54 protein-coding genes (2 of these 54 cut by a window edge) are annotated in these 57,671 nt (G+C 47.5%); 16 read left to right on the top strand and 38 right to left on the bottom strand.

All coding sequences use genetic code 11. The features are described from left to right. Positions 1 to 734, bottom strand: partial view of an ABC transporter ATP-binding protein gene (locus HP398_RS12205; protein ID WP_173622710.1) — the 5' portion only. 1,324 nt of this gene lie to the left of the window's left edge; 734 of the gene's 2,058 nt are visible here — the first part of the coding sequence; it begins with the start codon at positions 732 to 734; the stop codon falls past the left edge of the window. Between the two features lie 4 nt (positions 735 to 738). Further along, positions 739 to 2,490 carry an ABC transporter ATP-binding protein gene (locus HP398_RS12200; protein ID WP_173622709.1) on the bottom strand — a complete coding sequence of 584 codons (1,752 nt, stop codon included), beginning with the start codon at positions 2,488 to 2,490 and terminating at the stop codon, positions 739 to 741. Positions 2,491 to 2,890: 400 nt separating this feature from the next. Between HP398_RS12200 and HP398_RS12195 the strand changes: the two genes are divergently transcribed. Continuing rightward, a complete protein-coding gene (locus HP398_RS12195; protein ID WP_017249959.1) occupies positions 2,891 to 4,249 on the top strand; it encodes a TrkH family potassium uptake protein in 1,359 nt (452 codons plus the stop codon). 21 nt (positions 4,250 to 4,270) lie between these two features. Here the strand turns inward: HP398_RS12195 and HP398_RS12190 are convergent, their stop codons facing one another. From HP398_RS12190 to HP398_RS12175, 4 genes are all read right to left on the bottom strand, one after another. Beyond that, on the bottom strand, positions 4,271 to 4,897 hold the full coding sequence (locus HP398_RS12190) for a class I SAM-dependent methyltransferase (RefSeq protein WP_173622708.1): 627 nt from the start codon (positions 4,895 to 4,897) through the stop codon (positions 4,271 to 4,273). A gap of 115 nt (positions 4,898 to 5,012) precedes the next feature. Continuing rightward, positions 5,013 to 5,720: an alpha/beta hydrolase gene (locus tag HP398_RS12185; RefSeq protein ID WP_173622707.1), complete on the bottom strand. Its 708-nt coding sequence runs from the start codon at positions 5,718 to 5,720 to the stop codon at positions 5,013 to 5,015. 242 nt (positions 5,721 to 5,962) lie between these two features. Then, a complete protein-coding gene (locus HP398_RS12180) occupies positions 5,963 to 7,375 on the bottom strand; it encodes a YfcC family protein (RefSeq protein WP_017249956.1) in 1,413 nt (470 codons plus the stop codon). A 30-nt stretch (positions 7,376 to 7,405) separates the two neighbouring features. Next, positions 7,406 to 8,539: a M20 peptidase aminoacylase family protein gene (locus HP398_RS12175; RefSeq protein WP_173622706.1), complete on the bottom strand. Its 1,134-nt coding sequence runs from the start codon at positions 8,537 to 8,539 to the stop codon at positions 7,406 to 7,408. Between the two features lie 218 nt (positions 8,540 to 8,757). On the opposite strand from HP398_RS12175, the gene HP398_RS12170 reads away from it, so the two are divergent. Continuing rightward, positions 8,758 to 10,854: a sigma-54 interaction domain-containing protein gene (locus tag HP398_RS12170; protein ID WP_173622705.1), complete on the top strand. Its 2,097-nt coding sequence runs from the start codon at positions 8,758 to 8,760 to the stop codon at positions 10,852 to 10,854. Between the two features lie 500 nt (positions 10,855 to 11,354). On the opposite strand, the gene HP398_RS12165 is transcribed toward HP398_RS12170, so the two are convergent. The 4 genes from HP398_RS12165 to HP398_RS12150 form a co-directional block, all read right to left on the bottom strand. Further along, positions 11,355 to 11,849, bottom strand: coding sequence for a GNAT family N-acetyltransferase (locus HP398_RS12165; protein ID WP_035291419.1), 495 nt, complete (start codon positions 11,847 to 11,849; stop codon positions 11,355 to 11,357). A 97-nt stretch (positions 11,850 to 11,946) separates the two neighbouring features. Beyond that, complete coding sequence (locus tag HP398_RS12160; RefSeq protein ID WP_173622704.1) at positions 11,947 to 12,861, bottom strand: DUF5655 domain-containing protein; 915 nt, start codon at positions 12,859 to 12,861, stop codon at positions 11,947 to 11,949. Positions 12,862 to 13,351: 490 nt separating this feature from the next. Continuing rightward, positions 13,352 to 14,221 (bottom strand): AraC family transcriptional regulator, encoded by an 870-nt coding sequence (locus HP398_RS12155; RefSeq protein WP_173622703.1) that lies wholly within the window; start codon positions 14,219 to 14,221, stop codon positions 13,352 to 13,354. Positions 14,222 to 14,304: 83 nt separating this feature from the next. Further along, positions 14,305 to 15,288: a LacI family DNA-binding transcriptional regulator gene (locus tag HP398_RS12150; RefSeq protein WP_173622702.1), complete on the bottom strand. Its 984-nt coding sequence runs from the start codon at positions 15,286 to 15,288 to the stop codon at positions 14,305 to 14,307. 121 nt (positions 15,289 to 15,409) lie between these two features. Between HP398_RS12150 and HP398_RS12145 the strand changes: the two genes are divergently transcribed. From HP398_RS12145 to HP398_RS12135, 3 genes are all read left to right on the top strand, one after another. Further along, complete coding sequence (locus HP398_RS12145) at positions 15,410 to 16,039, top strand: YczE/YyaS/YitT family protein (RefSeq protein ID WP_017249950.1); 630 nt, start codon at positions 15,410 to 15,412, stop codon at positions 16,037 to 16,039. Between the two features lie 13 nt (positions 16,040 to 16,052). Beyond that, positions 16,053 to 16,778, top strand: coding sequence for a hypothetical protein (locus tag HP398_RS12140; protein WP_173622701.1), 726 nt, complete (start codon positions 16,053 to 16,055; stop codon positions 16,776 to 16,778). A 129-nt stretch (positions 16,779 to 16,907) separates the two neighbouring features. Beyond that, the gene (locus HP398_RS12135) at positions 16,908 to 17,594 is read left to right on the top strand and encodes a class I SAM-dependent methyltransferase (protein ID WP_173622700.1); all 687 of its coding nucleotides are present in this window, start codon (positions 16,908 to 16,910) and stop codon (positions 17,592 to 17,594) included. Positions 17,595 to 17,655: 61 nt separating this feature from the next. On the opposite strand, the gene HP398_RS12130 is transcribed toward HP398_RS12135, so the two are convergent. The 6 genes from HP398_RS12130 to HP398_RS12105 all read right to left on the bottom strand — a co-directional run bounded on the left by HP398_RS12130 (position 17,656) and on the right by HP398_RS12105 (position 24,605). Then, entirely contained in the window at positions 17,656 to 19,059 is a 1,404-nt protein-coding gene (locus HP398_RS12130; protein WP_173622699.1) for a M20 family metallopeptidase, read from the bottom strand. Positions 19,060 to 19,120: 61 nt separating this feature from the next. After that, positions 19,121 to 20,380, bottom strand: a complete 1,260-nt coding sequence (locus HP398_RS12125) for an amidohydrolase (protein WP_017249946.1) — start codon at positions 20,378 to 20,380, stop codon at positions 19,121 to 19,123. Positions 20,381 to 21,125: 745 nt separating this feature from the next. Then, complete coding sequence (locus HP398_RS12120; RefSeq protein ID WP_173622698.1) at positions 21,126 to 22,430, bottom strand: hypothetical protein; 1,305 nt, start codon at positions 22,428 to 22,430, stop codon at positions 21,126 to 21,128. A gap of 95 nt (positions 22,431 to 22,525) precedes the next feature. Next, positions 22,526 to 23,341, bottom strand: coding sequence for an SDR family oxidoreductase (locus HP398_RS12115; RefSeq protein WP_173622697.1), 816 nt, complete (start codon positions 23,339 to 23,341; stop codon positions 22,526 to 22,528). 39 nt (positions 23,342 to 23,380) lie between these two features. Then, the gene (locus HP398_RS12110) at positions 23,381 to 23,836 is read right to left on the bottom strand and encodes a MarR family winged helix-turn-helix transcriptional regulator (protein WP_173622696.1); all 456 of its coding nucleotides are present in this window, start codon (positions 23,834 to 23,836) and stop codon (positions 23,381 to 23,383) included. 214 nt (positions 23,837 to 24,050) lie between these two features. After that, complete coding sequence (locus tag HP398_RS12105; protein WP_017249942.1) at positions 24,051 to 24,605, bottom strand: hypothetical protein; 555 nt, start codon at positions 24,603 to 24,605, stop codon at positions 24,051 to 24,053. A gap of 223 nt (positions 24,606 to 24,828) precedes the next feature. Between HP398_RS12105 and HP398_RS12100 the strand changes: the two genes are divergently transcribed. Together HP398_RS12100 and HP398_RS12095 are read left to right on the top strand one after the other, a co-directional pair. Then, positions 24,829 to 26,460: a peptide ABC transporter substrate-binding protein gene (locus HP398_RS12100; protein ID WP_173622695.1), complete on the top strand. Its 1,632-nt coding sequence runs from the start codon at positions 24,829 to 24,831 to the stop codon at positions 26,458 to 26,460. A 32-nt stretch (positions 26,461 to 26,492) separates the two neighbouring features. Next, positions 26,493 to 26,669 (top strand): hypothetical protein, encoded by a 177-nt coding sequence (locus HP398_RS12095; RefSeq protein ID WP_254476054.1) that lies wholly within the window; start codon positions 26,493 to 26,495, stop codon positions 26,667 to 26,669. 139 nt (positions 26,670 to 26,808) lie between these two features. Here HP398_RS12095 and HP398_RS12090 read toward each other — a convergent pair whose 3' ends face one another. The 3 genes from HP398_RS12090 to HP398_RS12080 form a co-directional block, all read right to left on the bottom strand. Further along, positions 26,809 to 28,194: an L-cystine transporter gene (locus HP398_RS12090; protein WP_017249940.1), complete on the bottom strand. Its 1,386-nt coding sequence runs from the start codon at positions 28,192 to 28,194 to the stop codon at positions 26,809 to 26,811. Between the two features lie 727 nt (positions 28,195 to 28,921). Beyond that, entirely contained in the window at positions 28,922 to 29,170 is a 249-nt protein-coding gene (locus tag HP398_RS12085; protein WP_173622694.1) for a hypothetical protein, read from the bottom strand. Positions 29,171 to 29,278: 108 nt separating this feature from the next. Then, the gene (locus tag HP398_RS12080) at positions 29,279 to 30,076 is read right to left on the bottom strand and encodes a carbon-nitrogen hydrolase family protein (protein WP_173622693.1); all 798 of its coding nucleotides are present in this window, start codon (positions 30,074 to 30,076) and stop codon (positions 29,279 to 29,281) included. A gap of 169 nt (positions 30,077 to 30,245) precedes the next feature. Here HP398_RS12080 and HP398_RS12075 point away from each other — a divergent pair, with 169 nt between their 5' ends. The 5 genes from HP398_RS12075 (at position 30,246) to HP398_RS12055 (ending at position 36,757) form a co-directional block, all read left to right on the top strand. Further along, the gene (locus tag HP398_RS12075; RefSeq protein WP_173622692.1) at positions 30,246 to 31,709 is read left to right on the top strand and encodes a sensor histidine kinase; all 1,464 of its coding nucleotides are present in this window, start codon (positions 30,246 to 30,248) and stop codon (positions 31,707 to 31,709) included. A gap of 15 nt (positions 31,710 to 31,724) precedes the next feature. Further along, on the top strand, positions 31,725 to 32,420 hold the full coding sequence (locus HP398_RS12070; RefSeq protein ID WP_017249936.1) for a response regulator transcription factor: 696 nt from the start codon (positions 31,725 to 31,727) through the stop codon (positions 32,418 to 32,420). A gap of 199 nt (positions 32,421 to 32,619) precedes the next feature. Further along, complete coding sequence (locus HP398_RS12065; protein ID WP_173622691.1) at positions 32,620 to 34,092, top strand: S-layer homology domain-containing protein; 1,473 nt, start codon at positions 32,620 to 32,622, stop codon at positions 34,090 to 34,092. Positions 34,093 to 34,194: 102 nt separating this feature from the next. After that, positions 34,195 to 34,860, top strand: coding sequence for an ankyrin repeat domain-containing protein (locus HP398_RS12060; protein ID WP_173622815.1), 666 nt, complete (start codon positions 34,195 to 34,197; stop codon positions 34,858 to 34,860). Positions 34,861 to 35,038: 178 nt separating this feature from the next. Further along, positions 35,039 to 36,757, top strand: a complete 1,719-nt coding sequence (locus HP398_RS12055; RefSeq protein ID WP_173622690.1) for a hypothetical protein — start codon at positions 35,039 to 35,041, stop codon at positions 36,755 to 36,757. A 439-nt stretch (positions 36,758 to 37,196) separates the two neighbouring features. Here the strand turns inward: HP398_RS12055 and speD are convergent, their stop codons facing one another. Beyond that, positions 37,197 to 38,030, bottom strand: coding sequence for an adenosylmethionine decarboxylase (gene speD, locus HP398_RS12050; RefSeq protein WP_371736736.1), 834 nt, complete (start codon positions 38,028 to 38,030; stop codon positions 37,197 to 37,199). A 180-nt stretch (positions 38,031 to 38,210) separates the two neighbouring features. Here speD and HP398_RS12045 point away from each other — a divergent pair, with 180 nt between their 5' ends. Then, positions 38,211 to 38,564, top strand: coding sequence for a DUF805 domain-containing protein (locus tag HP398_RS12045; protein ID WP_017249931.1), 354 nt, complete (start codon positions 38,211 to 38,213; stop codon positions 38,562 to 38,564). A gap of 103 nt (positions 38,565 to 38,667) precedes the next feature. Here the strand turns inward: HP398_RS12045 and HP398_RS12040 are convergent, their stop codons facing one another. The 11 genes from HP398_RS12040 to HP398_RS11990 all read right to left on the bottom strand — a co-directional run bounded on the left by HP398_RS12040 (position 38,668) and on the right by HP398_RS11990 (position 50,409). After that, on the bottom strand, positions 38,668 to 39,540 hold the full coding sequence (locus HP398_RS12040; RefSeq protein ID WP_017249930.1) for a sugar phosphate isomerase/epimerase family protein: 873 nt from the start codon (positions 39,538 to 39,540) through the stop codon (positions 38,668 to 38,670). 45 nt (positions 39,541 to 39,585) lie between these two features. Further along, positions 39,586 to 40,581, bottom strand: a complete 996-nt coding sequence (locus tag HP398_RS12035; RefSeq protein ID WP_173622689.1) for a Gfo/Idh/MocA family protein — start codon at positions 40,579 to 40,581, stop codon at positions 39,586 to 39,588. Further along, the gene (locus tag HP398_RS12030) at positions 40,578 to 41,483 is read right to left on the bottom strand and encodes a Gfo/Idh/MocA family protein (protein ID WP_173622688.1); all 906 of its coding nucleotides are present in this window, start codon (positions 41,481 to 41,483) and stop codon (positions 40,578 to 40,580) included. Before HP398_RS12030 ends, HP398_RS12035 begins: the two co-directional genes overlap by 4 nt. A 49-nt stretch (positions 41,484 to 41,532) precedes the next feature. Continuing rightward, positions 41,533 to 42,735 (bottom strand): ROK family transcriptional regulator, encoded by a 1,203-nt coding sequence (locus tag HP398_RS12025; protein WP_173622687.1) that lies wholly within the window; start codon positions 42,733 to 42,735, stop codon positions 41,533 to 41,535. Between the two features lie 22 nt (positions 42,736 to 42,757). After that, positions 42,758 to 43,720, bottom strand: coding sequence for an ABC transporter ATP-binding protein (locus HP398_RS12020; RefSeq protein ID WP_173622686.1), 963 nt, complete (start codon positions 43,718 to 43,720; stop codon positions 42,758 to 42,760). Next, positions 43,713 to 44,705, bottom strand: coding sequence for an ABC transporter ATP-binding protein (locus tag HP398_RS12015; protein ID WP_173622685.1), 993 nt, complete (start codon positions 44,703 to 44,705; stop codon positions 43,713 to 43,715). The genes HP398_RS12020 and HP398_RS12015 overlap by 8 nt, the downstream gene beginning before the upstream one ends. 18 nt (positions 44,706 to 44,723) lie before the next feature. Then, positions 44,724 to 45,614 (bottom strand): ABC transporter permease subunit, encoded by an 891-nt coding sequence (locus HP398_RS12010; RefSeq protein WP_017249926.1) that lies wholly within the window; start codon positions 45,612 to 45,614, stop codon positions 44,724 to 44,726. A gap of 19 nt (positions 45,615 to 45,633) precedes the next feature. Continuing rightward, the gene (gene nikB, locus HP398_RS12005; protein WP_106833794.1) at positions 45,634 to 46,557 is read right to left on the bottom strand and encodes a nickel ABC transporter permease; all 924 of its coding nucleotides are present in this window, start codon (positions 46,555 to 46,557) and stop codon (positions 45,634 to 45,636) included. A 67-nt stretch (positions 46,558 to 46,624) separates the two neighbouring features. After that, positions 46,625 to 48,211 carry a glutathione ABC transporter substrate-binding protein gene (locus HP398_RS12000; RefSeq protein WP_173622684.1) on the bottom strand — a complete coding sequence of 529 codons (1,587 nt, stop codon included), beginning with the start codon at positions 48,209 to 48,211 and terminating at the stop codon, positions 46,625 to 46,627. A gap of 72 nt (positions 48,212 to 48,283) precedes the next feature. Then, on the bottom strand, positions 48,284 to 49,348 hold the full coding sequence (locus tag HP398_RS11995) for a Gfo/Idh/MocA family protein (protein ID WP_173622683.1): 1,065 nt from the start codon (positions 49,346 to 49,348) through the stop codon (positions 48,284 to 48,286). A 104-nt stretch (positions 49,349 to 49,452) separates the two neighbouring features. Further along, positions 49,453 to 50,409, bottom strand: coding sequence for an ROK family protein (locus HP398_RS11990; protein ID WP_173622682.1), 957 nt, complete (start codon positions 50,407 to 50,409; stop codon positions 49,453 to 49,455). Between the two features lie 373 nt (positions 50,410 to 50,782). On the opposite strand from HP398_RS11990, the gene HP398_RS11985 reads away from it, so the two are divergent. The 3 genes from HP398_RS11985 (at position 50,783) to HP398_RS11975 (ending at position 53,273) form a co-directional block, all read left to right on the top strand. Beyond that, positions 50,783 to 51,346: a hypothetical protein gene (locus HP398_RS11985; RefSeq protein WP_173622681.1), complete on the top strand. Its 564-nt coding sequence runs from the start codon at positions 50,783 to 50,785 to the stop codon at positions 51,344 to 51,346. A gap of 481 nt (positions 51,347 to 51,827) precedes the next feature. Further along, positions 51,828 to 52,580: a matrixin family metalloprotease gene (locus tag HP398_RS11980; protein ID WP_254476053.1), complete on the top strand. Its 753-nt coding sequence runs from the start codon at positions 51,828 to 51,830 to the stop codon at positions 52,578 to 52,580. Positions 52,581 to 52,748: 168 nt separating this feature from the next. After that, a complete protein-coding gene (locus tag HP398_RS11975) occupies positions 52,749 to 53,273 on the top strand; it encodes a GNAT family N-acetyltransferase (RefSeq protein WP_017249917.1) in 525 nt (174 codons plus the stop codon). Positions 53,274 to 53,342: 69 nt separating this feature from the next. Here HP398_RS11975 and arsC read toward each other — a convergent pair whose 3' ends face one another. From arsC to desA, 7 genes are all read right to left on the bottom strand, one after another. Then, complete coding sequence (arsC, locus tag HP398_RS11970; protein ID WP_017249916.1) at positions 53,343 to 53,747, bottom strand: arsenate reductase (thioredoxin); 405 nt, start codon at positions 53,745 to 53,747, stop codon at positions 53,343 to 53,345. Between the two features lie 14 nt (positions 53,748 to 53,761). Next, positions 53,762 to 54,802 (bottom strand): ACR3 family arsenite efflux transporter, encoded by a 1,041-nt coding sequence (arsB, locus tag HP398_RS11965; protein ID WP_017249915.1) that lies wholly within the window; start codon positions 54,800 to 54,802, stop codon positions 53,762 to 53,764. 17 nt (positions 54,803 to 54,819) lie between these two features. After that, positions 54,820 to 55,257: an ArsI/CadI family heavy metal resistance metalloenzyme gene (locus tag HP398_RS11960; protein WP_017249914.1), complete on the bottom strand. Its 438-nt coding sequence runs from the start codon at positions 55,255 to 55,257 to the stop codon at positions 54,820 to 54,822. Positions 55,258 to 55,316: 59 nt separating this feature from the next. Next, entirely contained in the window at positions 55,317 to 55,622 is a 306-nt protein-coding gene (arsR, locus tag HP398_RS11955) for an arsenical resistance operon transcriptional regulator ArsR (RefSeq protein ID WP_026043195.1), read from the bottom strand. Positions 55,623 to 55,757: 135 nt separating this feature from the next. Beyond that, positions 55,758 to 56,357 carry a response regulator transcription factor gene (locus tag HP398_RS11950; protein ID WP_017249912.1) on the bottom strand — a complete coding sequence of 200 codons (600 nt, stop codon included), beginning with the start codon at positions 56,355 to 56,357 and terminating at the stop codon, positions 55,758 to 55,760. Beyond that, a complete protein-coding gene (locus HP398_RS11945) occupies positions 56,354 to 57,496 on the bottom strand; it encodes a sensor histidine kinase (RefSeq protein ID WP_035291416.1) in 1,143 nt (380 codons plus the stop codon). The genes HP398_RS11950 and HP398_RS11945 overlap by 4 nt, the downstream gene beginning before the upstream one ends. Before the next feature lie 63 nt (positions 57,497 to 57,559). After that, positions 57,560 to 57,671, bottom strand: the 3' end of a protein-coding gene (gene desA / locus HP398_RS11940) for a Delta(5) desaturase DesA (RefSeq protein ID WP_017249910.1). Its footprint extends 947 nt past the window's final position; the window shows 112 of its 1,059 coding nt (coding positions 948-1,059); its start codon lies beyond the right edge, outside the window; its stop codon occupies positions 57,560 to 57,562.

Here is a 57,671-nt window from a genome sequence, read left to right as displayed (position 1 = left end):
AACAGCGCTGCGAAAATACCGATTAAATAAATCCCGCTCGTAATGAAGTTGCCGAGAACATTCGTAAACAGCTCTCGGACTGCTTCCGTATCGTTTGTAACACGAGCAACCACCTTCCCGGCAGGGAGATGATCGAAATACTGGATGGGCAATCGTTGAATATGCGCGAACACATCCATGCGCAGTCTCTCGATGACCTGATTCGCTGATTTTTGCCATAAGAACTTTTGCCCATAGTGGAAAAGCGAAGCAACTACCAATAATCCGAAATAGAGAGCAGCCAGTGTGAACAAGCCTCTTGTCTCTGGCCGGAAAAATTCGAATATCTCCTGATTACTTAAGAGAGTGGCCTGGTACTCAGCTCGATCCGTACCTTTTACAATAACGAGCTTCCCATCCTCAATGGCTCGCTGCCCATCAAACTTAATCGCCTGGTTCAGGAAATAATAGTCGCTTCCTATCTGGAGAACACGAGCTTCCTCGCCTCTACTCTCCCCTGCTGCCAGATGATCCTGTCTCGTGTAATACTTCCCTTTGTATTGTACGGAACCCTCACGCTGTGCCGTCTCATACCAAGGGAATTCAATCCCCAGTATGTGGGTATTAATCATTTCTTTCGCCAAGAATGGTCCCGTTAGCTCTGCCCCAACAGATATAGAGAGCATCAGAATCGCTAAAAGGATTGTCTTTTTAAAAATCGCTGCATAGTGAACTAGCCTTTTCCCCGTCGTCATTCATTCACCCGCTTTCTGTCAGCGTCGCTTCAATCTGCTGTTTCTCGAATTGTTCTTTATACCAACCACCCAGCTCCAATAGCTGTGCATGTGTGCCTTCCTCGACGATTCGTCCTTCGTCTATGACGAGAATCCAATCTGCATGCTGGACGGCCGATAAGCGATGTGTGGTGATCAGTGTTGTTTTGCCTGCACGCTCCCGGCGAATATTCGTGATCATCTCCGCTTCGGTTTTTCCATCCACCGCCGACATGGCATCATCGAGAATCAAGATTTCCGGATTAACCAAAAGAGCCCGAGCAATCGAGACCCGCTGTTTTTGACCGCCTGAAAGGGCTACACCTTTTTCACCAACAAGCGTTTGCAAGCCTTCGGGCAATAGTTGTACGTCCCGAGCAAATGCGGCCTGCTTCAACACTTCCTGTAATTGTTCTTCTGTTGCCTCGTTGTTCCCGAACAGGATGTTTTCGCGGACTGACTTCGAGAACAAAATCTGCTCCTGCGGTACATAGCCGATCCAGCTCTTGATGTTATCCAGACTGATCTGTTCTAGCGCCTCTCCCGAAACACTGATAGCTCCCCGTCCTAACGGATATTCGCGAAGCAGCTGTCGCACCAGCGTGGATTTTCCGCTTCCCGTACGCCCGACGATTCCTAGCGTCTGACCCCGACCAAGAGTAAAGGAGACCTCGCTTAATTGGTCAACATGCGCAGATGGATAGCGGAATGTCACGGAATCAAACCGAATGACTTCTGGTACTGCCACATGAATCGGTCTGTCGTGATCCGTCACATCGGCTTCATAAGCCAAGGTTTCAGTGACGCGATCCAGCGAGGCACTTCCTCTTTGCATCACATTGATCAATTCACCAATCGCAAACATCGGCCAAATCAGCATCCCGAGATAGACGTTGAACGAGACCAGCTCTCCCAGGGTCAGTTCTCTTTGAAACACGAGGTATCCACCGTAGATCAAACCAATCATATAACTGATTCCAACCAATATTTTGACGGTTGGCTCAATCAGCGAATCGATTCTCGCCACATCGATATTTTTTTGATACACTTCATGTATTTTTTGGCGAAAGCGCTCCTGATCCGCCATCTCCTGTACGTAAGCTCGAATCACACGAACGCCAGAGACGGATTCCAAGACGCGGTCGTTCAGATCGCCGAACGATGTTTGTGCGGTAGAAAAACGCTCGTGAATTTTTTTCCCATATTGCTTGATGATATAGGCCATGAACGGCAATGGAAGGATCGCTGCTAAGGTCAGCTTCCAACTGATCAAAAAGCCCATCGTCAGCACAATTGCCCCTGTAAAGGATAACGAGTCCACCATCGTCAAAATTCCGAAGCCTGTCGTCATCGAGACAGCCTTGAGGTCATTTGTCGCTCGCGCCATCAGATCACCGGTACGATTGCGCTGATAAAACGTTGGCGTCATCCGCAAAAAATGCGTCATGAGCTTCGACCGTAACGTCCGCTCCGCCAGAAACGCTCCTCCAAACAGCTGGCGAATCCAGATAAAATTGACCCAATAAATCGCGACAGACAATACACCGAAAAACAGCAAAATGGATACCAGCCGCTCGCCAGTCAGTGTCCCCAGGTGAATCTCATCAATAGCCACCCCGATGATTTTTGGAGGGATAATCTCCAGTAAGCCGCCCAGAATCAATAGCAGAATAGCGACCGTATAACGTTTCCAATGCTCCTTGAAAAACCAATCAAGCTTTGCCAAAACCGAGAACATCCGTGTTTCTCCCCTCTCTTTAGCTGGCTGGGTGACCTTTTTTAGAGGACAAAAAAGACACATCGCCCGTGAGCAACATGCCTTTTCATCAACAAAAATAGAAAAGGCGCAAGTTACGAAATAGGTAACCTACGCCATGTTAACGAGATCAAAAAAACGATACTACGCTCGTATCAATGGTGGGGTTACGTCATGTATGCCCTTGTATGGATGACCCATGCGTACAATTCTTTTCATGACTAGCCCACCTTTCCATTAATATTTTGAATTTCCAATAAATACATTCTGAACTTTACCATTCTTGCGGATACATTGTCAACTGATCTTTTCCGCGCTTTTGCTTCCTTTCATTTATTTGGTATGATTATCCCCATGAAGCTCATTCAGGAGGCCATTTATTTTGTTATCTTCCAATCAAAAGCGACGATTGACATCTGTTCAAATCATCGTGTTCGCCTACGTTGGGCTCATCCTGATCTCAGCGTTTCTTCTATCATTGCCGTTTTTTCACTTGCCGGGAGTCTCTCTTCCTTTTATTGACGCTTTGTTTACCGCGGCGAGTGCCATCAGCGTTACGGGGCTTACTGTCATTACGATTCATGAAGTTTTCAACCAGTGGGGGATTCTCTTTCTTACGTTGCTCTTCCAGGTTGGCGGGGTCGGAATCATGACACTCGGAACGTTCATCTGGATCCTCATGGGTCAAAAAATCGGTCTGGAGCAGCGCATCTGGATCGCGACGGACCACAACCGCTCCACGTTGTCCGGTCTGGTCGACCTGATGCGCAATATTCTCGTGATTGCACTCTTGATTGAGCTGGTGGGAACCATTCTGTTAGGCAGTCATTTTATTTACGCCGGCTACTACGACGATTGGTACACCGCGTTCTACCACGGTTACTTTGCATCTGTCAGTGCTTTTACGAATGCCGGGTTTGACCTGCACGGAAATTCCATGCTCAATTTTACCCACGATTACGTGTTTCAGACCATCGTGATGATCTTGATTATTTGTGGAGCGATCGGGTTTCCCGTACTCGTAGAGCTGAGAACGTACTTTTCCTATCGCCGCGCAAAAGTGCGTTTCACCTTTTCGCTCTTCACCAAGATTACGACACTGACGTTCTTTTCCTTGATCGCCGTTGGCGCCCTGCTCATTTTCGTTTTTGAGCGAAATCAGTTTTTGGCTGATAAGACCTGGCATGAAATGCTGTTCTATTCGTTATTCCACTCCGTCTCCTCGCGTAGTGGCGGCTTGGCTACGATGGATATCAGCCTCTTGTCGACCGCGACACTCATCATGCTCTCCGGGATGATGTTCATTGGTGCTTCCCCGAGTAGTGTGGGCGGGGGGATACGGACCACAACGTTCTTCGTCCTGATTGCCTCTGTTTTTGCCAACATGCGTGGCTACAAGGAAGTAAAGGTGTTCGGAAGAGAGCTGGTTGATGAGGACATTCAGCGCTCCTTCATCGTCTTTTTTATCGCGATTATCATGGTGTTCACAGCGGTCATGCTGCTCGTCTGGTTGGAGGATTTACCTTTCCAGCACGTTTTGTTCGAGGTCTGCTCTGCTTTCGGTACGACCGGATTGTCTACCGGGATTACAGCTCAGATGGGTGTAGGCGGCAAGCTCATCCTGATTATTACGATGATGATCGGACGTATCGGGATTATCAATTTGCTCCTCTTCTTGAAGCGCAATGACCGGATCGTACGCTACCATTATCCGAAAGAACGCATCATCATTGGTCAATAGAGGAAAGGAAATCCCCCAAAGCTATGTAGCCGTTGGGGGATTTTTTTCTAGAATCAAAAAGCTTGCAGAGGACAGGTCTGGGTATTTCTGTTCAATCTTTCGCGTAACGGAGAAATCGTTGTACTTTTTCAAGTAGTGCAAGATGTCTCGGTCTTTGATCATATCGACGACTTGCGACTCTGTCCCATCCGTTACCTTCGTGTAGAGAATGACATGCTTTTTGGCGCAAGAAAAGATGTCATCCAATGTTTTCTCGAATTCTTCCTCATCGATAATGTGATACAGCACATCCAGGCAAACGACCAGATCACTTTTCAAGTATCCTTGATTGTAAAAGGATTTCGGATGGTATAAAAGAAAGCTTTTCGACGAATCCTTCCCAAACATTCTGGCACACATCTGTACCGAAGTCGGTGAAATGTCCAACCCCAAGTAATTGGCATATTTCATAAAGAGAAGTTGATTGCCGTCTCCGCAGCCAAATTCAATGACGCTTTTCACTTGCTGCTCCTTGATGTATTCATTGATGACTTCTGCTTTAAAAAGAGCTAGCACGCCATAGGAGCCAAGTCCAGAATTTCCACCCGAAGCGTAATGATCCTCCCAGTATTTCCGATAATCAAAAGCGGATTGATTTTCCGTACTCATGGTGAGCTTCCCCACTTTCTGCCTTCGAAAATGATGTGTCGTTGCACAGTTTATGCGCGTGAAGAATTTTAATGAAAGGCGATGTTTTAAAACAATGTTTGAAATTAAATTATCATTAAACGTAAATATGTTTTTTCAGCCATTGTCTGAAATACTGCAACTGTTCCTCAGAATGGAAATAGTGTTCTCCATTCTCCATTACTTGCAAATTACAGTTAAAACGTTTATTAAATTCAGATACAACGTCAAACTCACATAAGTTATCTTCTGAACCATAGAGAATGGAAGTTGGATTATTCCAAGCAACAATAGGATGTTCTTTCACATAACAGTAGTAATCCCAATAGAGAGTTTGTCCAATAGGTGTAGAAATTTCTTTCTCTATTTTTAGTCTACTCTCACTTATGTTAAACCATGTCATCATATTATTTATGATACGTTCCATATTTACCACAGGAGAGAGAAACAAACACTGCTTCAACGGCTCATGGCTATATTCTAATAGGCTAAAATATGCTCCCATGCTACAAGCAAAAATGCTTATATTATTGGATAACGTTTTTGCATAGGTCATAATTGTATTAAGGTCTTGAACACAGTTTTGAACTTTGCAAAGATAAGTATCATCCTTACGGTCACCATGTTGAGGTAAATCAAAACTAAGCACTTGATAACCTAGTGCTGTTGCTTCTTCTGCAAATACAATAATCGAGTCATCTGCCTTATTTGACATGTTACCATGCACCACCACAAATAACTTATCTGATTTGTCACCCCACAAAATCGCTGGAATGTTTTCTATTTTAAAATGATTTTTTATCATTACAATTTATCCTCCATAAAATATAAATAATTCGTCATTCCAAATATTACAAATGTAGTCAGTTTCAAATAATTGTAGCCATTTAAACCAATTTCCTTCTTTATGTTTTCGTCTTTAATATACGTAAAAAAAACAAAACCCCAGAATGCCGTAAAATCAACATTCTGGGGTTTTTAATTTCAGTGCAATTTACCCTAAAATGGACTTTTTGGACAGCCCCTTCCTTGTCATCGAAAGTCGGCTTAATACGGGCCCCAGTTAATCAATACCCCGATAACGATAAACACGATGGAGAGAGCTGTCCATACCGCTGTAAGCGGAAGCATGAACTTCAGCCACTTGCCGTAGGAAATACCACTCATTGCCAAAATACTCATCAGAACACCTGAGGTCGGATTAATGCAGTTGACCACACCTTCTCCGAGCATCAGAGCCTCTACTGCCACTTGGCGCGTAATGCCCATCAGGTCAGACAATGGTGCCAACAACGGCATCAGCATAACGGCTTCACCTGAACCGGACGAAATCAAGAAATGCAGCCCGGCGCTTCCGAGGAACATCCCAATTGCACCTGCCATCGGTGACAGCGGCTCCAGAATGGTAGCAAGCCCGTACACGATGGTATCAAGGAACTTCCCATCTTCCAAAATGACCGTGATCGCACGTGCCATACCGACAATCAAAGCCCCATAAATCAGGCCCTGACAGCCCTTTAAGAATGTTTTGGCAATATCGTTGCCGCTCATCTTGTTGAGCAAGCCTACTCCGATCGCAATGAAAATAAAGATTCCGGACATCTCGTTTACGTCCCATTTGAACAAGATCGTACAGACGATAAAACCAATCAGAACGATCCCCGTAAACGCCAAGATCAATTTGTGACGGGTTGTAAAATCAACATTTTTCGTGTCTGCTTCCATCGTGGTTGAGCCACTATCAGAAGGAAAGAGCTCGTCCCCCAAGATACTCTTGTTTTGACGAACCTTCCGCGCGTAACGCCCGATGTACAGAATGGTTACGATCACAAACGTAACATAAATGATGGTGCGGTAGCCGATACCTGAAAACAGCGGCAGCTCCGCAATTTGTTGGGACAAGCCCAGCGTTCCTGGAAAAGCAATTGTCGTATTGAATCCGGCATACACACCCAAATAAATCAGAGCCACACCGAAGATCGCATCCATTTTCATCGCTCTCGCAATCATGATGCCAAGCGGAACGAAAGCAATGACGGAGTTGACGATGACACCCAACGTACCCAATACGGAAAAGACAGAGGTGATCAAAATAACCAGCAGCCACTCTCTATTTCCTAATTTTCGGACCATGGTCAGAATCGCTGCGTTGAGTGCACCTGTCTTATCCAAAACAGCTAAAGCACCGCCTGTGAACAAAACGAGGAAGATGATCGGCGCGCCTTTGACCATCCCGGTCTGTATCGCGGTAAAAAACTCGATAAAGCCCGTAGGATTCGGCTCCACCGCATGATAGCTGCCCGGGACAACGGTCGTCACATTGCCGTTTTTTACACGGTCAAATTCTCCTGTCGGGACCACATAGGTAGCCAATGCACATAGAAGTAAGATGCAAAACAAAAGGACATAGGCGTCTAGCCGAAATAAGCTTTTCTTTTTTAGTTGCTTGCTCTCTGTCATAAGGTAACCCCCTGCGTGTGTAGCGCTTCTCTAAGAATATTGGGCAGCTTCATAAATCGCAGCTGTCATGATTTTAGCCCCATAAATCAAGGCATCCGTCTGAAAAGTCATCTGTGGATGATGCAAGACTGGCGTGAGCCCACATCCCAGACCAATCATCGTCGTAGCCAGCTCAGGGCGGTGAATCGCGTAAAAATGGAAGTCCTCTCCGCCTGGCGTCACACATGTACCGGCAATGTTGTCCTCACCCAATACTTGCCCAATTGCCTTTTTGGCTACTTGGATCATGTTCGCATTGGCGACCGCAGCCGGTGTGACTCCCGACCATTCCCACTCCACATCCATGCCCATCAAAGCCCCAGTCTGACTCATGGCATGCTCGGTTTTTCTCCGCAATTCTGCCATGCCTTCATTGGACTGTGCACGTACATCGAGGCTAAAGGTCGCTCGATCAGGAATGACGTTCACCGTTTCTCCCCCTGCTTGCAATTGGGTCATCTTCACGGAAAAAGAGCATCCGTCTTCCAGGCGAATGTTTTGCAACGCAATAACCAAAAACGAAGCGGCTTCGATGACATTTTTCCCGAGCGCCGGACGTGCTCCGTGTGCTTGCAGACCTGTAATCGTCCCTTTGATGGAGCTGGATGATCCATGCAAAATCGCCGGAGCAGCGCTCCCATACGGCACTTCCATTTCCGGACGCAGATGAACGCCGATCAGCTTTGTCACGCCTTCCAGAGCGCCATCCTTCATCATCTGTAAGGCTCCACCCATTTTCTCTTCAGCAGGCTGGAACAGAAAGCGCATCGTTTTCGGCGGTACCACTCCGCTTGCTTGAATCGCAAGGGCGCTGTAGAGAGCCAGTGTCGAGTGAGCATCGTGTCCGCATGAGTGATTCGGTATCACTACGCCGTCCACTTCCTGCACGAGTGCATCCATATCCGCGCGCAAAGCCACGATTTCAGCACTCTCTCCAGGAATCTCTGCATAAAAGCCGTGATGCCCTTCGAAGCATGTGACGGCAATTCCGGCCGCCTCCAAGCGTTCCCGCAAATATCTCGCTGTTTTCTCCTCGTGCCAGCTCGGCTCCGCCAATTGATGCAACTCTTTGTATGTTCGCACTATTTCGTCGCGATGCTCGTCCATATATAAGAACGGATTCATCCGATCCATCATCCTCCCTGATGTATTCTCTAGTATCTCTCTTTGCTCTACCGGATGTATAGCAAGATTTGTGCCAAAACCATATTGTTATAAAAGTTAAGCATTTCTGAACAATTTCGGATTTTTAGGTTATAATATAGGTTGGTTTTTACAGATATCTAATCCAATATTTCCACCTAAATAAAAAAGCTATTCGGCAGATAAAAAGGAGTCGCATCATGATCAAACAGAACCCATGCATCTTGTTAATGACCCGACTAGAGACGATCAGCCTGCTGTTTGCAAACACGCTCACGTCTTTTTTCGGCAACCGCTTGGACATCATTCGAAACCATATGCAAGAACGGCTTCATCCGAGTGTGTACGATGAAGTTGATCTCATCCTCGTTTCAGACATGAGTCTCTTAAACGATCAGCCAGTTCCTCCGTCAGACATCCCCGTGCTGCTAGCAAGGCGCACGATTGACATTAACAAATTGGATCAACTCATGGATTTGCCGCCAGGAACGCTCTGTCTATTTGTTTCCAACTCCATCGAAATGGTAGAAGGCGCGATTGAGCTATTGTTTCATCTCGGATTCTCTCATCTGACATTTGTGCCGTACGTACCCGATACCGAGACTCCGCTTCCTGAAAAAGATCAAATCGATGTTGCTGTCTGTCATGGACTCAGGGAGCTAATTCCTGCTCTTTTTGAAAACGTCATTGAGTTGGGGCACCGCCCTTTGGATTTGACGACGATCTTTGATATTTCGCGCCTACTTGATCTGTCTCCGGATAAGGCAAACCTGTACACGGCTGACTTCATCAGCGATTTCGTCCATATCGGACGCAAGCTGACCAACTCGGTACACAATGAGCGGAAGCTGAATGAAAAGCTGAGCTCCATTTTAAATGCCGTCCATGAAGGCATCATTGGCACAGATGCCACAGGGAAGATCACTGTGCTGAACAAAGAAGCCGAGAAAATTTTGCATATGACTGAAACCACTTGCATCGGGCGAAATGTAGCGGAGGTCATTCCCGAATTTCTAATTCTGGAAGTAGTAGAATCACACATGGAAGTAACGAAGCAGGTATTGGAATTCCGCGATTTGTACCTCTTGGTGACGAAGATTCCCACGTTCTTGGATGATCAGTTTCTGGGCGCGGTCATTACTTTTCAGGACGTGACAAAGGTACAGCAGATCGAACAGGAAATACGGACAAAGAGTGCCAATCTCGGACTGATGACCAAGTATTCGTTTGACAGTATCATCGGCAAAAGCCCGTCCATTCAGGCCAACAAACGAGTGGCGACCAAGCTGGCCGAAAGCGATTTTACGATTCTCATCACAGGGGAAAACGGAACCGGGAAGGAAGTTTTTGCCCAAGCCATCCATCAACACTCGACGCGCCGTGACGGTCCGTTCGTCCCCGTCAATTTTGCAGGGCTGACCGAGAGCTTGGTAGAGAGCGAATTGTTCGGGTACGAGGAAGGTTCTTTTACAGGAGCGCGAAAAGGCGGAAAGATGGGGCTATTCGAGCTGGCTCACAACGGGACCATTTTTCTGGACGAGATTGGGGACGCCCCGCTTAGCATCCAGGCGTCACTGCTTCGTGTTCTCCAGGAAAAGCAGGTCATGCGCGTAGGGGGCTATCGCGTCATTCCAGTCAATGTCCGCGTCATCGCCGCTACCAATTGCAACCTGATGGAAATGGTCAAAAAAGGGACATTTCGCGAGGATTTGTACTACAGGCTGAACGTCCTGCCACTGCACATTCAGCCCCTGCGTGATCGTCCCGATGATATTTTGGTGCTGATCGATTATTTCTTGCAGAAAAAAAAGCAGCGTCTGTCCTTCTCACGGGAAGTGACGGAACAGCTACTCCGTTACGATTGGCCAGGCAATATTCGCGAGTTGGAAAATTTCATTCACTATGCAGTCGTCATCGCTGAGGGGAATCAGGTGGAATTAGCTCATTTGCCGGAGCGTTTTTTTGCGGGGCATGTCTCGACTCCGCCCCTTCTCTCTCACCGGGATGATACGCTGGAAGATACGATCCGGTATTTGTCCAGGCAAGGCTCCTTGGGAGATTACGTAGCGATCCTGCAAGTACTGTCCGATTGCTACAAGCGTCAGGAGCGTATTGGACGCAGTGCCCTGCTCGCAAGAATGGAGAGTCCCTCCATGACTGAAGCCCAAATCAGGCACAAGCTGACCGCACTGGACCGTGCTGGATGTGTCTCCATCGGCGTTAAGAAGCAAGGGACGCAGATTACTGCGTTTGGGCAGCAGGTGTTGACGGCTTTGCTGATTGCAACGAAGGGGTAATCACTGTTGTCTTCCAACAGATGTGGAGTCCGAAGCCCTGCCACATGTTTTCCAGTCGCCTGTATCCTCTCTTCGTTCGGGCGGTCTCCTTCCAAACATATGGCAGTACTTCTTTACAGCAATGTCATTATTCATTTTTTAAATCGTTTTGTATGTCAGTGCAAAGTAGCTTACTTACTACAACTTCTCGAATCACTTTCAAGGTCTTGACCAAAGCCACCTAGGAAGAAGTGCATTTCCAGTCCAAGCGCCTCTGGAGCCCTACCCAGCGTAGAAATGAATAACGGGGAATTTCAGCTTCACTTATGAGATACTTCCTCGAAACTTCAATGTTTGAAGCGCTCCCGATATTCATTTCGGAGCGGACAGCAACAGCCCTCAGCAGGGCGTAGGCCGAAGCGTAGACTGGAAATGCACTTCTTCCTTCCACTACACCATCGATACCAGCCTATAAAAAAAAGCGGCAAGGCTTTAGCACCTCCGCTTTTTCATGAATCCACCTAAGTAGTCACGATGGACGACTCTATTTTTTCTGGTTGAATGATAGGCAAAATTGGTAGCTCCATCAAATTCCGATGCTTGCCTGGCCCGTAGTAATCCTGCTCAGCATGAGCCAGACGGAAACCATAGGCAGACAGCGCGCGAATAGACGATGCGTTTGTTTCACTCACCGTGACCTGCACAGTGCGAAGTGTCGGGAATTGGCGCAGGGCTTGCAGTCTGGCTTCGATTAGCCGTTTGCCAATGCCTTGGCCTTGAAACTCCTTGCTCACATTGCTGAACAGAAGCCAGCCAGTCGTCTGGTACATATCAATTCCGGCGCAGCTAAAACCGATGAGCTGGCCGTTATAGGTCGCCTTGAAAATCAGCTCAGGAAACAGCTCCATATATTTTTTCAGCTCATGCAAGTTCATTCGATCGGGTAATGTCATATCCGCCAACGTAATCATTTCCGCAAAATCATCTCTTACGACGCGCTCAATCTGCACTTCCACCCTACCCGCCTCCTGTACATTCGCTCTTACATTTACACTGTAGCAAACGGGTATAAAGCTGGAATGGATGTCGTGTGAAGGTCGTGTAAAATTACAATTAGCTCATCTCGTAACTTTTCTGAATAAGCTCTTTCGCCCGTGCTAGCTGCTCATCATTCGAAATCGTAATCTCTAGATCACCTGTACCGTAATGACCAATCTGACGCACATCTCTCGTAAACGAAGGCTCCAGTTCAATCGCATCTGGACTGACTTTAACATATATAGTAATACATTTCGTTTGCGGATGAATTTCCACACAAGCAAAGTTCTTAATCCGCTTGAAAGCGATATAGTATTTCAGCGTGTTCATCTGCACATCATCCCCAAGCGCCAGCATAAAGGAACGTAGTGCTTCGAAACGATCCACTAACTCCTCGCTCGCTTGCTCTAAATACTCTGACACGGTCTTATATATGGATGAAGGTTTGATATTGGATGGCTTTTCATGGTCTAGCTCTACGTGAGCTGTTGTCGCATTAACAAGATCCAGCAACAGCAAATCCTCTCCATACCTCTTATACGTGTACAATTCGATATTACGATTAATTTGCTGTACGGCGTGCTCATCGTACTTGGTGAACCCTCCAGCTACACATAGAAGTCTTGGAGCACTCCAATCAATCGCTTGGGCTATATCTCTACCCAGTCGATTCATGACTAGCACCATGAAATCTGCTTGATGATCCATCAACCAATCTAGATAATACAAACCTTGATTGATCACATTTTCATTCGTTGCCCTTTTATATTCTATGATGACTGGCGAATTATTCTCATCAATACCGAGGGTATCGATTCTCCCCCGGTGCTTCTTGCCCGTCGAATACTCAGAAGCGAGAAATCGAATTCCCAATAGTACCTCTAAATTTGCCTCCATTAACGTCTGTAACGACTTTTCAACCGTAACAGTGTAACCGTTCAGTTCCTGTAATCCATTGTCCATTAATCGAAAAAGCTTTATGTCCCCCATCACTAACTACACCTTTCTTATTTATAAAATTATTCTGACTTTCCAATTCGTGAAAACAAGGAACTTCAAGCGTAGATGAGTCCGCTGGATTTCTGTTATCTATACTTACCGTCACCTCTGTCTCTTCACTAAATAAACTGCCTTGGACTAGGAGCGTGCGGTCATTGCTCTACGCTTCAGTTTACGCTTGAAAGACCACTCTAATTGGTATTATTATACAAGATTTCCCGCTAAAATTGGACAATTCACACCTGCTAGAACAGGAGGAGCTGGCTCATCTTGTTGTTTTCCCCCAATATCATCATAAACTTTCAATAATCGTTTATCAGTCATGCATTTAGTACTATCGTATCATGCAACAGCTTCGTAATCGATAGTTACTATCAACTATGACTTTCCTATAGGAATTAGACTTAAACTCAATTTGTCCAAAAAAGAAAAATACCTTGAAAGACTCACGGTCTCACAAGGTACGTATTTCCTTAATTTATCAAACGATCGGAATATAAATAGATATTTTCATCGCCTCAGGAAAGCTCGAACCCCTCACGTCTGTCACTTCAAAATCCGGTCCCTCGCCTCTCTCATAATTCGATTGAGGCAACCATGTTCCGTAAATGTAGCGACGTGTGTTTTGCACGAGGTCGGCATCACCCGTCACTTTGAATTCCGCGTATTTTCCGCCAGGCAAGACGAGTGAAAGAAAGCCTTCAGGCAATTCATCAGGAACACGATGCACAGCCTCCCCGATCACAAAAGAAAAGCTCCCGTCATCTTCAAATTCGCAGGCGATTCCGTACGACATATCTTCTGCCGCTTTATTCGGAATCCGCAAGTAGTCTTGATTACGGCCGAATTCATAATAAAAGCCTGGAATGTCCTTAAACTGTTGCTCATCCTGTAAATTCGTCCGAAACCTGCGCCCAATGATACAAATGTCATCCAATGTCGCGATGGTTGGTTTGTTCATCGTGATCTCTCCTTTGATCGTTTGGCGAAAGGCCAAAAAGTCCATCTTAGCTAGATAAGGAAGCGAGTGATTTTCTTTGCGATACCTTCCAGGTGTAATCCCGAACTGCTTCTCAAAAGCGCGTGTCAGTGCCTCCTGCGACTGGTATTGATAGGCCACAGCAATTTCGAGCACATTGTCACTTGTCTGTTTTAGCGCAAGTGCAGCTTCCGATAGCCTGCGCTTGCGAATGTACGCCTGTACGCTGAAGCCTGAGATTGCCTGAAACAGCCTCTGAAAATGAAACGCAGAGAAATGCGCTTGAGAAGCAATTTCTGTGATGTTCATTTCTTCCTGAAGATGCTCTTCCACATAATCAATCGCGTCCTGAATCCGCTTGTACGTGTCCATCTTTGACTTCCTTCACCTATTTTTTCTTTAGTATGCGGGAGATCACTGGCATTTTTTTGATCAACTGTGCTATCTTTCAAGCTTTACGTCGTCAATCGCTCTACCAAAACGGGTGACAGTTCCTTCTCTTCCTTTTTCCCAACCAGCTGCTGTGTCCAAATCCGCTCATGCAGCATCTCAAATGCGTATTTTCCCATCAACGTACTGGAGCTGGATACAGTGGTGATCTCTAGCAGTTCTCCGATTGGCTGATCATCGCATCCGACTACGGCTAAGTCTTCTGGTACGCTAATCCCCAACCTACTCGCTTCTTTGATAATCCCTGCCGCTATATGATTGCACGATACGATCATTGCTGTCGGCCGCTCTTCTGTTTGCAGCAATTTCCCCACGACATCCTTGCCGTCTTGGATCGTTAAACACTCTTCAAACGACCACTCAGCAGAGGGTGTTACGTCAATCGAACGCAACTTTTCGTAATAGGCACGTTTGCGATGCTGACTGTTAAAGCTGTTTTTTCTGCCGATGCAATACCCGATCCGGCGATGCCCCTTCTTCATCAGATACTCCATCCCGATCAGAAACGTTTGATAGTGGTCGATATGAACACTCGAAACAGAGGTAGTATCATTTGCTTCACACGTGATGATAGGTCCGTATTCTGCATATTCATTGAGCGTTTCGCAAGAGCTGGACCTGGAGCACATGATTAGCCCGTCGATTTTTTTATTTTTGAGCAAGTGTAAGACACTGCGTTCTTGCTCGGGGTTGTTATTTGTTTGGCACACCATCAGCTTGTAATGATGCTGGACTGCTTCTGCTGCAATGCCTTCGATAATGGAGCTGTAGTATTGGTTGTTGACGAGAGGCAATGTCACGCCGATGACCATCGTTTTTCCGGTAGAGAGGTGGACTGCATTACTGTTTTGAACATAATTTTGTTCTTCAATAATCTTGAGAATCTCCGCGCGTTTTTTCTCGTTCACATACGGATGGTTGTTAAGCACACGGGAAACGGTTGAAACGGATACACCTGCCAATTTCGCGATTTCTCTTATGTTAGCCACTCAGATTACTCCTCTAAGTCGGATCAGTAATTATTACATACATCAAAACACATTCCGCTTGCTCTGAAAAGCGTTCCACATATTATGCTCTCCTTATGTAGAATGAAAGGAGTCGTGTTTTGTGATTCGCTTAAAATTTGAATATCTCTTGTTTATCGTAGGCTTATTGATATTGGCGCTCGGGATCAACATGATGACGACCATTACATCCTTTGGTCTTAGCCCGTATGATTCTCTGTTTATTGCCCTGTATCAAAACTTCGGGGTATCGATTGGCTTCTGGATGTTTGCCATTAACCTGACCTTTGTCATCATCGTCCTTTTCATGGATCGCAGTTACATTACTTTCGGTGCCATTTTGGTCATGGTGCTAATCTCCCTCTTTGTCGATATGATCGGGTCCATCGATGCGCTTATGGCTGCTATCCGTACATTGCCGCCGCTTCTGACCATGGCACTCGGAAACATTTGCATCGGTAGTGGTATCGGGTTGTATGTGTGTACGCAAGTGTGCACAGCTCCCCAAGAGGCATTTGTACTGGTGATGTCGAAAAGATTAAAGTGGACATTCAGACGGACAGAAATTTTGCTAGCGTGCATGTTTCTTAGTGCAAGCTTCCTGCTAGATGGCCCGATTTATTACGGAACAGTCGTGCTGTCGTTTACGACTGGCTACATTATTCAAGCAGCAATTAACGTCGGGAATAAGATGCTCCGTCTCGTCAATCAAACGAAGGGGGCGGAGGCATAATAGGAGGAAAGCCTTGAGAAATTTTCGACCAAAAGTTGTGTGTTCCCTTGCAGTGAGCCTGTTTCTATTGCTTGTCGGTTGCTCCTCTTCTACTGGTCTCGTAAAAGCTAGCGGAGAAGTTTTTGCCCAGAGCGAAATTCACAGACTGACCCAAGATCCTGAAAACGTGACGCATTACCGGCCGATGCGTATTCAGGAAATGACACCGCAATTGCCTTCGTCTCTCCAAAGCAGAATCAAGCTCATGGATAAAACGAAGCTGCCTTTTCCTGTCGAAAAAGAGATGGCCTATCTCGTCTCATTCTCTTCAGGCCCCGAAAAAGAAACGCGACACCAACTACAGCTGACATACGCGCAGGATAACGAAGCTCCTATTACGGAAAACTTCTTCATCGTACGTATGACAGAGACAGATGAAAATCCCTTGGCCCATGTAAAGCCATCTGCTTCTGGACTGGATTCGTTTGGGAACGTCATGCGCGTTGAGCCACTGACCGACGATATCACTTTCTATCATCATATCATCACAACGAACAGCTCTTATGTGTATAACTTTTACAAGTACGATGATGAAAATCAGGCAGTAAATCTAATCGTCACAAACGCCCATGAGATGGAGTTCTATGATCAAGGAATCTTGTATCATCTCGCGTACCACACCGGAAGCACTCAACTGGACCCTACCCTTCATGATCAGATGGTAGCGCTGGCGAAGGATTTCATTTCTGTCCGTTCCTAAATGAAAAAGAAGGATTCCCCTGTAGGTCATACGACTGCGAGGTGGAATCCTTTTTCTATCTCTTGACCTTCACGTGGCGTGAAGCTTTACGATATTTTCCAGTACGATCAAGGAACTGGAGGGTGAACAATGCCAAACCACGAACAAATTTATAAAAATCAAGCAGAACAGTACGATCTGATGATTTCTAGACAACCACGTCTGCTCGCTGTCATCGAAGAAATCACTCCCATCAAAGGACAGGACGTGATCGATCTGGGAGCTGGCTCAGGAAGACTTACGTCTGTGCTCGCTCCTCATGCCAAGTCCATTCTGGCTCTCGATGCTTCCGCTGCCATGCTAGAAGTGAATGCGCAACAACTGACGCAAGCCAGTCTTACCAATTGGAAAACCAACGTAGCGGATCATCGAGAACTTCCCGTAGACGATAATAGTGCGGATGTCCTCGTAGCAGGGTGGACGGTTTGTTACCTCACCAGTTCTGAAGTTCCCAACAACGAGCTCCATCTTGAAAAGATCATTCAGGAGATGAAACGCGTGCTTCGTCCTGGTGGCACGATCATCATCATGGAGACGATGGGGACTGGATATGAGACACCTCACCCACCCCACTTTCTTACACAGTACTATTCCTTGTTGGAAACCAAATACGGCTTCTCTCACAAATGGATTCGCTTGGACTATCAGTTTAAAGACATAGCGGAAGCAGAACGGCTTTCACGGTTTTTCTTTGGAGATGAGCTTGCGGACAGAGTCGCTCGGGAAAAGCTGGTGACATTGCCGGAATGTGCAGGGGTATGGTGGCTGACTGTATGAATACAAAAAAGACGACCCCTGACCGTTCAGAAGTCGTCCGCTTGTTATTTCCACGTGTCTCTTATTTTTTCACAGAAGGCATGACACCCTCTGGAATCGGGCACACATACGTTTGACCGCCCAGACGCTGTTTCAGCTCGGCTTTTGCCTGTTCAATCAGCTCCGGATGATTTAGCATGTCAATGGCTGTAGAAGCCATGACTTTCCCCGCATGCAGCATCCCTTTATGTGCCATGGATGTCGCCCCGAGAGACACCCATTGCCAAGAGTGCAGCGTGGAGCCATTTATATAACACGCAGTCGTACATTGCGCGGTCGGCGCAATCCAGCTCACATCCCCTACATCGGTGGAGCCGTTCAGCGGGATTTTTGATCCGTCGAATGGATGGAGCCATGTCACCATGTCTGGAGCAGGCATGTCCGGTGACTGTTTTTCCGAAGTAGCGAGCTCCTGCTTGGACAGCGTCGCACGCATTTCTTTTGCCAATTGCAGTTCTGCTTCGTCATGCACAGGGACGCCCAGCTCCTGGAAGTTTCTGTACATGACCTCTTCGAGCAGCTTGTTTTGTACGAGGTTCGAGCACGCTTTGTCGAATACGATCTCTACCTCGGTTTCGGTCATGAGCGCAGCGCCTTGCGCAATTTTGCATACGCGCTCGTAAATCTCCTGTACTTGATCAACCTTTGGCGCACGCACGAGATAGAGCACCTCTGCCTTTGGTTGAACCACATTTGGCGACAAGCCGCCGGAGTTCGTGATGGCATAGTGCACACGTGCTTCCGGGATAATGTGCTCACGCAAGTAGTTCACGCCGACGTTCATCAATTCCACTGCATCCAGTGCGCTTCGACCGAGATGTGGACTTGCTGCCGCATGGGCACTCTTTCCTTTGAACTTGAAGTAAATTTGATAGTTCGCGAGTGAATCGATGGACATGATGCTGTTATAGCCCATTGGGTGCCAGCAAAGTGCGAAGTCCACGTCGTCAAACAGTCCTGCTCGCGCCATGAACGCTTTCCCTGAACCGCCTTCTTCCCCTGGGCAGCCGTAGTAACGAACAGTCCCTGTCATGTTGTTCTCTTCCATGTACGCTTTCACTGCAACGGCTGCCGCAAGAGAAGCGGTACCGAGCAAGTTGTGTCCGCAGCCATGGCCGTTTGCGCCTGCTACGAGAGGCTCTTCTGTGGTTTGTCCTTTTTTCTGGCTCATGCCCGACAGAGCATCGAACTCTCCCAGAATCGCCACGATAGGATTGCCGCTGCCAAAACTTCCAATGAAAGCCGTTTTGATTCCGCCTACTCCACGCTCAACCTTAAAGCCTTCTCCTTCGAGTGTTTGAGCCAGCAGTGCAGCAGATTGGTACTCTTCAAAACGCGTCTCCGCGAAATCCCAAATCTGGTCGCTCACCTTGATAAAGGCATCTCGTTTTTTCTCAATCATTTCTGCAATTCGTTTGGTATGCATTCGCAAACATCCTCTCTGCCCTCGTTGTCCACGTGCTTTTCCGCTCAGGTAGGAACGTTTTTTACGTCAGCAATCGTCTTGCAATTCGGTTCAAAAGCGCTACGCTGCGTGGCAAAATCTCTTCTTGTATATCGAACTTCGGATGGTGGTGGGGCGCTGGGATATCCGTACCGATTGCCATGTACGTTCCTTTTCCGCCACGATCCTGAACGCGTTTAATCATAAAGCTGGCATCTTCACTGCCCATTGAGTTGTAATCGCCGTGCTTAAAGGAATGGAAGCCTTCTACCTGCTTGGCTTCTTCCAGTGCCAGCTCTGCCATCTCCACATCGTAATTGATCGGGATTGCTCCCCCGACGACTTCGATTTTGTAGTCGAGCTCATGCATAGCTGCACTGTGCGCGATGATGTTGCGTACGCGGTTTTCTACTTCTGCATTTACTTCTTCCGTAATGGAGCGAGTCTCCACAACCATCTTGGCATAAGCCGGAATGATATTCGCTGCTGTTCCGCCTTCTAGCACACCCACATTGATTCTCGTATCACCAGTGCTGAAGCGAGGAATCGCATGAATGTTCAACAGGGCGGTAGCCGCTCCGAGCAATGCATTTTTCCCTTGTTCTGGCGACGCACCAGCATGAGAAGAAACACCGTAGAAATGCGCCATCATTTTCGTAGTAGCCAAAAATCCATAGGAACCGCCGTGTACCTCACCCAGCGGCACATTGACACCCAAATGGTTGCAGAAAATATAGTCAACATCGTCCAAATGGCCTTTTTCCACGATCGCGTATGCACCGCGAACACCTTCTTCGGCTGGTTGGAAGATCAGTTTGAGCGTACCGGAAAAATCTCCTGCTGCAAGCACTTCTGCCAATCCCAAGCCAATCGTGGTATGGCCGTCGTGAGCGCAGGCATGCATGTTGCCTTCATAATGGGAGCGGAAGCCATTCGCTTGTGGAAAATGGTCTTGCTCCGTACTTTCCAATACAGGCAGTGCATCCATGTCAAAACGAAAAGCAACCGTTGGTCCAGGTGCCTTCCCTTTCTTCACACCGATCACTGCTGTATAGCCACCGCGCATTTTTTCAACGATCGCCGGGTTTGCACCGTCACGCAAAGCTCTTTCATACGCTGCCTCAAGAGCCGCCTCAGAAGGCAAGCCCCGACGGGAATCTCCATCGATTGCTTCTTGTCCGTATATGACCTCATAGCCGAGGGACGTCAAAATCTCTACTACCTTGGAAGCGGTACGGAACTCCGTAAAACCCACCTCTGGATGTCTATGAAAATCTCTTCGCAACGAAACCAGATCCAACATCGTTCAATTCCTCCTGTTAACTCTGGAGCATGTCTTTTTCCACGCCCAGGTCCGATAGGCAAACTCTAGAAATATGAGAAGACTGGCAAATGTAAACCCTTACAATATACGAATATTAAAAGACATTTTCGTTTAATTGAATTATATAGTTGCCTCTCTGTTTTTTCAATAGAAGTTGTTAGACTTCTTGAAAAATAGCGAACCTTTTCCTGCTGTTGGGGTGGGGAGGAAACAGGAGAAAACGCTCAGCTTCTAGGGCCACCCCCTGGGGGATTGACTGCACGACTCCATACAAAAAGCGAAACCGCGTCCAAAGTGGTCCACTCAGGATGTGTCTCAGAGGTGGACGCTTAAGAGCGTGTTTCGCTTTTTGTATGGAGTCTCGGTCGGTGTCCCTAAGATCTTCGCTTATTTCTCCTGTTTCCTCTACGAGCTTTCAGTGTGAATCCGATTTTTAAAAGCCCTAAAAGATTGAAGAATGTCAGCAGTTACGACAGAGAAGAATATTTCTAGACGTAGCGACTTGTGGAGTCCTACCGAGCGGAGAAGGGATTTGCGGGCAAAAGAAACGCAACGTGCCCATACTACGAAGCGGCTACCACTTTTGCGTTTCCCCGCAAATCCCTTCGGAGTGGACAGTCCAGCCTCCCCGAGGGACGGAGCCTGGAGCCTAGACTGGAAATATTCTTCTCTTCACCGCAGCCCCATGATATAAAAAAACACCCGAACATCACGTCGGGTGCCCTCATTTTTTAAGCTGATAAAGCTTCTTCGGTCGTCCACGTACAGCCTGCTGCTCTTCCCCGCTGAACTCGGCCAAATTCACTTCGCACAAGCTGCCCATGATTCGCTGTGCATTCCGTACTGTCATCGACAAATGCGAAGCGATATCCGTCGTCGAAAACGAATTCCAGCCCATACGCTGAACCAACGCACGCAGCTTATGATACGATTTGACACTTACATTGGCTCGGTTCAGCTTTTCCAACAGCTCCCGATCACTGGAGCGGAACGAATAGGCGAGCTCCTCTGTTTCTCCCACCGATTCCATCATGACACCATTATCCTGTACGACGACAATGCCCGCCCCTGGTCGTTCTTTTGCGTGTTGGATTGCTTTTCGCGCATTGTTTTCCGCAGAAAACGCTGTATCTCCAAAGCCCACACCTACTGCAACCGGAACCTCTGCCTCCAAAGAGAGCTGTTCCACTGTAAGTCGTAGCATTTCAATCTCTCGTTGAATCGCACCACGCGAGCTGAAAATCTGGTAGCGTCCGTTGCCATTTGCCAGCAGAGAGCCATCCAGCCTATCGCAGAGCGCAAGCAGAATTTGTCTGATCTTCAGCTCCAGATGCTGCAAGTAAAAGCGCGTGCTAGTCCGCTCGGGAATCTTGTCAAATTGCTCCAGCTCAATGATCTCTACCCCAATTTGTGTATCCTTGAAATAGGAGCTTTTCACCTTTTCAATGACGATTTTCATTGCCTGACGAATCTCCATTTTTGTCATCAGGACACGATAGACAGGAATGCCTTCCTCGCGCAGCGCATGTTCAACCACAGAAAATGTGGTGAACGCTCCTTGTGTCTTGCCTTCACGCCAGAGCGATACATGAAACTGCGTGATCGCATCCAAGTTAAAATTCTCGTCATACATACTGACATAAATCTCCTCGTCAGGTATGTCCAGCTCCGACATCGCCTCGCTCAAATGCAATCCTTCCGAATCAATCATATCAATGGAGACACGGTTTACCGCAGTCTTTTGATCAATCGACATCTGGATGAAGCAACGATACAGATTCGAACCGTTCGGTGGGCAATACACGAGATTGGCATCCGGGCTGAGCACGTTTTTAGCGATGGTAAACGGAATCGGTCCAGAGAAAAACCATCCGTTTAAATCTGCATGATGCTCCAGAACGATTTTACTCACATCCCGTACGTCTTCATAACGAAAAGGAACAAATTCGATCTCATGCTCAAACTCATTGGCAACCGCCAGTATCCGCTCCACCGAAGGAAACGGTCCTACAACACCGATTCTATACATAAGGGCGTTTTCTCCTACCTGGTCATGATCGACACCTTTTCCTCATTCATATCATGTGCCGTTCTCTTTGTCTACTGGATGCCAAGCATGCTGTACTACGCTTGCTCCATGATTTGCATAACCATTTGTTCGAGTGAAGCAGTGGGCTTGCCAATGATTCTCTCCAAATCCGTTGTCGTGCTGCTCGCATCAATTTGCATCAAGAAGCGATACAGCCAACTTTCTGCAACAGGGTCCTCCCGATGCCTGATAGATTTGCCTGTCTGTGCCGTCAACACTTCAGCTAACTCTGCGAAATTCCAAGCTCGGGAAGCCGTAAGCTCGTAAGTCTGATTTTCGTGCCCCTCTGTGCTGATGACAGTGGCAGCAGCCAATGAAAGATCCTCGCGTGTCACTGTATGAAAGCTCCACTTGCCAGGGTATGTAAGGAGCTCTCCTGTTTCGATTGCCTGCTGAATACCAAATGCCGCAATCACATCACTGTAAAGTCCATTCCGCAGAAACGTATACGGTATCCCTGTCGTGCGAATGGCGTGTTCCGTTGCCATATGGAGATGCGTGAGCGAGATATTTGCTTTTTCCAAAAAGGCAAAGCTGGTATACACCACGTGAGTGATATTTGCTTTTTTCGCCGCTTCTATGACATGACTATGCTGTCGTACACGAACGGTATCATCAGTGTGTGGGCTGGAAATAAACAAAAGCTTCGTGCCGTCCGCAAAAGAGCGCTCCAGAGACAGAGGGTCATCATAATCCGCCTGTCTTATCTCAATTCCCAACTCTCTTAGCCGTGTCGCTTTGTCCAGTCGGCGCACACAGGCAATGAGGCGTTCTCTTTCCACCCTTTTCAAAAGCTGTTTGATAATCAAGCTCCCTAGCTTGCCCGTTGCTCCTGTAATGAGAATGGCCATGCTTTTGCTTTTCCCCCCTTTTCCCCTGTGGCTCAAAGTTCATCTCACACTTTGCCTTATTTTCTCTAATAAAAAAATCAGTTGATGCAGCTCCTGCTCCTCCAGTCGTCTTAGCCCCTCTGCAATTATCTGGCGATTCCCGGGAAGGTGCTCGAAAAGAAGCTGTTTACCTGCTTCCGTCAGTGAGATTACGGATTTTCTGCCGTCTTTGGGATGGGGAGCCCGGTGTATCAGACCGTCTGTTTCCAGTGGTGCAAGCAAAAGACTAATGTTGGCCTTCGTCACTCCAATGCACGCTGCCAAGCGTGAAGGCAGGATACTGTCACCATGCTTCGCGATCTCTACCAATAGTCGGATTCTTGCACCGTTCATGCCTTTTGCATGCCAATATTTTTCTGAGAGTCCCACCAAATCTGTGGTGGCATCTACCAAGGAAAAGAATGCTTTTGTCCGTAAAGGGGGCTGGTTTACATACGTTTCGAGATCATCTGCCATGCTCTTCCCCCCTTATTTAGTTAAGTGCTTAACAACTTGAAATGTAATCCATCTGTATTTTTTTGTCAATGGGCAAAGCGCTAAAATCGGGTTTGAATCGCTTTTTATCGTAATTAAAAAGAACTGATGGTTATATACACCTTATCCATCAGTTCTTTCTCTATGAAAACTTCTCCATTATTAAGTTGAGTTCGAAGATTTATGTTTTATACGACTAGTAACGATTCAAGTTTTTAATGTACTTGCCATTAGCCACTTGTCCCTCGTAAATCCATCCTGGTGGAACAGGTGAATATTTACTTACTAATAATCTGGTTCCATAAGGAGCTCCAACGACATTCATGATCGTTTTGCTATCATAATTTTCTCGCGATACAACCCATCCAGTTGGAATAGGGGAGAACTTGGTCACATTGAACTCCGTACGATAAGTTGCTCCTGTTGTATATTTTATCACCCTACCAGCCAATTCATCTCGTAAAACTACCCACCCTTGTGGAACGGGAGAATATTTGCTAACTCGTAATTCCTCACCATAGGGAGCACCTGCTGTATTTTTAATTAGCTTTGAACCTAGGTCTTCACGAATGACGACCCACCCCGGTGGAACAGGAGAAGATTTTTTAATCCATTCCTCATCTGAACTCCATCTGGCAGCAGCTAATGATTGTTCTTTCTGCCTACCAACACTAGTGGCTTGAATCGGAGACGTTAGCACTGCAGAAAATACGGCTACACTTAATGCTGAAAAAACCATTTTCTTGAACATCGTGATTCCCACCTCTCCTATCATTAACATCTACCAAAATATACCATATTTTTAAAAGTGAGTAAATTTCCAAGAAAAATCAATTAATTTCATACCACTGTTCCTATCTATCCATGACCTAAGTAAATATTTTTTATCGAGAAACTAAAAAAATTCCTTTGCTATCGAAAACGCAAGCAAATATTCTGAATATACGTTTTCTATTATTTTTAAGGGGGTATTTATGAAAAAGGGACTGGCAATTGCAACCTGTCTTACCTTGCTTTTCGGGGTACTAGCGGGGTGCTCGAATTCTTCCGCACCTGCTGAACCCACTGGCTCCACTACACCTGCAGAAGCGACAAAAACAGAGCCGATGGTGTTAAAATGGAGCATCAACAGCGAACCGCCTTCGATGGACCCTGGGATCGCCGTCGACGCGGATTCGTTTGACATGATTTACGCTGCCTTTGAAGGTTTGACCAGCTATGATCTGAATGGACAGCTCGTCAATGCTACGGCTGAGAGCTTCACCAACTCGCCGGATTATATGAACTACACCTTCAAAATTCGCAAAGACGCCAAATGGAGCAACGGAGATCCTGTCACCGCCCATGATTTCGTCTATGCGATCAAGCGCAACCTCGATCCGAAAACAGCGTCCGAGTACGCCTATCAGCTTTACTACATTAAAGGAGGAGAGGAGTACAATACAGGGAAAGGCAAAGCAGAGGATGTAGGAGTAAAGGCTGTAGACGACTACACCGTCGAGTTCAACCTGAAGTCACCGACTCCCTTTTTCCGTGAGCTAACCTTCTTCCCGACCCTCTTCCCGTTGCATCAAAAAACGCTGGAAGGAAACCCGAAATGGGCGAATGAAGCGAAAACAATCGTGGGAAATGGTCCATTCATTATGGACAAGTGGGAGCACAAAAGCAGAATCGTCTTTACGAAAAACCCGAACTACTGGGATAAAGATAACGTCAAGCTCGAGCGGATTGAAATCGCTATGATCGAGGACAACAATACAGCGTTCTCGATGTTCGAAAATGGCGACATCGACTGGGGCGGCTATCCTGCCTCAACACTTCCGACTGACGCAATCCCTACACTCAAAGATGCGGGCAAGCTGATGGTCGCGGATAATCCGGGCACACAATCCGTTGTTTTTAATACAAACAAACCACCGTTCAACAACAAAAAAATTCGCCAAGCCTTCGCTTATGCCATCAACCGTCAGGAAATCATCGATAATATTTTGCAGACGGGTGTTCCAGCCGCCTACGGTTGGGTACCGACTTCCATGGGATTAAAACCAGACGGCTACTTTAAAGAAGACCAGGCAAAAGCCAAAGCATTGCTGGAAGAAGGTATGAAGGAGCTCGGACTCTCGACCTTCCCGACTATTACCTACACCTTTGACTCGAATGATACCAACAAAAAGCTGGCAGAAGCCCTGCAAGATCAGTGGAAAAAAGCACTCGGTGTTGACGTGAAGCTGTACACGGCGGAGCTGAAGGTGTACCGCGACATGAGATCGCAAGCGAACTTTGACATGATCCGTTTCCAATGGGGCGCAGACTTCAACGACCCGATCAACTTCCTGGAGATGTTCCGTGACAAAACGGGCGGAAACAACCACCCGGATTGGGAAAATGCCAAGTTCAAAGAGCTGATCGACAAGAGCTACAACGAGCCTGATCTCGACCAGCGCAAAAAAATCCTGCTAGAAGCGGAAACGATTTTGATGGAGGAAATGCCGCTGGCTCCGATTAACTTCCGTGGAAGCCCTTATGTGAAAAACGACAAGGTGAAAGATTTCATCATCTTCCCGCTGGGAGGCGCGTACTTCAAGTACACCTCGGTTAATCCGTAGGGAAGAAAACCTCATCTTGTGCGAACATAGTCGTGGGGAAGAGAAAAACGGGCTCCCTTCGTTGGTGGCACGCCAGCGAGGAAGCGGAGATGTCCGTCTCCACTCCAAAAAGCGGTACGTCGACCAAAAGCCACCCGATGGGCGGGGGCTTCTCAGCGAAGAGGTTGGTCGACAAGCGTGTACCGCTTTTTTCCGTTCCGACTGGGTAGGCACGCCAAGGCCTCCGGTCGCTCCTTTTTTCTCTTCCTCTCCGTAGCGTTTTGGATTCACGAGTTTCATGAAACCATAAAACCCAAACAAAACAGGCTGTACCTGTCACAATAGACGGTACAGCCTGTTTCATTACATTTACACAGTCAGCGTTTTTTGGTCGTTTCCGTGGTAAGCATTGGTATCCAGCTCTTTTGTCACTCGACTCGTCAAGAGTCCGGACGTCATGCTTCCGCTTACGTTGAGCGCTGTGCGGCCCATGTCAATCAACGGCTCAACGGAAATGAGCAGACCGACAATTGCAATCGGCAAATTCATCGTGGACAAAACGAGCAGTGCTGCAAAGGTCGCTCCGCCCCCAACACCTGCAACCCCGAAGGAGCTGAGTGCCACTACTGCGATCAGCGTCAAGATGAACGATGGTGTCAGTGGATCAATTCCTGCGACTGGTGCTACCATGATGGCCAGCATGGCCGGATACGTCCCTGCGCAGCCGTTTTGTCCGATAGAGAGTCCAAAGGAGCCTGCGAAGTTGGCAATACCCTCAGGAACACCCATGCTTTGCTGCGTTTTTACATTCAGCGGCAACGCGCCCGCGCTGGTACGCGAAGTGAAGGCAAACGTCAGGACAGGGAATGCTTTTTTCACATAGGTGATTGGATTCAATCCTGCAAACGTCAACAGCAACAGATGGATGATAAACATGATGATCATCGCCACATACGAAGCGACAACGAACTTGCCCAGCTGCCAGATGGCATTGTAATCGCTGGTAGCTGCTACTCTGATCATGATTGCCAGTACACCATATGGCGTCAGGCGCAAGATCAAAGTCACGACACGCATAATAATCGTATGGAATGCATCCACAATTTTCGCGAATAATTCAGCTTGCTCCGGATTTTTGCGTTTTACCCCTAAATAGGCAACCCCGATAATCGCAGAGAAAATCACGACCGCAATCGTAGAAGTCGCCCGATCTCCAGTCAGATCAAGGAAAGGATTCGCAGGAAGCAGTTCCAGAATTTTGGCTGGCATGCTCAAGTTCTGGATATCACCCAAGCGCTGCTCCACCTGTTCAATCCGAGCCGCTTCCGCATCCCCTTGCTGGAATTGTGCCCCGTCGAGATTAAATGCCAAGGTAGTCGAAATCCCGATCGCTGCCGCGACAGCAGTCGTTCCTACCAAAAGTCCGATAATCAGCGTACTGATTTTTCCAATGTTATTGGTTAATTTCATTTTGGTGAAAGCCGATAAAATAGAGATGAATACCAGTGGCATTACGATCATTTGAAGCAGCTTCACATAGCCTTTACCTACAATGTTGTACCATTCGATGGTGGATTTAAGTACGTCCGATTTGGCTCCGTATACGTATTGCAAAATGAGTCCAAATAAAATCCCGAGTCCGAGACCAACAAATACCCGCTTGGAAAAAGAAATATGCTTCTTTTGCATGGCATACAATCCAGCAATGAATAAGAGCAACAAAACAATGTTTACGATGATCAGTAACGTCGACATATATTCCCCTCCCTTTCGTTTTATGTACCTCTCATTATTGTATTCGGTATAAATATAGTTATATTACCAACAATCCCTACTGGTCAAGTATGAATTGTTTTTGTATTATTCCAAACTGTCTTACATAACGTCTTAAAAACCTTGTCCAACTGTAGTGGTGGGGAGGAAACAGGAGAAAACGCTCAGCTTCTTGTCCCACCCGCTGTGGGATTGACTGCCCGACTCCATGCAAAAAGCGAAACCGCGTCCAAAGTGGTCTCTTCCTCGAAGTTATTTCAGAGGTGGACGCTTAAGAACGTGTTTCGCTTTTCGCATTGCGTCTCGGTCGGTGTACCAAAGATCTTCGCTGTTTTCTCCTGTTTCCTCTACGAGCTATCCGTTCTAAACGAGTTTTTAACGCTTTAAAAGATTGAAGAATGCACTCTCGTTACGCTAGAGAAGAATATTTCCAGACGTAGCGAATTGTGAAGTCCTACCGAGCGGAGAAGGGATTAGCGGGAAATAGAAACGCAACCGTGCCCACGCGACGTAGCAGCTACCACTTTTGCGTTTCCCCGCTAAGCGCTTCGCAGTGGGCAGTCTATTCCCACACTGGGACGGAGCACTGAAGCCTAGACTGGAAATATTCTTCTCCCCACCGCAGCCACATATAAAGTGACCAAAGAAAAAACCAGGAACCGCCCCTTTGGACGATTCCTGATTCGTTAGTAATACGAAATCGTTTCGCTTATTTCAGTTGCTTCACCACCACATTCCACAGCCAGGTGAGGATGACCGCACCAATGGCTCCGGCAATGACGTTGAAGCCGGCCCACATCCACAGCCAATCACCCAGTACCAAATCGCCCAGCCAGCTACCCAAAAGAGCAGCAATGAGCGAAGCCCACCAGCCCGATCCTGCCGCTTTTCCTGTACAGATCAAGCTCATTGCCCACCAAACGACCACACCGACGACAGCCCATACGAACCAGAACATTCGTACACACTCCCTCTCTCATGATGGTGACGCTTACATAAGGTCCAAAATAATGACTAGTTATCTATTACCATCATATTGAACAAAAGAGAAAGTGTGCATAGGCATTTAATTGGTATACAGTTCCGCGCGGCGGTTGGCTACGCTTGGCAATTTGCCCCGTACTCGTTCAATCCGACTTACATCCAGTTCTGTGATCAATAATGTTTCTTCTTCCCCTGCACTGGCGATCACGACACCCATCGGATCGACGAACATGCTCCGTCCAGCAAAAATATTTCCGACCTGATCAGCCGCACATACAAACATCGTGTTTTCAATGGCACGCGCACGAACCAGCGTCTCCCAGTGATCCTCTTTCATCGCTCCGGCTACCCAGCCTGCTGGCACAAACAAAATATCAGCACCTTGGAGCGCAAACTGTCTCGCGATTTCCGGGAAGCGCACCTCGTAGCAAACCATCAGCCCGATTTTGCCGAATTCCGTTTCCACCACTTGATACGGATTATCCCCAGGCGCGATGAAGTCCGATTCTGTGTAGGAAAAGGCATCGTACAAATGTGTCTTGCGGTACGCGTGCAGCAGCTGTCCTTCACGGCCTAGAAAAACAGTCGTATTGTAAGCGCGGTTTTCATCACCCTCGATCGATTCAAACACACCGCAAACCACATAAACTCCATGCTCCCGAGCAAGCTCTGCCAAGCCAGAGACAAATGGACCATCCAGCTTTTCCGCTACCTCTGCTGGCGTTACCCCTGATTTTGGCGTGGCAGGTGCACTGTACATTTCAGGCAAGATTACAAAATCTGCCCCTGCTACTTTTGCTTTTGCGATGTAATCGGCTGCTTTTTGCAAATTTTGCGTCTTATCCATCGTCGCTGTAAGTTGGGCAATTGCTACTTTCATGAGTATCCCCGTCCTTTCCATTCATCCAAAGCTCTCGTTTTCTTACTTGCTAGTATAACTGATTTTGACCGAGTTCCAAGTAATTATGCTTTACCAGCTGGACGTCTTGTATATAATGGACTTGTCATCTTGCATATTTATTTTCACCCTATCGAAAGTAGGTGAGTCCATGTCCATCCGTATCAAGCTGCTGCTCTCTTACACAGGGATGCTAGTAATCAGCTTGCTGACGTTTTTCGTAGCCGCTAGCCTATTTACAATTGCGGCGACAGGCGACATTAACAGCTTTCGCGACTTTTATAAAGTGCATTATCAGCTCAATCCGCTGACTGAACAAGAAGAGAATATTTTCCTTGAATTGAAATATCTCGCCAAGAATGAACCGGATCAGTTGCAAAACCAGGAGCTGCTTGCCGATTACGATTTCAAGCTAAAAACGGTACGAGCCGGCCTGTATGTCCGCAGGGAGAGTAATCAAGTCTTTGCCTCCCCAACCATCAATCAGCCCGAGCTGGAAAACAGCTTGCCCCCCTATGACTTGAACAACAACCAGATTCGCAACACGTTCAACATCGGCGAAAGATTTTATGCGTATGCCAAGTTTGACTTCAAGTTTTCAGATGGCGCAAAAGGCAGTGTCTTTGTAATCCGCGAGCGCAGTCCATTTGGTGAGGTTATCCGCAAACTGCTGCCGATTCTCGTGTTCCTCCTCCTCGGCGTCATTGTCATTGCAAACGTCTTGTTGTACCGCTGGATCACCCGCAGCGTCGTCAAGCCGCTTGATTTACTGCGCAATTCGGCTGAGTACATCAAGGAAGGCAATCTGGACTTTGAGCTTTATCTGCACACGAAGGACGAGATTGGACAACTGAACGAAGCGTTCGAAAACATGCGCAAACGATTGCAGGAATCTGTGCAGCTGCGCCTTGCGGACGAAGAAAGCCGCAAAGAATTGATTTCCAACATCTCGCATGATTTGCGTACACCGATTACCAATATCAAAGGCTACATCGAGGGAATCCGCGATGGCGTAGCTGATACCCCGGAGAAAATGGACAAGTACGTGAACATCATTTACTCCAAAGCAGTAGACCTCGACATGCTCGTCGATGAGCTGTTTCTCTACTCCAAGCTCGATCTGAAACAAGTACCCTTTACGTTCGAACATGTAGATATCGTGCGGTTTTTGGATGATTGTATCGACGAGCTACACTACGATCTGGAAAAGAAGGGCATTACGATTCAGTGGAATAAGCGTACAGCCGAAGGCACCCTGGTCATCGCCGATCTGGAAAAAATTAAGCGCACTGTCTTAAACATTATTGGCAACTCGCAAAAATACATGGATAAGCCTGAGAAAATCATCTACGTCTCGGTTCAAGCGGACGACCAATGGGCGACCATTGAAATAAAAGACAACGGCATCGGTATCCCGCAAGAAGCCATTCCTCACCTGTTCGAACGCTTTTATCGGGTGGAGCAATCCCGTAATTCTGCCACGGGCGGTAGCGGTCTCGGACTCTCCATCGCGCGCCAGATCGTCGAGGGTCACGGTGGCACCATCTGGGTCGAGAGCAAGCAAGGAATAGGTACCAGCCTGTTCTTTACGTTAAAACGTACCCACAAACAATAGGAGGTGCACATTCCCATGTCTTCACGCATCCTCATCATTGAAGATGAGACGACCATCGCTCAGCTGGAGCGGGATTATTTTGAACTGAACGGCTTTCAGGTCGATTTATGCCACTCTGGCAGCGAGGGCTTGCCGCTTGCCATCAATGGCGACTACAGTTTGATCATCGTTGATTTGCAGCTTCCGGGCATGGACGGCTTCGAATTGTGCAGCCAGATCAGACAAGTCAAGGAAGTGCCGATCCTGATCGTCTCCGCCAAAAAAGAAGAGATCGATAAAATCCGCGCCTTTAATCTCGGTGCCGATGACTATATTACAAAGCCGTTTAGTCCAAGCGAATTAGTAGCCAGAGCCAAAGCCCATCTGACAAGATACGAGCGTTTGACAGCCCGACAACCTCAACCATCGAACGCAGAGATTCACATTCGCGGTCTCGTCATCGACAAAGTATCCCGAAGAGTCTATGTACGCAATCAGGAAGTCATTTTCACGACAAGAGAATTCAATCTGCTTGAATTTTTAGCGACACACCCGAATCGAGTTTTTAACAAAAATGAGCTGTTCGAACGAATCTGGGGCATGGATTCCAGCGGAGATATCGCGACCGTTACGGTGCACATTCGCAAGCTGCGTGAAAAGATCGAAGTCGATCCGTCCAACCCGCAGTATATCGAGACGGTCTGGGGTGCCGGTTACCGATTTACTGTCTAAGCGTGAACACCATGATCATTACAAAAACCTTCAGCGAAAACGAGGACGGATTTTCCGCTCTACGTCAAAGCTGGGGTTTTTTTATCTTTTTTTAAGAACTTTTTTAGATTCTATTAATCTCTTGTTTCTTGGCAGTTTAGGTATCTCGTCTATCCTATAGGTAATCAAGTAACAACTGACTCTAAAGGAGGACCAACCGATGAGAAAGTTTTCCAATAAAATTGCAATCATGATGCTCGCCACTGTTTTGGGCACAGCATCCCTTCCTTACGCTGTACTGAACGTGCAAGCAGCTTCCACTCCCCTGAGTGCACAAGAAATTCAAAAAGCGGTTAGTGAGCTCGCCAAGCTGCAAGTGATGCAAAGCAACTCCAACGCTCACAATCAAGTTACGCGCGCTGAACTGGCAAAAATGGTCTCGCACACATTTGGTTTGCAAGGCGGCAAAACAGATAAATCCGTAACCTTCACGGATGTGAAAACAAATGATTGGTTCTACAAATACGCGGTTGACCTGGTATCTCTTGATATTATGCAAGCTAAAGATGGCCAGTTCGATCCGCGTGGAACTGTGACGGATGCTGAGCTCACTCAAGTCGTTGCAAAAGCGCTCAAGCGCGATGCGAAGTCCGTTAACTACTGGGCAGAACGCTTCTTCTCAGCAGACAGCACCGCTACTCGCGGCGAAGCCGCTTATCTGTTGAATACGGCTCGTCAGGCGATGCCTTCTGACAAAGCGAGCATTACGAATGTACAAGCCTTGAACGAAATTACATTGATTGTGACCTTCGACGCTCCGTTGACCGCAGAAAACGAAGCATTTGCAAAAGCAAAAGAAGACTTTGTCTTCAGCGAAGGTCTGACACTGACTAACATGCCGCGTCTGAAAACGGGTTCTACCAATACTTACATTGTGCCGACCTCGGTTCAAAAACCAGGAACCACCTACGAGCTGACTTACAAAGGGAAAAAGGCGGGCACCTTCCAAGGCAACGCAACCAAGATCGACATGACGGAAGTACGACAAGTAACAAACGACACGTTTGAAGTCGAGTCCTTGCGTGCAAATGGTGTCCTTGATTACGGATACATCATCTCTGCCTACAGCGGCGGACGTGGTGCAAATGCATTGGTGCTGGATCAAAACAACAGTGCAGACGGCAAAACGTATCAAATCATTCCTTCCATGCAGGCAAGACAAGTGACCATTACACCGGAAGGCGGACAACCAATCGTAGCGAAATACGTGCCTTTCACACAATCAACAGACGGCAAGCAAGAAATTAAATTCCGTCTCCCAGAAGGCCAAGTCCTGACTCCGGGCGTTACGTATACCATTACGTCCGACTGGGCGAATATCGCGAATCCTACCTTCGTCGCAAAAGAAATCGCTCCGCTCGAAATCAGCGAAGCTAAAGCAGCTAGTGAAACTTCTATCACCATTACCCTGACAGAGGACCCAGGAGACGAGCTATTCTCCGGACGCAGCGTAGAACTCACTAGCGCAGACGGAGAAAAACTGCTGGCGACGTACAAATATTCCAGCCGCAAAGGTACCACAGGCGTGTTTGACATCCAGCAGGATGGTAAACTGAAAGCAGATACCACATACACGGTAACACCTGTCGGCGATTGGGCTGGCAAATCTTCTGCTGAGCTGACAGTGGAGTAGTCTTTGTGTGAGTGTTCAAAAAGTCGGCTTTTCAGCACCGAGAAAGTAACGATACTGCGTATTGGTCTTATGACGATCGCCATCGCTCTGACTGGGTGTGAGATGAATTGGAAAACCCTTTTAGCGAGTGGCGAGCAGCAAGCAACCCAGGCGGTGAAAGTTGAAATGGATAAGCTGAATCAAGCCTTATTGACAGCAACCAGTCAAGGAGACAAAGCAGCGATTGAGAGGCTGCTTGCAGAGGGGGCGGATATTGACGCTACCGATAGTAGGGGCCGTACCTCTGCGATGATCGCGGTCCACACTGCTCAACTCGACATTTTCAACTTGTTGGTTACACACGGCGCCAACATCAACATCCGAGACAACAACTTAGACAATCCCCTGCTCTTCGCAAGCGCAGCAGGCCAGCTCGCATTCGTAAAAGCCTCGATAGAAGCAGGTGCCGACACGACCATTACGAACCGTTTTGGCGGAACAGCTTTGATTCCAGCAGCTGATCGTGGACATGTCGAGATCGTCAAGGAACTGCTCACCACCTCTGATATCAACATTGATCACGTCAACAGATTGGGCTGGACCGCTCTCTTAGAAGCAGTGATTTTGGGCGACGGTGGTAAGAAGCATCAGGAAATCGTGAAGCTCCTGATCGAGCACAAAGCAACTGTCAATCTCGCTGATCACGATGGCGTAACGCCTCTCGGGCATGCGAAGAAGCATGGCTACAAAGAAATGATTGAAATGCTCACGCAGGCGGGCGGTAAATAAAGAATTTCTCCCATATGAAGAAGGATAGGATCGTCAGAAATCATCTGACCCCTATCCTTTTTCTTATTTTCTAGACCAAAAGACCCTGCTAAACTCAAAACTTTTTCTATATTCAGGCGTCAATTACTAGTGGACTATCCCATTATACCTATACCTTTTTGATTGGAGCCTGTTTTACATGACCGTCAGCTCGTTTACAACTATTTTGGAAACGGACAAACGCATCCGAAAAGCTTCTCCTAACCTTGAAGCCAAGGTGGAGATGTACAAGCTCTTTCTTGCTTCTACAGACGCTATTGAAATCCATATGAGTAACCTGACGCATCCTTTGACTACCCTCAGAATCTATGACATCCATCGAACCAAACTCGCAGAAGCTGAATATAGTACGAACGCCCCCATCATCCTTCCTTTTTTTCCGGAGGAGGATGGTCTTTACTACGTGCAACTGACGATTGGGCCTGATCCAGACCCGCAGCACATCTATCAACTGCACGTGGACAAGTACAAACGCCTATCGGGGATCATCCATCAATCGGAGGAACTTACCGCAGAAAATGGTCCGTACATGATCGGACCAGAGGATGCCATCATAACTGCTGGGACTTCAATCAGCTTTGAAGCAGGTACCTCCATCAACGTACGCTGCCAAAACAAGATCTTTGTCCAAAACGGTGCCTCTATTTCTTTTCGCGGGGAATCAGACAAACCCGTCGTCGTCATCGGCGCTATTGACGATACAACCGCACATCGTTGGAATCAGCTCGTGTTATCTCCCTTGGCTGAGGCAACCTTCCAGCACATGATTGTGCAATACGACAACGACGAAGACGGAATGGACTTCTTGACCTCAGCAGCCCCTTTCGTGGCGATCGCCTCATCCGTTGAAGAATTCGAGTCAACCGTTGCCAAAACGAGCTATGTGGAGCGGGCCGCAGTCGTGTCTCCCTCTTCTCGCTTGGACTTCATCAAAACTTGGTTCCAGCAGTCCAGCCCTTATCGGTTCCATATTTTTGGCGATCTCTTGCCTGAGCTTTATTTCGGCATTGATGTCACCACCTTTGCGCGATGGGAAACGGACACGAAGCGGATTAATGAAGAACGCGTAGAAGCTGGTGAAATCAATTACTGGGATTTTGTTAACGGCAACTTCACTGCCGATTTGATAGAAGCTACGTATCTGTTTGCCAATAATGAGAGCAGCCCCGAGCTGCGAATCCAACGATTGATTGATTTTCTAATCATCGCGCAAAAATGGAGGAGAAAACACGGATGCTTCAGCCTGTTCGACATGATCGATCCATTCCATAATCACGACGAGGAATTTTACAAAACGTTTGAACAGATGTCGTCCTCCTTCTGGCTCGCGCACAATACGTCCATTATTCACTGGGATACGCTTTCACGAGAACTCGGCATTTGGCAAAAAGAAAGTTTCTTCGAACGGCAATTCATCAACTCCGTCATGATTCGTCTGCACTTCGCAGCCGATCTGCCGTTCTCCCTTCCGGGGTATGGAAACAACATTCCACCTGTCGGCTTTCTCGGTATTTCCATTCACTTTGGCCCGTTCCGCTATCCAGAGGATTATCCGGCACCCGAGCCTGAATTCGACGTCAATTACGGCGAACTCTCTACAGCTACCTATGTGAAATTTATGTTCGAATCGTTTCTCAATGGCAAAACGAATCCCGTCTACACGTGGTGGATACCTACGCAAGCGGATAAGGAGCTGTTTCGAACCTTGCAAGAAAAGGGCATCTCGCTGGATTCCCCTCCGGAAGATTGGGACCGCGAATTCGTGCAGCCTGCTAGAAAAACGCTGGAGGAGATTCGGGCATACTATCTGAACCCAACCCTTCGAAAAGATAAAAGAACGAAGACCTCCCACTTTTGAGGTCGGGAGAAGCCATGCCACATGACTTTCGAACAGCACAGGATTATTTCGGGGGATTGGATCTTTTTGGCAGTTATGTCTGGAAGTCTTTTGTGGGAGATGATCTTTGTTTCAGCATCTTGTGTAATCTGCATGAAGTATTTCACTTTTAAGCTTGGAACAGCGTTCTAGAAAAAAAGCTGCGAGGAAAGAAGCGCATTTCCAGTCCAAGCGCCTCTGGAGCCCTACCTAGCTTCGGAATGAATGGCGGGGGTTTTCAGCTTCACTTATGAGATACTTCCTCGAAACTGTCTACGTTTGAAGCGCTCCCGCCATTCATTCCGAAGCGGACAGTCAATCCCCCTTGCGGGGCGGAGGCCGAAGCGTAGACTGGAAATGCGCTTCTTTCCCCCACTACAGCTACGAAAAAAAGCCTCCCCAATCTGAGAAGGCTTCCTCATTAATTCACAATATTTTTCCCATAGTAAATCTCGTCCATCTCTATTTGTAATTGCTTCGTAATATCCTCCTGCTCCTCCGGTGTCAGCTTATCCTTCGTGTATCCGAACAAATAATTGTTCAGATCAAATTGCCTGCGCTTGCATTTGGTGTGGAAAATATTATCTTGATACACATTCACATCAATCATGTGGAACAATACCTTAATTTCCTCGGGAATATAATTTTGGATCGAACTGATGTCGTGATCGATAAACAGCTTGTATCCATGTATATCCCGGGTAAAACCGCGCACCTTGTAATCAATTGTCATCAAGTCTGTATCAAACGAACGAATTAAATAATTGAGTGCTTTGAGCGGAGAAATCTCGCCACAGGTCGATACGTCGATATCGGCCCGGAATGTGCTGATGCCCTCCGTTGGATGGTACTCGGGGTACGTATGCACCGTAATATGGCTCTTGTCCAATTGCAGCACCACATTTTCTGGCAAAGGTCCGGGGGATTCCTCATATGATTCAGTAGGGACTTCTACAACTGGCCCCTCGGATACAAGAACAGTGACGCTCGCACCTTGTGGTACATAATCTTGTTGGGCGACATTCAGTACATGTGCGCCGATAATATCCGACACGTTTTTCAGGATATTCGTCAATCGCTCTGCATTGTATTGTTCATCTATGTATTCGATATACGCTTCCCGTTCCGCTTTTGTTTTTGTGTAGCAAATGTCATACATGTTGAAGCTGAGTGACTTAGTCAAATTGTTGAAGCCATGCAGCGTAACGTTTTGTTCTGTTTTTTGTTCCAAGCGCATTTCCCCCTGTGGTAGCATCCAAAACTCGTTCGCTCTTACTTTTTCCTCCACCTCGCTCATAAATACCCGTTACTTTTGTCCTACACAAAAATGATTCAATAGCATTAGTAAAACTTTACAGGATATGGTTCTAATCCCCTTGGTTTAGTGATAAAATATCGAAGTGTGTCAAAATTTAGAAGAAAGGGGGAAATTATCATGCATTGGTATACAAGTGTATTGAAGAAATATGTTGCCTTTGAAGGAAGAGCTAGACGTCAAGAATATTGGATGTTTACTTTGTTCAACATCATCGTATCTATGGTAATTGCTCTCGTAGACTACTTAATTGGTACAGGATCTATTTTGGGCATGATCTATTCATTAGCTGTTTTACTGCCTAGTTTGAGTGTAACTGCACGCCGATTGCACGATACTGGAAAAAGCGGTTGGTGGATCCTTCTCTCGTTTATTCCTTTAATCGGCGCAATTGTTTTGCTCATATTCTTGTGCAAAGACGGCGAAGGAGACAACAAATACGGTGCGAATCCAAAAACTTCGCAATCCTTCTAATGTCTCCATCACCTCTCCTGATAAAGGAGAGGTTTTTTATTTTTGGTCCAAAGAAAAAACGGCAGTTTGGGACTCCCCAAATGCCGTTTTTTCTATTACGGTTTTACGCCTCGTCCCAAAAACGTCGCAGGTTGTCCATCCCAATCTTGGACCCTTCGCGGCAATCCTCCATGCCTTCGAACTCGACCGTGATATAGCCATCATAGCCGGATTGCTTCACCAGCTTGACGACCTCACGGATGTTGATGTCGCCTTGGCCGACTATTGCTCCACGCAGGAAGTTGCCATTGACGGTCTTGAACCATTTGCCTGCGCCTGGATCATGGTAGGACGGCCGGAAATAGAAATCTTTGAAATGCACGAGCGAAGCGTAAGGCAGATTTTTTTGCACACCGACCAGCGATAACTCATCTACGCACATGAAGTTTCCGATATCCAGCGTCGTTTTGAAATTCGGACGATTGACCTCATGCAAGACACGCTGCACGCGATCACTTGCCTGCACCAGCCAGCCGTGATTCTCGATTGTCGTCGTTATTCCGAATTGCGCGGCATAATCAGCGATTCGGCGGCTTCCCTCGACCATCTCAGCCAAATGCTTTTCGAAGTACTCGATCGTCGTCTCCTCTACGGGAACAGTAAAGGCGGACACATCGTGGCGCATATGCTTGATACCCATGCGGTGCAGCAGATCTACATGTGTTTTTACACGTGCGACTTCTGCTTCGAAGGCTTCTTCGTCTGGTTGAATAAAGTTGGTCGGCATCGAGTAGTTGGACAGCTCAATCCCAACCGCTTTTGCCTTATCCCGAACAGCGTCTGCCAATTCGTCATTATCGACCAGCGTAAAACCGTACGGCACGATTTCCATGTGTTCGCCGCCGTTATCGGCGATCCATTGCACGACATCCAGTACATCCATTTCCCCAGCTCGGATTGCTGTCAGTAGACTGTAAGTGCTCAATCCAATTTTCATCCGTTCCACCTCATTCGGTTTATTGTATAGAAAGGCTACTGCTCATCATGATGAGAAATGCACCTTGTTGATAGTCACGACTTGCTTGAGACGCTGGGATTCATAGGCTGCCTTCACCACTTCGAGTGTGCGCAGTCCATCCTCTCCTGTAATTGACGGAGGTCGGCCTTCCCTGACATTTTGCACAAAATCGGCAATAAGCCGCTCATCCATATCCACAGCCCAAGGTACATTTTGCAGCTTCGAATCGCGGTCATTGTAATAGAGCACGTGTTGCTTGAACACATCGACGTCCAACGTGCCTTTGGTGCCGACAATCCGCATCGTCACATCTCCCCACGTCGGGAACGTTTTCGGTCGCGACCAGCTCGGATCAATTCCGACGATCACGCCAGACTCCATTTCCACGGAAACCAGGCCGCAATCCTCTACCTCAATCTCGTAAAAGCGTGTGTCCAGCTCAGCGTAGACGCTTTTTACCTCGTCTTGGAGTATCCAGCGTACGAGGTCCATCAGATGGACGATGTGATCCGTCGCTGCCCCGCCGCCAGACAGCTCTTTTTCAATGAACCAGCCACCTGGCATTTGTCCGTGGTTCGTGCCATCGATGGCGAGAATGTCTCCGAGAGCACCTGACTGAACGATCTGTTTGACGTTTTCCATCACGGGTGCAAAACGAACAGGATAGGCTACCTGGAGCATGACACCTTCCTCTTTACAGACCTGAATCATTTCGCGTGCATCCGCAATCTCAGTAGCAATTGGTTTCTCGCACAGAATGTGCTTTTTCGCTCGTGCTGCCGCAATCACGTGCTCCTTGTGCTTGGCATTTTCCGAGCAAATAATGACCGCGTTGATACCGGATAGTAAAAAGGCTTGCATATCTTCGTAAAAATCGAGCTGGTAGGCAGTCGCCATTTCCACTCCACGGCGCGAGTCATCATCCCAGACTGCAATCAGCTGCGCATCCGTGTGCTTTTGCAAATAAGAAGCGTAGCTATGCGCATGCATATGGGCGAAGCTGATGATTCCTACCTTCATCCCTCGTCACCTCCGTGTATGAGCTTCACAGGTTGTCCCGTCTTGACCGATTCTCTCGCCGCCAAAGCGACATCGAGAGCAGCGAGCAGATCACGAGAATGCAGACGTGGCACTTCCTGTTTCTGTACACAGCGAATGAAATGCTCCCGCTGTCGCTGCATCAGGTCCATCCCAGGGAATGTTGTCGAAAGAAACTGCTCTCCCCGACTCCAGCGAATGGGGGTGCTTTCCCGGCTATCATGCGCAATCATTCCTTGATCACCGGTAAGCTCAAAGGAAGCATGTTCGGCCCCTTCTGCCCAAGATAGCTCTACATGCGCAATTGCCCCACTTGCCATTCGGAGCATGACAAGCGCATAATGGACGATCTGTCCTGACTCATTCGTGCGCTTAACCTCTCGTGCCATCACACGCTCAACCTCGCCGAACGTCCAGCACAGCCAATCGAATTCACGTATTCCAAGCGATTGAAATATGCATTTCCCTACATTTTCAGCCGATGCAGGAGCACCTCTTCGCACGCGAATGACGCCTGCTTTGCCTATGGCCCTATTCTTTATTTGCTCGTGGGCTTGCTCGTATTCTGGGGCAAAACGCAGTGTATTTGCGAATTGCAGCACGATCTCATGCTGATCGCACAAACTGATTCGTTCACGCCCTAGAGCAGAGCCGTCTGCGCATAAAATATGCTTTCCCTCCTGGGCAGCAAGCGTCACCCATGAGTCAGCGCTGTCCGTAATCGAGCGAATATCCACGATATCCACTTCTGTTCCCTGCAAGATTTCACGCAAAGAAGACAAGCTATCTGCCACACCTACAAGCTCTGCTTCTTTGATCCGAAGCCAAGCCTGTGACTCTTTGACGCTTGTTCCTGCTTCCCCTGCCACCACAACCTTTACCATGATCCCGCGCCCCCTCTCCTCGAGCTTTGTGGACTGCTTGACACAACCCTTATAGCGAAAACTGAAACGTATCCTGCAATAAAACAGCGGCAGCTCCAGCGACCTCTACATTTTCACCCAACGAATTCGGTCGAATCTCCAATTCCTCCGTCAGGATTCCATGCGCGTATTCCCCCACGTAGTCTTTTACTTTTGCGATCAACAGCTCATTTTCGAAGGCAATCTCGCCGCCCAGAATCATGACTTCCGGATTGAACAAATGAATCAGATTGACCAGCCCCGAAGCCAAATAAGAAGCGGTTTCCTCTAAAATGCTGACCGCAAGCGGGTCCTGCTCTGCCAAAGCCTGACGAAACACCGCAGGAGTAATCCGGCCAACATCCTGCTCCACCAAATCCGAGATGCGGCTCGTCTTTCCTTTCGCAAGCGAGGAGACCAGCTTGGAGTAAATCGTTGGCCAGCTCACGTAATTTTCCAGACAGCCAACATTTCCGCAGTCGCACCGCACACCTGCCCGATCAATCGTGGTATGACCGAACTCACCGGCCCCGCCTTTGAAGCCCCTGTAGATGGAACCGTTCATCAAAATACTCGCTCCCAATCCATCCCCAATCGTGACGTACAGCATGTTTTGATAATGACTGAAATCCCCGATAGTCTTCTCTGCGAGCAAATACGCGTTCGTGTCGTTATCCAGCCATGTTTTCAACTGGAAACGCTGCTCGATCATTTCTTTCACAGGGGCGTTCTGCAAGCGGAGCTTCGGATTATAGCGAATCACCCCATGGACCGAGTCCACGATGCCTTGAGTGACAATCGAGATTCCCATACACGTCTCCAGACTCACGGCTCCACGCAAAAATTGCTCAATGATGTCCATCAAATAAGCGAGGACACTCTCCCCTTGGTACTGCTTGATTGAGTGAACTTCCTTTCGTTTGACCGCAGCTTCCAGATTCATCTCGGCAATCGTAATCTTCGAGCCAGAGATCGAAATGCCGATCAGAAAGCGACTATTAGGAGAAAACTGGACCAATATCGGTTTGCGTCCGCCATTTGACTCTCCTGTTCCCACCTCGCATACGAACGAGTCACGAATCAACTCACTGACAGCCGAGGTCACGGTAGTAGGACTCAGTTTGTTCCGCTTCGCTATTTCACTCCGGGAAATGGGCCCGTAATGACGGATCGTATCGAATATGATGGAGCGATTCAGTTCCTGGATCAGCTTTAAATCACCCGTCCTACGCATGTAACCATCCCTTTTATTCAAATCACAAATGGCAAGCGACAAAATGATCTCGGTCTGCCGCTTCCCGCAATGCAGGCGGTGTCGTCTTGCATATGTCCATCACGAACGGACAGCGCGTATGAAACAGACAGCCTGACGGCGGATTCACCGGGCTCGGCACATCTCCCTGCAAAATGATCCTCTCCCGCTTTGCCCGTGGATCAGGAATCGGAACCGAAGAGAGCAGCGCTTTTGTATACGGATGCCCGGGATTGGCAAAAATCGTTTCCTTCGGGCCAGATTCTACGAGACTCCCCAAATACATCACGCCGATCTTGTCGCTAATATGCTCGACCACACTCAAATCATGGGAAATAAACAAATAGGTTAAATGAAATTCTTCCTGCAAATCTTTTAGCAAATTCAAGATTTGCGATTGAATCGATACATCGAGAGCGGAAACTGGCTCATCCGCGACGATCAGCTTCGGCTTCAGAATCAAGGCGCGAGCGATTCCGATACGCTGCCGTTGCCCTCCGCTGAATTCATGGGCGAATTTCTCCGCATGATAGCTGGAGAGCCCGACGACCTCGAGCATTTCGGCTACAATCCGATCCCGCTCTTGGGTAGACAGCTTCGTATGAATGAGAAGAGGCTCTGCTACCACATCGCGAATTTTCATGCGTGGATTCAGTGAGGCGTACGGGTCCTGAAAAACCATCTGTACCTGCTTGCGCACTTCCCGCAGCTTTGTCTCATTCATTTTGGAGATTTCTTCACCATTGATCCAAACCTTGCCCTCATCTGGCATCAAAAGTCTTGTGACCAAGCGCCCTGTCGTCGACTTGCCGCAGCCACTCTCTCCGACCAGACTGAACGTCTCGCCTTCCTTAATCTCGAACGAAACGTGATTCACTGCCTTTACGCTTTTTTTGCTGCTTAATAGACCACTATCAATCGGGAACGTTTTTTTGATACCGTCTACCACGACCAGTGATTTAGACATGAACATCCCTACCTTCCTCTTGATAGAGCCAGCAGCGGCAAGAACGTTCCTCTCCCACCGTCGTAATGGCGGGCTCCTTTTCCCAGCAGACAGACATGACATCCTTGCAGCGCGGAGCGAATTTGCAGCCCTTGGGCATATTGTTCGGTGTCGGTACGTTGCCCGGAACCGAATCAAGCCGTGCGCGCTTTTGCCCGATTTTGGGGACAGAGCCGATCAAGCCTTTGGTATACGGATGCTTGGGTTCATCAAACAAGTCGTAAACAGATGCTTCCTCCACGACACGCCCTGCATACATGACCACGACACGGTTGCACATCTCTGCCACGACGCCGAGATCATGCGTGATCAACAGCATCGACATATGCTCGTCAGCCTGAAGTTGCTTCATTACGTCGAGGATTTGTGCTTGAATCGTGACATCGAGTGCCGTCGTTGGCTCATCGGCGATCAACAGGTTAGGATTGCAGGACATCGCCATCGCAATCATGATCCGCTGCCGCATACCGCCGGAGAGTTGATGCGGATACTCTCCCATAATCTCGCTCGGCCGCGGAATGCCCACCTTTGTCAGCATGCTCACTGCTTGTTCTCGCGCCTTTTGGTCGGAGTAGCCGAGATGCAAGCGAATGGCTTCCATCAATTGCTCTCCGATTTTCATCACCGGGTTGAGCGAGGTCATCGGTTCCTGAAAAATCATCGAGATTTCTTTCCCGCGAATACGGCGCATATCACTCTCCGAAATCGAGAGTAAATTCATTCCGTTGTAAACAATCTCGCCATTGGTAATCTCACCAGTCGTGTCCTTGAATAGGCCCATGATCGACAAGGAGGTCACGCTCTTGCCACAGCCCGATTCTCCAACCAGACCAAGCACCTCGCCTTTTTTTATATGGAAGCTGACATGGTCGAGGACGACTGTCTTCTGGTTGTCTCTCGTAAATTGCGTCTGCAGATGCTTTACTTCCATGATGTTCTCACTCATCTGCCCCATCTCCCTCGTTTAATTCTTCGTTTTCGGGTCCAAAATATCGCGCAAGCCATCCCCAACCAGGTTGAACGCCAGCACGGTCAAAAAGATCGCAATCCCGGGAATGATGACCACATGAGGAGAAGTGGCGAGATAATCACGCCCCATACTGAGCATCGCCCCCCAGTCAGGACTCTCGGGCTTTGCCCCCAGACCGAGAAAGCTGAGACTGGATGCTGCCAAAATCGAGGTACCGATCCGCATAGAAAAAAAGACGATCATACTGGAGACGGTCTCTGGAAAGATGTGACGAAAAATAATCCGGCTGCTTTTTGCCCCCATGGACCGCGCTGCTTCTACAAACACCGCTTCCTTAGCAGCCAAGGTATTGCCGCGAATCAAACGCGCAAACGATGGAATACTGAACACCGCTACCGCCACGACGACATTCGTTAATCCCGGGCCGAGGATCGCAACGATGGCGATTGCGAGCAACAAATCGGGAAAAGCGAACATGACGTCACTCCACCGCATGATGAGGCGATCCAGCCACCCGCCGTAATATCCGCTAATCAAGCCCAATACCGTTCCAACCACTGCACCGACCAGCACTGAAGAAAAGCTGACACCAAGAGAGATTCCTGTTCCTACGATGATGCGGCTCAAAATATCTCGTCCGTATTCATCTGTCCCTGCCCAATGCTCCATGGATGGAGTCTGCAACGTCACATCATAGTTCGGCTCGTACGGATCATACGGCGCGATCCACGGGCCAAACAGTGCGATCACAAACAAAAACAAGATAAAAAACCCTGCCCAGAAAGCTGTCTTTTGCTTTTTCCACTTCTTCCAAAACTCGCTGGCTCGGGATTTCTTTTCAGTGGGAACTACAACGTTGTGCCCGATTTCTTTTACTACCTCCATTTACGTCACCTCCTTGCCATTAGCTGTCATAACGGATTTTTGGATTCAGTGCCTTGTACAAGATGTCTACCAGCAGATTCACGAGAATGAACTCCAGTGAAAACAACAGAATGACAGCCTGTACGACCGGATAATCGCGAAAAGCAATGGAATCGATCAACAGACGCCCCATACCCGGAATGCTAAACACCGTCTCCACGACAACTGATCCGCCTAACAGAAAGCCGAATTGCAATCCGGCGATGGTCACGACCGGAATCATTGAGTTTTTCAAGGCGTGCTTGCGAACGACTACAGATTCCTTCAACCCTTTTGCCCGACCCGTTCGGATAAAATCCTCCTTTAATGTTTCGAGCAGGGAGGATCGTGTAAAACGGGCCAGCATCGACATGATTCCTGCTCCTAAGGTTAACGAGGGAAGCACGTAGCTTTTCCAGCTCTCGACCCCACCTGTGGGGAACCAGCCCAGCGTGACAGAAAAAACTTGTATGAGAATGAGCCCCAGCCAAAATCCAGGCAAGGAAATACCGGAAATCGCCGTCAGCATCCCTACGTAATCCGGCCATTTATTGCGGAAAACAGCAGAGATCGTCCCAATCAGTAGTCCGAGCACCAATGCCCAGCCCAGGCTCATAAATGTCAACGTCATCGTTACGGAAAAACGGTTTTCAAACATATCGCTAATGGGAAGCCCCGTCTTCAAGGAGTGTCCTAGATTTCCTGTCAGCAGGTTATGCATGTAGTTGACGTACTGGGTAAGCAATGGTTTATCCAAGCCCAGCTCCTGACGCACGCGCTCGATCTCTTCCAGGGTCGCTTCTTTTCCCGCCGCCAAACGGACAGGATCACCCGGAACCAGATGGATAAAGAAGAAAATGAGCAACGACACGACAAAAATAATCGGGATGATCTCGATGAGTCTCTTCACGATATAACGGAACATGGTACGGTTCCTCCTAAAAGGAAAGCAGCGCCCAGCGGCAGACAATGCCCGAACGCTGCTTCAAGTATTATTGGAATGCCGCTTCTCTTACATAGATGCCGCCACTCGGTGTGATATAAACCCCGTCCACGTTCGCGCGTTTTCCGTACAAGATTTCATCGACTGCGAGGAAAATCCATGGTGCATCTTTAAACACATTTTCTTGCACGACGCTATACAGCTGCTTTTGCTTATCTTGGTCTGACGATTGTGTCGCTTCCTTGATGCTTTGGTCGACAAGGTCATTTTTGTAGAAAGCCGTGTTCGCTCCCGCAGGCGGGAAGTTCTCACTGCTAAACAACGAACGCATCGCATTGTCTGGATCAGCAGAGGACCAGCTTACGTACCACATGTTCATTTTTGCTTCTTCTGGCGACTTGATGCCGTAGATTTCATCGGACAGCGTCGCTTCTTCCATCGATTTCACTTCAACAGTGATGCCGACCTTTTGCAATTGCTGCTGAATGAATTGCATGCCCTTCATCGTATCCGAGTTCGTATTGCCCCAGATGTCTGTTGTGAAGCCGTTCTCGTAGCCTGCTTCTTTCAAAAGCTGCTTCGCTTTATCGATGTTGTATTCATAGGCGCCTTGCTTCGCATAGTGCGCAATCGTCGGGGACATCACGGATTCCAGCTGTGCGCCGTATCCGGATTTCACGACTTTAATGAACGCGTCCTTGTCCACTGCATGGTTGATGGCTTGGCGAACGCGTGGATCATCAAACGGCTTTTTCAGCATATTGATCGAGACATAGCGGGTGATCGTAGAAGGGGTGCGCTCTACCTTTACCCCCTCTTCACCGTTCAGTGTCTCTACTTGCTGCTCCGGCAATGGATAGATGACATCGGCTTCACCCGTCTTCAGCATGGCTACGCGGGAGCCGTTTTCAGGAACAGGCTTGTAGACGATTTTACCGACCTTGGCTGCTCCCTTGTTCCAATGATCTGGATTCAGCTCTACTGTCAGATGGTCACCCTGTACCCATTCCACGAATTTATATGGACCTGTACCGACTGGATTTTTGGTAATGTCTTTGCCGTACTTTTCCAGAGCCGCCGGGCTGATGATTCCGGTCGTGAACTTGTTGATCATCGCGGAAAACGGCTGGTTCAACGTCACTTTCACTGTGTGCTCATCGACAACCTCTGTGGACTTGATGTATTTGTAGTTCCGATAGGCTCTCAGGTTGTTGTCTTTGTTGCTCATTCGGTCGAAGTTGATTTTGACCGCTTCGGCATTGAATGGTGTACCGTCATGGAACTTCACGTTTTGCCGGAGCTTGAAGGTATACTCTGTCGCATCTTCATTCACCGAATATTCAGTCGAAAGACCTGGCATGAGCTTCAAATCCTTGTCATAAATCAGAAGCCCTTCAAACATCGCGCTTTGGACGCCTGATGACAGTGCATCCCCTGTATTTTGCGGGTCCATTGTGATGAAGTTTTCGTTTACGGCGATGACCATCTGATCCTTTTGCGGCGCTCCCGTCGTTGCCCCTCCATTGGAAGCTGCCGGAGTTCCACTACCACTGCCACCGCCACTGGAACATCCGAAAAGTAAAGCCACTGAAAAAAGTAAGACGGATGCTGTTAGCAAATACGATGCTTTTTTCATTTCTTTTCCCCCTTGTCTTCATCTACTCTATGGGTGATATCTGGATGTCCATGGATTGGTCTTGCCTGCCGATTATCGGGTAAATACGATTTCTCTTCCGGTCGCAGCTGATTCGTAAATGCCACATAGAATCTTCATCATCTCCACACCATCCTGTACAGGGCTGAGCGTTTCTTTTTCACCCAATATGCATGCGATGAAGTGATCGATCTCATTTTGGAAGCCTCGCTTGAAATCAAACGATAATTTATCCATCTGCGGGCTGACATTCAGGATCGTGTCATGCTTTTCTGCAATGATGGACAGCTCTGGCTCCACCTCTGCGCCTCCCTTGTCTCCGTACAGCTTGACGGCCAGCTCGTCTTTTTTCGCATGTAGGGTATAGCTCACATCTACGAAAAGGGACGCTCCGTTTTCAAAGCGAATGAGTGCATTAGCCATATCCTCGACAGTGTTTTGGGTAGGGTCGTAGTCAGCTGCTTTGTAAAAGGAGAGATTTTTGACGTTGGCGCGATTGCCCAGCTTGTTGTATGTATTGCCGCTGACAGTCGTTACTTTTGGGCAGCCCATCAAGTACCAGCACAGATCAATGACATGCACGCCAAGATCGATGAGTGGACCTCCGCCAGATCTGTCCTTGTCTGCGAACCAGCCTCCCGGATTGCCCAAACGGCGCAGACAGGATGCCTTCGCGTAATATATCTCACCCAGCTCACCCGCATCGATGAACCGCTTGAGCAATTGCGCATTCGTATCGTACCTTCTCACAAAGCCCACCTGGAGCAGCTTGCCACTCTCTTTTACGGCCTCTTCGATCAGGAGAGCGCTTTCAACAGTTGTACTTAAAGGCTTTTCCAAAAGCACGTGCTTACCCGCTCTAAGGGCAGCGATGGCAATATCTGCATGCGTATTGTTCCACGTACAAATACTCACTGCGTCTACCTGTTCATCTGCGAAAGCATCCTCAAGCTTGCTGTAGTAAATCTCGGCCCCGTATTTCTGCGCTTTTTCCTGTGCGCGCTCCTCGTTGAAGTCGACGACGGCACGAATTTCTGTACACTCGTTTTGCTGGTACGATTGCAAGTGCATGTCTGAAATGGATCCTGCACCAATCACCGCAACTCTCACTTTTGCCATGATGTTCTCTTCCTCCTTGCTTCTAATGCATTAATTAGTTTTTTCAATGGAGTAATTAATAAGATGATACAAAATTGTTTTAATTTTTGCAATATAGATTCCGACTAAAAATTTTGTACTTTCTCTCCTGGTTGATCTAGCGCAAAAACTCCCCCTGCCGCTCCCATCACTCCAGCTTCTACCCCTATCTGGCTAAGGACGACACGTACCTCCTGCGCCAATCCAGGGATGCATCGCTCCCTCATGCTCTTCTCAATTTCCGGCATGAGTATGGTAGATGCGTTCATAACTCCACCTCCGAAGACGATGACCTCCGGATTAAACAAATAGAGCAGATTGGCTGCTCCGACTCCTAAGTAAAACCCTGCTTGCTTGATGAGTTGCTTGGAGAAAGCTTCTCCTGCTAGTGCAGCCTCACAGATTGCTTTGGCTGTGACTGGCTCATATGTGGTTGCCAGCTTGTGGCCAGCGGCGTTTTCAATGGCAGTACCCGAAGCGTAGTTTTCCAGACACCCTCGATTGCCGCAGCGGCATGGCGGTCCGTTCCAATCGATCGAGATATGGCCGAACTCACCCGCACTCCCATCCCGCCCGCAAACCAATCGACCATCACTGATCACTCCAGCCCCTACGCCTGTGCTGACGGTGACATAGATCATATTTTGTGTGCCGGCTCCTGCTCCCCACAACCACTCCGCGATTGCCGCTGCATTCGCATCATTGAACAGCCGGACGGGCAGTCCGAACCTTTGCGCAATCAAGGCGCCAATCGGGACATTTCGCCAGCCTAGATTGCTCGCAAAGACTACTTCACCGATCGCGCTGTTAATCACTCCAGCGGAAGCAATTCCTACGCCGCGTACTTTTTCGGGATCGATGCTGCCTGCTGATAGGACATCATAAGTAGCAGACAGCACCCTTTCGACCACTGCCTTTTCTCCCTCTTCCGCTAAGGTCGGTAGCTGCTTTTGTGCGATTATCCTGCCTGCGTGATCAACCAAACCAGCCAAGATTTTAGTCCCACCCAAGTCCAGCCCAATCGCATATTCATCTTTTGCCATACTCGTCTCTCCTTCGTTCACCTTGCTGCTTCACATTAGTTTCTCCAATGACTTTATAAATTCAACTTAGCTTTATTTGTAGCACACTACTTCCCTTTCGTCCAGATTATTCAGAAAAATAGTCAAGAGCGATTCTCTTTCGTTCCTTTAACAAATCGTGTACGGTGCAAAATTGTCGTCTACTTTGTCTACCATTCGACAATATCTCCTAAAGTAAAAAAAGAGAATATCCTATAAAATGGTATATATAGGTAGTCTTGGGAGGAGCGATGATAGCCATCTCATTATTCTGTATAGAGTACCTCAACATCTGGCATCCACTCGATGATCGTTTCAGAGCTACATTTACTCCTGTCATGAAAGGTTGATGTTCATGTTTAAAAAAGCCCTGATCATCCTGACTTTAAGCTCAGTTGTCGCAGTACCAAGTGTAGCCGCACAAGCCCAAGGGGCAGCTCTACCTCTACATGAGAAGGCGCCATCCTCCGCAAAAACAATCATCAAAAATGCCGCATTTGGTCAGGAAGTCTGGGTAATGCTCGGCTCCCCTATTCCAAGCGGTTGGGTCGTAATCAGATCTTCTGGCAATATGAACCTGATTAAGGATGTGAACAATGCTCCTTCTGGTTACGAAGTTTGGGTGATGCTCGGCTCCCCTATGCCTGACGGATGGGTTGTGATCAGAAGTACTGGGACTATGAACCTGATTAAAAATCTGAACAGTGCCTCTTCTAATCAGGAAGTTTGGGTAATGCTTGGCTCCCCTATTCCTGACGGATGGGCTGTGATCAGAAGTTCTGGAAATATGAACCTGATTAAAAATTTGAACAACGTTTCTTCTGGGCAGGAGGTATGGGTGATGCTAGGCTCGCCTATTCCTGACGGATGGATCATTATCAGATCAACGGGAACAATGAACCTGATCAAGCGCCTATAGGCTAATCAGAATCATTGGATAACCGCATCCTCAATAGTTAAGCACATCGCATACATCTCATCCACAAGCTGACGTCGAAACTCAATCGACATCAGCTTTTTTCCTTTTCTCTTTGACCATAGACTGAGGACTCCAACTCCTACTCTTTATGAAAAGGGTAGTTCTTTTTATTCCCCCATTCGTCCTTTTTGATCAAGCCTCCCGATCATTTTCGGTAAAAAACGACTATTGCAATGGCATGAACAAGTAGAAGGTATAGTAAAAACGTTCTATTATTGTAAAAATATTGTAATTTACTTGAAAATACTGGATCTGTATTTTACCATTAGAAAAACAATTTCAAACTACTTAAAAGAGATGGACTAGTAGAAATGGAATTGTTTTTGCAATCAAAAAAATGAGAAGGAGGCCCACAGAGAACTGTACTGGGAAACACGAAAACTCTTGCTTGGAAAGGAGCCTCATGATGTTAGAAAGAATTTTGGGTAAACTTTTATTGCTCACCATGACTCTTGTCACTCTTGTAAATGGATATTTTGTTACGCCGACAAACGCTCAGGATCAATCTGAATATCGCGTGGATTTTAGCGGTGTATCCGCTTCGATCCCTGTCAATATCCGTACCGGACCGACTACTTCTGCTACTATCATCGACAAGCTTCAACCAAATACCCGTGTACAATTTTCAGGTTGGACCCGAGGTACCTCGCTCAATGACTTTTGGACAAATGCCCCTGATAATAGATGGTTCTTCTACGAGAAAAATGGCGTGAAGTACTATGTTGCCTCTGCTTTTATTAACGGAAACCCACCTGCAGCCGATCAAAACAATTCCTTCGTTTCGTATCAGGTAACCATTACGACGAATATCCCTGCACTTAGACAAGCTTATGAAAATGCCATACGAAATTGGAACAACACAGGTATTGTTTCATTAACACCAACACAAAATGCTCCCATTACCTTAGGTGAAGGCTATGCGAGGGGGTATGATGGATTTGGCTGGTGGCAATCGAATGGTTCCAGAGTTACCGGTGGCACCGTCATTCAATGGAACAGAGTGAGCAACAGAAACGCCGCTTATTTAGAAGCTTTGGCTACTCATGAAATTGGACATGTACTACGACTAAATCATAGGTCGGATCACTCGATCATGAATAACTCTTGGTTAACGAGAATCACTGCTCCTACCCAAAACGACATCAATGAGCTTCGAAACATTTATAGTCGATAACTCTATTGCCCACAAAAACAGACGATGCAAGGAACTCTTTTGGCTGTCGAGAAAGTCGACGGCCTTTTTTGATGAACAGCCCCACTCTTGATGATAGACTCCTTTCCTTCTCATTCAACAGCGTATACTATTATAAATATTCCTTACAATTCCCAAAGGAGAATCCCTATGGATAATCAAATTCTCAGTACGCGCCTGACTCTCACTCAAGTGGCATTACCCGATTGGGAGCTGATCCGCTCCATCTATTCCAGCCCGACACTGATGGAGCATATTGGAGCGACCATGAGCGAGGAAGATATCCGTCGTAACTTCGAGAAAGAACTCGCTCCGTGGAGCCTCGAATCCACCCACTGGCTAACCTGGATCATACGTGAAACCGACTCTGGTAACGACGTTGGCTTGATTAGCATCTGCACCCGTAACCGAGAAAATCTCACTGCGGAAGTAGGCTTCATCATACTGGACGGATTCAAAGGCAAGGGCTATGCAACGGAAGCAATCAGACGCGTATTTGATTTCGCTGTGGATACTTTTGGATTCAAAAAATTTACGGCTGTTTGTTCCGAAGAGCATGTGGCTTCCCGACGCGTTTTGGAGAAGGCTGGAATGAAGCTGGATAAAATCGTGCCCGACAGCACTGAAATTGCAGGCACGATGGTGAATGACTGTTTTTATTCGTTGGAGAGATAAGAAAAGGAGTGTCATCTGACAGCCTCCATTCACTGTACAGCGACACTCTATTTTCTCATCACCAGAAAACTACTTCCCCGTTTCCTTATACGTTTTAATACGTGTCCCAATTTCATCTCGAACCCTTTGAAACTCAGACCATTCTTTTCCTGCGGGATCGTCAAATCCCCAATGAACTCGTTTCACATGAGGTGGTGTGGTTGGGCAAACGGAGTCTGCATGGCTACATAGTGTCACGACCAGATCCGCTTTGTGTAGGATATGGGGGTCAATGACGTCAGAAGTTTGTGTAGAAATGTCTATTCCTACTTCTTCCATCGCTCGAACCGCATTTGGATTGACACCATGCGCTTCAATTCCGGCAGAAAACACATTCCACGAGTCACCTAAGTATTTTTTTCCCCATGCTTCCGCCATTTGGCTACGGCAAGAATTCCCTGTGCATAAGAAGTAAATGGTCTTTTTGTTTTCCATGATGTACTCCCCTATCAAGATATTGAGTTGGCAAAATACTTCCGCTTGAACCATAACGCTACGTTTACCAGTGCGATCATCACCGGGACTTCAACAAGAGGACCGATAACAGCTGCAAATGCCGCACCGGAGTGAATTCCAAAGACACCGACTGCCACGGCAATTGCCAACTCAAAGTTATTACTTCCTGCTGTAAACGCAAGAGTCGTTGAAACCGGATAGTTCGCGCCAATTTTCTTCCCCATGAAGAAAGAAATAAAGAACATCAAGATGAAGTAGATAAGAAGCGGAATTGCGATGCGAACGACATCTAATGGCACACTGACGATGCTTTTTCCTTGGATAGAGAACATAACCACGATGGTAAAAAGTAAAGCAATCAATGTCAGCGGACTGATTTTTGGGATAAACACTTTTTCATACCATTGTCTTCCTTTTGCATTTACCAACGTAAATCGCGTCAGCATCCCTGCAAGAAATGGGATACCAAGGTAGATGAACACTGATTTGGCTACTTCGGCCATCGTAATGTCAACGACTGCTCCCTGGATGCCTAGCCACTCTGGAATAATCGTAACAAACACATAGGCATAGACCGAAAAGAAAAGCATCTGAAATACAGAATTGAAAGCCACAAGCCCGGCTGCGTACTCGGTATCGCCTTTCGCTAGGTCATTCCACACAATCACCATAGCAATACAGCGTGCCAAGCCAATCATAATCAGCCCTACCATATATTCTGGCTTATCTGGCAGGAAAACGATGGCCAACACAAACATCAAAACCGGACCGATCACCCAGTTCTGAATGAGGGACAGTAAAAGAACCTTGCGATCTTGAAAGACACGTCCCATCTCTTCGTAACGAACTTTTGCCAAAGGGGGGTACATCATCAAAATTAAACCAATGGCAAGAGGGATGGATGTTGTACCAAGTTGCAAACGATTCAATCCACTTGTGAAAGCTGGAAAGAACGTGCCTACAGTAACTCCGATCACCATGGCAAGGAAGATCCAAAGGGTCAAGTAGCGATCTAAAAAGGATAGTTTTTTCATGAAGCACTCCCTCTATCTTAACAGCAGGATGTAGTCACTACTGTATTTGAAGCTACGCAACACGATGTGGATTCGATTTTATGCACATCGCTGTCAGCCTTGGTGTAAAAAAACTCCCATTCATTCCCGTCTGGATCTGTCACCCAAAATTTATCCTGCACAGCATAACAACATGTCGTATCCAGCTCATCCCGTGCGAAAAAGCCTTCTTTTTCTAGCCTTTCCTTCTGTGAAACGATTTCCTCAGCACTTTCCACTTGGAATCCAAAGTGGTTGACCTGGTTCCCACTAACGGCGTCCCGAACATTTAATGTAAAATTAAGCCCCGGACTTTCTAACAAGAACTTTGCATAATCTGTCTTTACCTTCACAGGTTCTACCCCAAATACCTTTTGATAGAATTCAATTGATTTCTCTAGGCTCGTAACGTTAATCCCAACATGCACATATTTCATTTCATGTACCTCCCTAAAGTTATATTCATCAAAAAAAATTGATGTAAGGTTTAAAAAAATTAGCAGCAGCTACCTTTGCCTGTTTTCCTGAAAATACAACAAAGCTCTTCCGATAACAGGTGATTCACTTCGCTGTCATTTAAATCGTAATAACTCCAGGTACCTTTTGTTTCTTTTATGATCAGGTTCGCATCCAGCAAAATCTTGAGATGATACGATAATTTGGATTGTGGCATGTCAAAAACCTCAGTGAGGTCACATACGCATGTCTTCCCTCTCTGACAAAGCTCATACATAATTTCTAATCGTTTCTGATCGGCAAGAGCCTTGAATTTCTTCTCATATTGCTCCAACTTTTGTTTCATCTCGTTCATCGAAGATAACCTCATTAATCAATTTTTTTTGATGTATTTATTATATGCGCAGATTCTAAGAAGATGCAATCATAAAACTAAAAACCCTTCCTGCCAAAACAGAAAGGGCCTCCTCCAGCCGGTCTGCTACTTAAACCAGCCTTTTTCCTTGGAATGCATAATCGCTTCAATTCGATTGCTCACACCGAGCTTGTCGAGAATGACGGAGATATAATTCCGCACAGTCCCTGTCGTAATGTACAGCTGGCTGGCAATCTCCTTGGTGTTCTTCCCGTCAGCGATCAAGAGCAGGACTTCCTTTTCCCGCACCGTCAGCGGATTCTCCTGGCCGTATGCCTCATCCACCAGCTCAGGCGCATAGATTCGTCTGCCTGCCATGATACTGCGAATCGAGCTGGCCAGCTCTTCGCTCGGGCTGTCCTTGAGCAAGTAGCCGTTAGCACCTGCTTTTAGCGCTCGTTCAAAGTAACCTGGGCGGGCAAAGGTCGTGAGAATCATCACCTTGCAGCCGCTACCTTTCAATTCCTCGGCAGCGTCCAATCCGCTTTTGACTGGCATTTCGATATCCATGATGCAAATGTCGGGTTGATGCTGATGCACGAGTTTGACGGCATCCTCCCCATTACTTGCTCTGCCGACGACCTTCATATCCTCTTCCAAATCGAGCAGGGAAGCAAGGGCTCCTAAAAGCATCCGCTGATCCTCTGCAATGACAATGCGAATCATCCTCCCGCCTCCTGTTCTGGTTGTTTGAAGACATTGGGTACCCGAATCACTAGCTGTGTTCCAGACTCCGAGGACTGGATTTCCATGCTTCCGTTGACGAATTCCAGCCGTTCCTTCATCCCACGCAAACCATTGCCTCTGTAAACCAATTCCTCCGCCATTCCGATCCCATTATCCGTTACGCTTACGACGAGGTCGGTGCGAGTGGGCTCGATGACAATGGAACAGTCCGTGGCATTGCTATGCTTCACAATATTGTTAACCGCTTCTTTCAGGCACATGCACAACACATTTTCCGTCATCAGCGAAGTGTTGGTCAGATTCGTGTCGCCTTGCAGCACGAATTCAATTTCCGCTGCCTTGAAAATTTGCTTGATCCGAAACATCTCATCCTCTAGCCGCGTCCCACGCATTTGCGTGACCATTTCCCGCACTTCTTTTAAAGCGATACGCGCCGTCTGCCTGATTTCCTCCAGCTCCGTTCTCGCCAGAGCAGGATTTTTGTTGATCAGCTTGTTCGCCAAATCGCTTTTCAACCCAATCAAGGAGAGCTTCTGCCCCAACGTATCGTGCAAGTCACGGGCAATGCGCTGGCGTTCCTCGAGCTTGACCAGCTCTGAAATCCGCTTGTTCGCATGCTCCAGCTCTCCCTGCAGCTTCTCTCGCTTATTCCAGTTGTACGTGGTCACGGGCAAGAGAATGACTGCAATCATGCTAACCAAAACAAACGGAAGCTGGCCAATCAATTGAGTGTTTTTGGTGAAAAAGCCGATGTTGACCGATATGGTGGTGCTAATCAAATGTATTGTGTATAGCGTAGCAAAACCGATCTTGTTCTGGATATTCCCGATAAAGAACGCCAGGAAGAGCGAAAAATACACATAGCCGAACATCAAGGTCATGGCGACGGATATGATAATCTGCACACTCGTCCAAAAGTAAATCAGCCAGCCCTTTGACAGGAAAGAGAATACATAGCAAACGAAAAACAGAATGATCATGATGATCCCGATCACTGCTTCGTACGTCGAAGAGGACCGGAAGATGAAATAGAATGGCAGGATGTAGAAAACAACCCACACATAAGGGCTCAAGCCCGTATTTTTTTGAAGAATGTGATACCACTTCTGCTTCTGCATACTTGCCCACCTTTTCTTCGCCACTCTCTCAAGTGTATCGGAATTCAAAGGTTTATGGCAGGCTTATTTTCCTTCCAAACTCGGTTTGGAGCCTTGGAGTGCATCTATGATTGCTTCCGATTGAGCAGCAGCCAGCCGCTTGATGCCTTTGAAGCTCACAAAGCGCTTGTTGCTC

Source organism: Brevibacillus sp. HB1.4B, from assembly GCF_013284285.1.
Taxonomy (GTDB): Bacteria; Bacillota; Bacilli; order Brevibacillales; family Brevibacillaceae; genus Brevibacillus; species Brevibacillus porteri.
Note: the sequence above shows the minus strand (reverse complement) of the source record. Positions and strands in the feature narration are given on the sequence as shown.

Excerpts from the sequence above, each read along its gene's own strand:
- HP398_RS12200 (WP_173622709.1), bottom strand. The coding sequence starts at position 2,490 with ATGTTCTCGGTTTTGGCAAAGCTTGATTGGTTTTTCAAGGAGCATTGG.
- HP398_RS12190 (WP_173622708.1), bottom strand. The coding sequence starts at position 4,897 with ATGAGTACGGAAAATCAATCCGCTTTTGATTATCGGAAATACTGGGAG.
- HP398_RS12185 (WP_173622707.1), bottom strand. The coding sequence starts at position 5,720 with ATGATAAAAAATCATTTTAAAATAGAAAACATTCCAGCGATTTTGTGG.
- HP398_RS12180 (WP_017249956.1), bottom strand. The coding sequence starts at position 7,375 with ATGACAGAGAGCAAGCAACTAAAAAAGAAAAGCTTATTTCGGCTAGAC.
- HP398_RS12175 (WP_173622706.1), bottom strand. The coding sequence starts at position 8,539 with ATGAATCCGTTCTTATATATGGACGAGCATCGCGACGAAATAGTGCGA.
- HP398_RS12170 (WP_173622705.1), top strand. The coding sequence starts at position 8,758 with ATGATCAAACAGAACCCATGCATCTTGTTAATGACCCGACTAGAGACG.
- HP398_RS12160 (WP_173622704.1), bottom strand. The coding sequence starts at position 12,861 with ATGGGGGACATAAAGCTTTTTCGATTAATGGACAATGGATTACAGGAA.
- HP398_RS12155 (WP_173622703.1), bottom strand. The coding sequence starts at position 14,221 with ATGGACACGTACAAGCGGATTCAGGACGCGATTGATTATGTGGAAGAG.
- HP398_RS12135 (WP_173622700.1), top strand. The coding sequence starts at position 16,908 with ATGCCAAACCACGAACAAATTTATAAAAATCAAGCAGAACAGTACGAT.
- HP398_RS12130 (WP_173622699.1), bottom strand. The coding sequence starts at position 19,059 with ATGCATACCAAACGAATTGCAGAAATGATTGAGAAAAAACGAGATGCC.
- HP398_RS12125 (WP_017249946.1), bottom strand. The coding sequence starts at position 20,380 with ATGTTGGATCTGGTTTCGTTGCGAAGAGATTTTCATAGACATCCAGAG.
- HP398_RS12120 (WP_173622698.1), bottom strand. The coding sequence starts at position 22,430 with ATGTATAGAATCGGTGTTGTAGGACCGTTTCCTTCGGTGGAGCGGATA.
- HP398_RS12115 (WP_173622697.1), bottom strand. The coding sequence starts at position 23,341 with ATGGCCATTCTCATTACAGGAGCAACGGGCAAGCTAGGGAGCTTGATT.
- HP398_RS12110 (WP_173622696.1), bottom strand. The coding sequence starts at position 23,836 with ATGGCAGATGATCTCGAAACGTATGTAAACCAGCCCCCTTTACGGACA.
- HP398_RS12105 (WP_017249942.1), bottom strand. The coding sequence starts at position 24,605 with ATGTTCAAGAAAATGGTTTTTTCAGCATTAAGTGTAGCCGTATTTTCT.
- HP398_RS12100 (WP_173622695.1), top strand. The coding sequence starts at position 24,829 with ATGAAAAAGGGACTGGCAATTGCAACCTGTCTTACCTTGCTTTTCGGG.
- HP398_RS12090 (WP_017249940.1), bottom strand. The coding sequence starts at position 28,194 with ATGTCGACGTTACTGATCATCGTAAACATTGTTTTGTTGCTCTTATTC.
- HP398_RS12085 (WP_173622694.1), bottom strand. The coding sequence starts at position 29,170 with ATGTTCTGGTTCGTATGGGCTGTCGTCGGTGTGGTCGTTTGGTGGGCA.
- HP398_RS12080 (WP_173622693.1), bottom strand. The coding sequence starts at position 30,076 with ATGAAAGTAGCAATTGCCCAACTTACAGCGACGATGGATAAGACGCAA.
- HP398_RS12075 (WP_173622692.1), top strand. The coding sequence starts at position 30,246 with ATGTCCATCCGTATCAAGCTGCTGCTCTCTTACACAGGGATGCTAGTA.
- HP398_RS12070 (WP_017249936.1), top strand. The coding sequence starts at position 31,725 with ATGTCTTCACGCATCCTCATCATTGAAGATGAGACGACCATCGCTCAG.
- HP398_RS12065 (WP_173622691.1), top strand. The coding sequence starts at position 32,620 with ATGAGAAAGTTTTCCAATAAAATTGCAATCATGATGCTCGCCACTGTT.
- HP398_RS12060 (WP_173622815.1), top strand. The coding sequence starts at position 34,195 with ATGAATTGGAAAACCCTTTTAGCGAGTGGCGAGCAGCAAGCAACCCAG.
- HP398_RS12055 (WP_173622690.1), top strand. The coding sequence starts at position 35,039 with ATGACCGTCAGCTCGTTTACAACTATTTTGGAAACGGACAAACGCATC.
- speD (WP_371736736.1), bottom strand. The coding sequence starts at position 38,030 with ATGCTACCACAGGGGGAAATGCGCTTGGAACAAAAAACAGAACAAAAC.
- HP398_RS12045 (WP_017249931.1), top strand. The coding sequence starts at position 38,211 with ATGCATTGGTATACAAGTGTATTGAAGAAATATGTTGCCTTTGAAGGA.
- HP398_RS12040 (WP_017249930.1), bottom strand. The coding sequence starts at position 39,540 with ATGAAAATTGGATTGAGCACTTACAGTCTACTGACAGCAATCCGAGCT.
- HP398_RS12035 (WP_173622689.1), bottom strand. The coding sequence starts at position 40,581 with ATGAAGGTAGGAATCATCAGCTTCGCCCATATGCATGCGCATAGCTAC.
- HP398_RS12030 (WP_173622688.1), bottom strand. The coding sequence starts at position 41,483 with ATGGTAAAGGTTGTGGTGGCAGGGGAAGCAGGAACAAGCGTCAAAGAG.
- HP398_RS12025 (WP_173622687.1), bottom strand. The coding sequence starts at position 42,735 with ATGCGTAGGACGGGTGATTTAAAGCTGATCCAGGAACTGAATCGCTCC.
- HP398_RS12020 (WP_173622686.1), bottom strand. The coding sequence starts at position 43,720 with ATGTCTAAATCACTGGTCGTGGTAGACGGTATCAAAAAAACGTTCCCG.
- HP398_RS12015 (WP_173622685.1), bottom strand. The coding sequence starts at position 44,705 with ATGAGTGAGAACATCATGGAAGTAAAGCATCTGCAGACGCAATTTACG.
- HP398_RS12010 (WP_017249926.1), bottom strand. The coding sequence starts at position 45,614 with ATGGAGGTAGTAAAAGAAATCGGGCACAACGTTGTAGTTCCCACTGAA.
- nikB (WP_106833794.1), bottom strand. The coding sequence starts at position 46,557 with ATGTTCCGTTATATCGTGAAGAGACTCATCGAGATCATCCCGATTATT.
- HP398_RS12000 (WP_173622684.1), bottom strand. The coding sequence starts at position 48,211 with ATGAAAAAAGCATCGTATTTGCTAACAGCATCCGTCTTACTTTTTTCA.
- HP398_RS11995 (WP_173622683.1), bottom strand. The coding sequence starts at position 49,348 with ATGGCAAAAGTGAGAGTTGCGGTGATTGGTGCAGGATCCATTTCAGAC.
- HP398_RS11990 (WP_173622682.1), bottom strand. The coding sequence starts at position 50,409 with ATGGCAAAAGATGAATATGCGATTGGGCTGGACTTGGGTGGGACTAAA.
- HP398_RS11985 (WP_173622681.1), top strand. The coding sequence starts at position 50,783 with ATGTTTAAAAAAGCCCTGATCATCCTGACTTTAAGCTCAGTTGTCGCA.
- HP398_RS11975 (WP_017249917.1), top strand. The coding sequence starts at position 52,749 with ATGGATAATCAAATTCTCAGTACGCGCCTGACTCTCACTCAAGTGGCA.
- arsC (WP_017249916.1), bottom strand. The coding sequence starts at position 53,747 with ATGGAAAACAAAAAGACCATTTACTTCTTATGCACAGGGAATTCTTGC.
- arsB (WP_017249915.1), bottom strand. The coding sequence starts at position 54,802 with ATGAAAAAACTATCCTTTTTAGATCGCTACTTGACCCTTTGGATCTTC.
- HP398_RS11960 (WP_017249914.1), bottom strand. The coding sequence starts at position 55,257 with ATGAAATATGTGCATGTTGGGATTAACGTTACGAGCCTAGAGAAATCA.
- arsR (WP_026043195.1), bottom strand. The coding sequence starts at position 55,622 with ATGAAACAAAAGTTGGAGCAATATGAGAAGAAATTCAAGGCTCTTGCC.
- HP398_RS11950 (WP_017249912.1), bottom strand. The coding sequence starts at position 56,357 with ATGATTCGCATTGTCATTGCAGAGGATCAGCGGATGCTTTTAGGAGCC.
- HP398_RS11945 (WP_035291416.1), bottom strand. The coding sequence starts at position 57,496 with ATGCAGAAGCAGAAGTGGTATCACATTCTTCAAAAAAATACGGGCTTG.